This window comes from Glaciihabitans tibetensis, from assembly GCF_003003265.1.
GTDB lineage: Bacteria > Actinomycetota > Actinomycetes > Actinomycetales > Microbacteriaceae > Glaciihabitans > Glaciihabitans tibetensis.
On sequence record NZ_PVTL01000004.1, the window covers coordinates 1 to 54,930 of the forward strand.

The 54,930-nt window shown below is 64.8% G+C and carries 58 protein-coding genes (1 of these 58 only partly in view); 22 read left to right on the top strand and 36 right to left on the bottom strand.

Translation table 11 applies throughout. The features are described from left to right. From B0I08_RS08055 to B0I08_RS08070, 4 genes are all read right to left on the bottom strand, one after another. A partial coding sequence (locus B0I08_RS08055; RefSeq protein WP_146134359.1) for a hypothetical protein occupies positions 1 to 191 on the bottom strand: 191 nt, incomplete at its 3' end. A gap of 298 nt (positions 192 to 489) precedes the next feature. Then, positions 490 to 1,152: a response regulator gene (locus tag B0I08_RS08060; protein WP_106212258.1), complete on the bottom strand. Its 663-nt coding sequence runs from the start codon at positions 1,150 to 1,152 to the stop codon at positions 490 to 492. Positions 1,153 to 1,160: 8 nt separating this feature from the next. Next, positions 1,161 to 2,672, bottom strand: a complete 1,512-nt coding sequence (locus B0I08_RS08065; protein WP_106211663.1) for a sensor histidine kinase — start codon at positions 2,670 to 2,672, stop codon at positions 1,161 to 1,163. A 191-nt stretch (positions 2,673 to 2,863) separates the two neighbouring features. Beyond that, positions 2,864 to 4,369, bottom strand: a complete 1,506-nt coding sequence (locus B0I08_RS08070) for an NAD(P)-binding domain-containing protein (RefSeq protein ID WP_106211665.1) — start codon at positions 4,367 to 4,369, stop codon at positions 2,864 to 2,866. 222 nt (positions 4,370 to 4,591) lie between these two features. Between B0I08_RS08070 and B0I08_RS08075 the strand changes: the two genes are divergently transcribed. Continuing rightward, positions 4,592 to 5,260 (top strand): GNAT family N-acetyltransferase, encoded by a 669-nt coding sequence (locus B0I08_RS08075; RefSeq protein WP_106211667.1) that lies wholly within the window; start codon positions 4,592 to 4,594, stop codon positions 5,258 to 5,260. Here B0I08_RS08075 and B0I08_RS08080 read toward each other — a convergent pair. After that, complete coding sequence (locus B0I08_RS08080) at positions 5,257 to 5,601, bottom strand: helix-turn-helix domain-containing protein (protein WP_106211669.1); 345 nt, start codon at positions 5,599 to 5,601, stop codon at positions 5,257 to 5,259. The two genes, B0I08_RS08075 and B0I08_RS08080, sit on opposite strands and share 4 nt — an antisense overlap. A 61-nt stretch (positions 5,602 to 5,662) precedes the next feature. On the opposite strand from B0I08_RS08080, the gene map reads away from it, so the two are divergent. The 4 genes from map (at position 5,663) to B0I08_RS08100 (ending at position 9,265) form a co-directional block, all read left to right on the top strand. Continuing rightward, the gene (gene map / locus B0I08_RS08085; protein ID WP_106211671.1) at positions 5,663 to 6,454 is read left to right on the top strand and encodes a type I methionyl aminopeptidase; all 792 of its coding nucleotides are present in this window, start codon (positions 5,663 to 5,665) and stop codon (positions 6,452 to 6,454) included. 154 nt (positions 6,455 to 6,608) lie between these two features. Further along, positions 6,609 to 7,976: a hypothetical protein gene (locus B0I08_RS08090; RefSeq protein WP_146134360.1), complete on the top strand. Its 1,368-nt coding sequence runs from the start codon at positions 6,609 to 6,611 to the stop codon at positions 7,974 to 7,976. A gap of 161 nt (positions 7,977 to 8,137) precedes the next feature. Next, entirely contained in the window at positions 8,138 to 8,752 is a 615-nt protein-coding gene (locus B0I08_RS17755) for a hypothetical protein (RefSeq protein WP_181243335.1), read from the top strand. 84 nt (positions 8,753 to 8,836) lie between these two features. Then, a complete protein-coding gene (locus B0I08_RS08100) occupies positions 8,837 to 9,265 on the top strand; it encodes a BLUF domain-containing protein (RefSeq protein WP_106211677.1) in 429 nt (142 codons plus the stop codon). Positions 9,266 to 9,313: 48 nt separating this feature from the next. Here the strand turns inward: B0I08_RS08100 and B0I08_RS08105 are convergent, their stop codons facing one another. Further along, a complete protein-coding gene (locus B0I08_RS08105) occupies positions 9,314 to 9,805 on the bottom strand; it encodes an FBP domain-containing protein (protein ID WP_106211679.1) in 492 nt (163 codons plus the stop codon). Positions 9,806 to 9,813: 8 nt separating this feature from the next. Beyond that, the gene (locus tag B0I08_RS08110; RefSeq protein WP_245884705.1) at positions 9,814 to 10,392 is read right to left on the bottom strand and encodes a TetR/AcrR family transcriptional regulator; all 579 of its coding nucleotides are present in this window, start codon (positions 10,390 to 10,392) and stop codon (positions 9,814 to 9,816) included. 185 nt (positions 10,393 to 10,577) lie between these two features. On the opposite strand from B0I08_RS08110, the gene B0I08_RS08115 reads away from it, so the two are divergent. Both B0I08_RS08115 and B0I08_RS08120 read left to right on the top strand, forming a co-directional pair. Beyond that, complete coding sequence (locus tag B0I08_RS08115; protein WP_106211683.1) at positions 10,578 to 11,441, top strand: siderophore-interacting protein; 864 nt, start codon at positions 10,578 to 10,580, stop codon at positions 11,439 to 11,441. A gap of 61 nt (positions 11,442 to 11,502) precedes the next feature. Next, entirely contained in the window at positions 11,503 to 12,195 is a 693-nt protein-coding gene (locus tag B0I08_RS08120) for an alpha/beta fold hydrolase (RefSeq protein ID WP_106211685.1), read from the top strand. Here B0I08_RS08120 and B0I08_RS08125 read toward each other — a convergent pair. Continuing rightward, entirely contained in the window at positions 12,182 to 12,955 is a 774-nt protein-coding gene (locus tag B0I08_RS08125) for a glycosyltransferase family protein (protein ID WP_106211687.1), read from the bottom strand. The genes B0I08_RS08120 and B0I08_RS08125 overlap by 14 nt on opposite strands. A 76-nt stretch (positions 12,956 to 13,031) precedes the next feature. Between B0I08_RS08125 and B0I08_RS08130 the strand changes: the two genes are divergently transcribed. Beyond that, positions 13,032 to 13,763, top strand: coding sequence for a hypothetical protein (locus B0I08_RS08130; RefSeq protein ID WP_146134361.1), 732 nt, complete (start codon positions 13,032 to 13,034; stop codon positions 13,761 to 13,763). Between the two features lie 195 nt (positions 13,764 to 13,958). Further along, positions 13,959 to 14,789 (top strand): MerR family transcriptional regulator, encoded by an 831-nt coding sequence (locus tag B0I08_RS08135; protein ID WP_219905634.1) that lies wholly within the window; start codon positions 13,959 to 13,961, stop codon positions 14,787 to 14,789. Positions 14,790 to 14,815: 26 nt separating this feature from the next. Here the strand turns inward: B0I08_RS08135 and B0I08_RS08140 are convergent, their stop codons facing one another. The 5 genes from B0I08_RS08140 to B0I08_RS08160 form a co-directional block, all read right to left on the bottom strand. After that, positions 14,816 to 15,685 (bottom strand): transposase, encoded by an 870-nt coding sequence (locus B0I08_RS08140; protein ID WP_106211693.1) that lies wholly within the window; start codon positions 15,683 to 15,685, stop codon positions 14,816 to 14,818. Between the two features lie 51 nt (positions 15,686 to 15,736). Beyond that, positions 15,737 to 16,360, bottom strand: a complete 624-nt coding sequence (locus B0I08_RS08145) for a sugar O-acetyltransferase (protein WP_245884706.1) — start codon at positions 16,358 to 16,360, stop codon at positions 15,737 to 15,739. Positions 16,361 to 16,395: 35 nt separating this feature from the next. Continuing rightward, positions 16,396 to 17,325 carry an SDR family oxidoreductase gene (locus B0I08_RS17885; protein WP_219905635.1) on the bottom strand — a complete coding sequence of 310 codons (930 nt, stop codon included), beginning with the start codon at positions 17,323 to 17,325 and terminating at the stop codon, positions 16,396 to 16,398. A 145-nt stretch (positions 17,326 to 17,470) separates the two neighbouring features. After that, positions 17,471 to 18,547, bottom strand: coding sequence for a ScyD/ScyE family protein (locus B0I08_RS08155; protein WP_106211695.1), 1,077 nt, complete (start codon positions 18,545 to 18,547; stop codon positions 17,471 to 17,473). 6 nt (positions 18,548 to 18,553) lie between these two features. Then, positions 18,554 to 19,699, bottom strand: coding sequence for a ScyD/ScyE family protein (locus B0I08_RS08160; RefSeq protein WP_106211697.1), 1,146 nt, complete (start codon positions 19,697 to 19,699; stop codon positions 18,554 to 18,556). Between the two features lie 96 nt (positions 19,700 to 19,795). Here B0I08_RS08160 and B0I08_RS08165 point away from each other — a divergent pair, with 96 nt between their 5' ends. After that, positions 19,796 to 20,599, top strand: a complete 804-nt coding sequence (locus tag B0I08_RS08165) for an EI24 domain-containing protein (RefSeq protein WP_106211699.1) — start codon at positions 19,796 to 19,798, stop codon at positions 20,597 to 20,599. A gap of 180 nt (positions 20,600 to 20,779) precedes the next feature. Continuing rightward, positions 20,780 to 21,343, top strand: a complete 564-nt coding sequence (locus B0I08_RS08170) for a hypothetical protein (RefSeq protein ID WP_146134362.1) — start codon at positions 20,780 to 20,782, stop codon at positions 21,341 to 21,343. On the opposite strand, the gene B0I08_RS18295 is transcribed toward B0I08_RS08170, so the two are convergent. Next, complete coding sequence (locus B0I08_RS18295) at positions 21,245 to 22,219, bottom strand: competence protein CoiA family protein (protein WP_146134363.1); 975 nt, start codon at positions 22,217 to 22,219, stop codon at positions 21,245 to 21,247. The two genes, B0I08_RS08170 and B0I08_RS18295, sit on opposite strands and share 99 nt — an antisense overlap. A 248-nt stretch (positions 22,220 to 22,467) precedes the next feature. Between B0I08_RS18295 and B0I08_RS08180 the strand changes: the two genes are divergently transcribed. Continuing rightward, positions 22,468 to 23,025 (top strand): dihydrofolate reductase family protein, encoded by a 558-nt coding sequence (locus B0I08_RS08180; protein WP_106211705.1) that lies wholly within the window; start codon positions 22,468 to 22,470, stop codon positions 23,023 to 23,025. A 31-nt stretch (positions 23,026 to 23,056) separates the two neighbouring features. On the opposite strand, the gene B0I08_RS08185 is transcribed toward B0I08_RS08180, so the two are convergent. The 3 genes from B0I08_RS08185 to glsA form a co-directional block, all read right to left on the bottom strand. After that, a complete protein-coding gene (locus B0I08_RS08185) occupies positions 23,057 to 24,100 on the bottom strand; it encodes a YhgE/Pip domain-containing protein (RefSeq protein ID WP_106211707.1) in 1,044 nt (347 codons plus the stop codon). 67 nt (positions 24,101 to 24,167) lie between these two features. Further along, entirely contained in the window at positions 24,168 to 25,811 is a 1,644-nt protein-coding gene (locus tag B0I08_RS08190; protein ID WP_245884707.1) for an MFS transporter, read from the bottom strand. Next, positions 25,808 to 26,836, bottom strand: a complete 1,029-nt coding sequence (gene glsA / locus B0I08_RS08195; RefSeq protein ID WP_106211710.1) for a glutaminase A — start codon at positions 26,834 to 26,836, stop codon at positions 25,808 to 25,810. Before glsA ends, B0I08_RS08190 begins: the two co-directional genes overlap by 4 nt. A 127-nt stretch (positions 26,837 to 26,963) precedes the next feature. On the opposite strand from glsA, the gene B0I08_RS08200 reads away from it, so the two are divergent. The 3 genes from B0I08_RS08200 to B0I08_RS08210 all read left to right on the top strand — a co-directional run bounded on the left by B0I08_RS08200 (position 26,964) and on the right by B0I08_RS08210 (position 28,818). After that, on the top strand, positions 26,964 to 27,290 hold the full coding sequence (locus tag B0I08_RS08200) for a PadR family transcriptional regulator (RefSeq protein WP_106212262.1): 327 nt from the start codon (positions 26,964 to 26,966) through the stop codon (positions 27,288 to 27,290). A 17-nt stretch (positions 27,291 to 27,307) separates the two neighbouring features. Beyond that, positions 27,308 to 28,300 carry a permease prefix domain 1-containing protein gene (locus B0I08_RS08205; RefSeq protein ID WP_146134364.1) on the top strand — a complete coding sequence of 331 codons (993 nt, stop codon included), beginning with the start codon at positions 27,308 to 27,310 and terminating at the stop codon, positions 28,298 to 28,300. A 185-nt stretch (positions 28,301 to 28,485) separates the two neighbouring features. Next, positions 28,486 to 28,818: a hypothetical protein gene (locus B0I08_RS08210; RefSeq protein WP_106211714.1), complete on the top strand. Its 333-nt coding sequence runs from the start codon at positions 28,486 to 28,488 to the stop codon at positions 28,816 to 28,818. Here the strand turns inward: B0I08_RS08210 and B0I08_RS08215 are convergent. Further along, positions 28,784 to 29,266 (bottom strand): DUF1801 domain-containing protein, encoded by a 483-nt coding sequence (locus tag B0I08_RS08215; protein ID WP_106212264.1) that lies wholly within the window; start codon positions 29,264 to 29,266, stop codon positions 28,784 to 28,786. The genes B0I08_RS08210 and B0I08_RS08215 overlap by 35 nt on opposite strands. Before the next feature lie 69 nt (positions 29,267 to 29,335). After that, on the bottom strand, positions 29,336 to 29,968 hold the full coding sequence (locus B0I08_RS08220) for a TetR/AcrR family transcriptional regulator (RefSeq protein WP_106211716.1): 633 nt from the start codon (positions 29,966 to 29,968) through the stop codon (positions 29,336 to 29,338). A 33-nt stretch (positions 29,969 to 30,001) separates the two neighbouring features. Here B0I08_RS08220 and B0I08_RS08225 point away from each other — a divergent pair, with 33 nt between their 5' ends. Further along, on the top strand, positions 30,002 to 30,976 hold the full coding sequence (locus B0I08_RS08225) for a DMT family transporter (RefSeq protein ID WP_106211718.1): 975 nt from the start codon (positions 30,002 to 30,004) through the stop codon (positions 30,974 to 30,976). 114 nt (positions 30,977 to 31,090) lie between these two features. Further along, a complete protein-coding gene (locus B0I08_RS08230; protein ID WP_106211720.1) occupies positions 31,091 to 31,666 on the top strand; it encodes a TetR/AcrR family transcriptional regulator in 576 nt (191 codons plus the stop codon). 76 nt (positions 31,667 to 31,742) lie between these two features. On the opposite strand, the gene B0I08_RS08235 is transcribed toward B0I08_RS08230, so the two are convergent. Further along, entirely contained in the window at positions 31,743 to 33,611 is a 1,869-nt protein-coding gene (locus B0I08_RS08235; protein WP_106211722.1) for an alkyl/aryl-sulfatase, read from the bottom strand. 112 nt (positions 33,612 to 33,723) lie between these two features. Beyond that, positions 33,724 to 34,068: a TfoX/Sxy family protein gene (locus tag B0I08_RS08240; protein WP_245884708.1), complete on the bottom strand. Its 345-nt coding sequence runs from the start codon at positions 34,066 to 34,068 to the stop codon at positions 33,724 to 33,726. 193 nt (positions 34,069 to 34,261) lie between these two features. On the opposite strand from B0I08_RS08240, the gene B0I08_RS08245 reads away from it, so the two are divergent. After that, positions 34,262 to 35,152 carry an NAD-dependent epimerase/dehydratase family protein gene (locus B0I08_RS08245; RefSeq protein ID WP_106211724.1) on the top strand — a complete coding sequence of 297 codons (891 nt, stop codon included), beginning with the start codon at positions 34,262 to 34,264 and terminating at the stop codon, positions 35,150 to 35,152. A gap of 14 nt (positions 35,153 to 35,166) precedes the next feature. On the opposite strand, the gene B0I08_RS08250 is transcribed toward B0I08_RS08245, so the two are convergent. The 3 genes from B0I08_RS08250 to B0I08_RS08260 form a co-directional block, all read right to left on the bottom strand. Next, the gene (locus B0I08_RS08250) at positions 35,167 to 36,936 is read right to left on the bottom strand and encodes an ABC1 kinase family protein (protein WP_106211726.1); all 1,770 of its coding nucleotides are present in this window, start codon (positions 36,934 to 36,936) and stop codon (positions 35,167 to 35,169) included. Next, positions 36,933 to 37,475 (bottom strand): PadR family transcriptional regulator, encoded by a 543-nt coding sequence (locus B0I08_RS08255; protein ID WP_106211728.1) that lies wholly within the window; start codon positions 37,473 to 37,475, stop codon positions 36,933 to 36,935. Before B0I08_RS08255 ends, B0I08_RS08250 begins: the two co-directional genes overlap by 4 nt. Before the next feature lie 101 nt (positions 37,476 to 37,576). Continuing rightward, positions 37,577 to 38,071 carry a WapI family immunity protein gene (locus B0I08_RS08260; protein WP_106211730.1) on the bottom strand — a complete coding sequence of 165 codons (495 nt, stop codon included), beginning with the start codon at positions 38,069 to 38,071 and terminating at the stop codon, positions 37,577 to 37,579. A gap of 69 nt (positions 38,072 to 38,140) precedes the next feature. Between B0I08_RS08260 and B0I08_RS08265 the strand changes: the two genes are divergently transcribed. Further along, positions 38,141 to 38,800, top strand: a complete 660-nt coding sequence (locus tag B0I08_RS08265; RefSeq protein ID WP_106211732.1) for a dihydrofolate reductase family protein — start codon at positions 38,141 to 38,143, stop codon at positions 38,798 to 38,800. On the opposite strand, the gene B0I08_RS08270 is transcribed toward B0I08_RS08265, so the two are convergent. After that, positions 38,750 to 39,235, bottom strand: coding sequence for a hypothetical protein (locus B0I08_RS08270; RefSeq protein ID WP_106211734.1), 486 nt, complete (start codon positions 39,233 to 39,235; stop codon positions 38,750 to 38,752). The genes B0I08_RS08265 and B0I08_RS08270 overlap by 51 nt on opposite strands. Positions 39,236 to 39,367: 132 nt before the next feature. Continuing rightward, positions 39,368 to 40,636, bottom strand: coding sequence for a DUF3500 domain-containing protein (locus B0I08_RS08275; RefSeq protein ID WP_219905636.1), 1,269 nt, complete (start codon positions 40,634 to 40,636; stop codon positions 39,368 to 39,370). 135 nt (positions 40,637 to 40,771) lie between these two features. Between B0I08_RS08275 and B0I08_RS08280 the strand changes: the two genes are divergently transcribed. Beyond that, a complete protein-coding gene (locus tag B0I08_RS08280) occupies positions 40,772 to 41,506 on the top strand; it encodes an SRPBCC family protein (RefSeq protein WP_106211736.1) in 735 nt (244 codons plus the stop codon). A gap of 11 nt (positions 41,507 to 41,517) precedes the next feature. Here B0I08_RS08280 and B0I08_RS08285 read toward each other — a convergent pair whose 3' ends face one another. After that, positions 41,518 to 42,174 (bottom strand): response regulator, encoded by a 657-nt coding sequence (locus B0I08_RS08285; protein WP_106211738.1) that lies wholly within the window; start codon positions 42,172 to 42,174, stop codon positions 41,518 to 41,520. Beyond that, positions 42,174 to 43,865: a sensor histidine kinase gene (locus tag B0I08_RS08290; protein ID WP_245884709.1), complete on the bottom strand. Its 1,692-nt coding sequence runs from the start codon at positions 43,863 to 43,865 to the stop codon at positions 42,174 to 42,176. Before B0I08_RS08290 ends, B0I08_RS08285 begins: the two co-directional genes overlap by 1 nt. Before the next feature lie 203 nt (positions 43,866 to 44,068). On the opposite strand from B0I08_RS08290, the gene B0I08_RS08295 reads away from it, so the two are divergent. After that, a complete protein-coding gene (locus B0I08_RS08295) occupies positions 44,069 to 45,553 on the top strand; it encodes a CitMHS family transporter (protein ID WP_245884737.1) in 1,485 nt (494 codons plus the stop codon). An 8-nt stretch (positions 45,554 to 45,561) separates the two neighbouring features. On the opposite strand, the gene B0I08_RS08300 is transcribed toward B0I08_RS08295, so the two are convergent. The 7 genes from B0I08_RS08300 to B0I08_RS08330 form a co-directional block, all read right to left on the bottom strand. Further along, positions 45,562 to 46,491, bottom strand: a complete 930-nt coding sequence (locus B0I08_RS08300; RefSeq protein ID WP_146134365.1) for a hypothetical protein — start codon at positions 46,489 to 46,491, stop codon at positions 45,562 to 45,564. A gap of 310 nt (positions 46,492 to 46,801) precedes the next feature. After that, the gene (locus tag B0I08_RS08305) at positions 46,802 to 48,304 is read right to left on the bottom strand and encodes an MFS transporter (RefSeq protein WP_106211744.1); all 1,503 of its coding nucleotides are present in this window, start codon (positions 48,302 to 48,304) and stop codon (positions 46,802 to 46,804) included. Next, positions 48,301 to 49,629, bottom strand: coding sequence for an NtaA/DmoA family FMN-dependent monooxygenase (locus B0I08_RS08310; protein WP_106211746.1), 1,329 nt, complete (start codon positions 49,627 to 49,629; stop codon positions 48,301 to 48,303). Before B0I08_RS08310 ends, B0I08_RS08305 begins: the two co-directional genes overlap by 4 nt. Before the next feature lie 63 nt (positions 49,630 to 49,692). Further along, positions 49,693 to 50,550 (bottom strand): ABC transporter permease, encoded by an 858-nt coding sequence (locus B0I08_RS08315; RefSeq protein ID WP_106211748.1) that lies wholly within the window; start codon positions 50,548 to 50,550, stop codon positions 49,693 to 49,695. Positions 50,551 to 50,572: 22 nt separating this feature from the next. After that, positions 50,573 to 51,376 (bottom strand): ABC transporter ATP-binding protein, encoded by an 804-nt coding sequence (locus B0I08_RS08320; RefSeq protein ID WP_181243339.1) that lies wholly within the window; start codon positions 51,374 to 51,376, stop codon positions 50,573 to 50,575. Positions 51,377 to 51,379: 3 nt separating this feature from the next. After that, a complete protein-coding gene (locus B0I08_RS08325; RefSeq protein ID WP_106211750.1) occupies positions 51,380 to 52,507 on the bottom strand; it encodes an ABC transporter substrate-binding protein in 1,128 nt (375 codons plus the stop codon). A gap of 198 nt (positions 52,508 to 52,705) precedes the next feature. Next, positions 52,706 to 53,500 (bottom strand): GntR family transcriptional regulator, encoded by a 795-nt coding sequence (locus B0I08_RS08330; RefSeq protein ID WP_106211752.1) that lies wholly within the window; start codon positions 53,498 to 53,500, stop codon positions 52,706 to 52,708. Positions 53,501 to 53,785: 285 nt separating this feature from the next. On the opposite strand from B0I08_RS08330, the gene B0I08_RS08335 reads away from it, so the two are divergent. Further along, the gene (locus tag B0I08_RS08335; RefSeq protein WP_106211754.1) at positions 53,786 to 54,298 is read left to right on the top strand and encodes a flavin reductase family protein; all 513 of its coding nucleotides are present in this window, start codon (positions 53,786 to 53,788) and stop codon (positions 54,296 to 54,298) included. Between the two features lie 128 nt (positions 54,299 to 54,426). Here B0I08_RS08335 and B0I08_RS08340 read toward each other — a convergent pair whose 3' ends face one another. Continuing rightward, on the bottom strand, positions 54,427 to 54,930 hold the 3' portion of the coding sequence (locus B0I08_RS08340) for an AraC family transcriptional regulator (RefSeq protein ID WP_106211756.1). Its footprint extends 363 nt past the window's final position; 504 of the gene's 867 nt are visible here — the last part of the coding sequence; its start codon lies off the right edge, out of view; it ends in the stop codon at positions 54,427 to 54,429.

Genomic DNA, 54,930 nt, shown 5'->3' on the forward strand with positions numbered 1-54,930 from the left:
TCCGCCGCACGGGCCAGATCCGCCCTGACCCGGCCAAGCAACACCACCAACTCACCCGACGCCTGCAGCACTGACATTGCGGGCACCACCGGGGTCGGGGGAAGAGCCCACGATTCCACCCCCGGCTCCACCGTCACGCCGGGGACAGCCCAATGCTCGACCGGGGCGGTGTGTTCGAATGTCGAGTCCATATATCAATCATCGTGCCGAACGGGATTCGAAGATAGGGCTTGACTCTAGCCACATTGTTCGAAACTATATTCGAATCTAGAGAACTGGCCACGGTGCGCACAATGGATGACAGGAAGGAGATGCGGGCGTGCGGGAGACACGATTCCTAGCCGGGAAACGCATCACAGGACGCAGAACGTCACGACCACAGAACCGCAGGACCTCACGACCTCAGGACCTCAGGACCCCACGACATCACGACCACACGACCATAGGAGCTCAGGAGCTCACGACCACAGGAGCACAGGAGCACAGGTGCTAGGCCAGAAGAGCATTCTCGTACGCAAAAACCACGATCTGCACGCGGCTCTGCAAACCAAGCTTCGCCAAGATATTGCTGACGTGCGTCTTCACCGTCGTCTCACTCACGAACGCGGCCGCCGCGATTTCTGCGTTAGACAAGCCGCGCGCGGCAAGCAGGAAGATCTCCCGCTCCCTTGGACTCAGCATGGCAATGACGCGGTCGTCGGTATCGGTCGACCGGGATCCGGGAGCGAACCGAGTGAGCAGATCCACGGTGGCCTGCGGAGCGAGCACGGATTGTCCTGCGTGAACGAGGCGAATGGCTTCGATCATGAATTCCGGGGTCGCGTCCTTGGTGATGAAGCCGCTCGCGCCTGCGCGAATAGCGCGCAGGACCGCTTCATCTCGGTGAAACGTCGTGAGCACGATCACCCGCGGCACCCTGTCGGGGTCACTTCGCTTGACAATCTCGCGGGTCGCCTCGATGCCGTCCATGACGGGCATCCGCACGTCCATCAGCACTATGTCAGGACGATGATCTTCGACCACGTCAACGGCGGCCCGTCCGTTGCGGGCCGACCCGACAAACTCGAGGTCCGCTGCCGACTCGATCACCATCTTGATGCCGGAGACGAACAAGGCCTGGTCATCCACCACGACGATACGGATCGGCTCCATCGGCGCGGTCACCGGGCCGACCGAGCACTGTCACTGCCGGTGTCGAACCCAGACCCAGCATCTGGGCCGAATCCGGATCCAGTATCTGTGCCGAGGCCCAAGCCGGTGGCCGCGTCGGTAGCCGTAGCGGAACCCCGGCCTGCGTCAGCGGTGATGCTCAGCGTGCCCGCACCCCCTTTCGCGGGGTCGGCGTAGTGGGCACGGTTCCGGTCGGCGTAGCCGCCAGCCTCTGGGTCGCGGTGGTCGAGTTTCGTGTCACTTGCCGCATCGGTAGCTTCCTCTGTCGGAAAGAATGCCGCGACGATGAAAGTCGCGTCCGATTCATCCACCTCACCCGCTGTCAACCAGCCGCCCGCCAAGCGTGCCCTGTCCTTCATTCCTCTGATTCCGTGGCCGGGAGAGAAGCCGGAAGCCACCTGCTGCGAACCATCAGAAACGTCTGGCGTTGTTCTCGCCGCACCTCGGGCGGTGGTGACAGAGAGGGCGAGGCCCGGTCCCCGCCAGTCGAACGTCACGCGCGCCGGAACGTCCGACCCGGCATGCCGCAGCGAATTGGTCAAGCTTTCTTGCAGGATGCGAAACACAGCCAGCTCCTTCGCCGGGGTAAGAGGCTTGGCCTCACCGAAGTCGCGCACTGTGACTTCCATTCCCGCAGAAGCAAGGCGAGCCAGGAGAGCGGGCAACTCGGCGAGGCTCGGCTGAGGGCCACCGGAGGGCTCCTCACGAAGCGCCTCCACAAACGCCTGCATGTCTATCAGCGCGGTGCGGGCTGCCCCCGAGATTGCCAAGAGGGCGGCATCTTTGGTGCGGATGTCGGCGCTGGGGCTGAGCCGTGCTCCATCGGCCTGCGCCGTAACGACAGTCAATGAATGCGCGAGCAGGTCGTGCACTTCGCGAGCCACCCAATCGCGCTCGCGTCCGTTGAGCACCTCGGTCTCAGCGATCGCGAGGTCTCGAGCCGTGTTCTGAAGCAGGAAGCGGCCGCGCAGCTGCATCAGGTTCAGGCGGGCGGCGAAGCCGAGCGCCCATGCACCGACGTAGAGGCCAAAGCCCATTGCCGCGACGGTGAACAAGGCGCCCGCGATATAGGTGCCTGATGACGGCTGCCCGGTCCACGACGTCCAGCGCACAGGCTCGGTCGGAAGGGGCACGACCATGAGAAACGCGACCATTACAGAAAACGGGATGCCGCAGGCGAGAGCGAGCCAGCGCACGCGCTCCCCCGGCAGCTGACCCATGACGAACGCGACGCCGATCAGCGCGAGGTAGACAGGCCAGGTCGTGGACTCCGGCAATGGAGCAAGACGCAGGCTCTGCACCAGCAGAAGAACAGCAACTATACCCAGCGCCCACAGCGGCGCGACCCGCGAGAGCGCGATCGCGAGCCCAAAACCCACCAGCAGCGGAAGCGCGCCAGCACTATGAAAACGCCCGGCTTCGGCAATGCTCCACAGCACTACAAAGATCACGGCAGCGATGGGCTCAAACCAGGGGCGGAAGCGCGAGATATGCAACGACATATCCACACGTTAGGGCCGGGGCGACGGCTCCGCTCACGCTACGCGGCTATTTCATCCCAACAGATGAGAGCGCACAGCAGACCACACAGCACCATGCAGGCCCGGCAGGCCCGGCCGACCCCGCAGACCCCGCAGACCCCGCAGACCCTGCAGACCCTGCAGACCCTGCAGACCCTGCAGACCCTGCGCGCCTACTCGGACGTCACAACCTCCCAGCCCAACAACCTGCTCGACGACGACGACACCTGCGGCTGGGGCAGGTGCTCGGGGCGGCGTCCGATATTGACGAGCTCGGGGGTGTCGTAGGCCTGGAAGTCGGCCCAGATCGCTGCCGCGTTCTCGCGGAACTGCTCCCGGGTGATGCCCCAGACGAGCCGCTGGACGCCGGTCGGAAGTCCGGACAGCTGGTGCCCGCTGATCCCCATTGTGACGCGAGCGCCTTGGGCGAAATGGTAGAGCCGGGACATCCACGGCGCAGCGGCCGCGTCCTTCGCGGTAAACGAGAAGTCGGACCCCAGGTACGGGTACCGGGCGAGTCCGGCGTTTTCCGCGCCGGGCTCTGGCTGGAAGCGGTCGCCCCAGAGCGCGATCTCGTCGACGAACGCGGCGAGTTCGGGGCGGCGATAGAGGTCGACCGTCACTCCTGTGCCCGCGATCAGGTAGTCGAAACGGTGCTCGCGGCCCGCGACATCCACCACGATTTCATCCCCGTCCATGCGGGTGGACAACCACGGAGATCCGAAACTAAGAGAGAAGTTGTCATAGGCGTAGCAGCGCCAGAGGCTCCCCTGGGTGGTCGGCTGGTCAACGTCGAGCACGCGCCGGGTGAACGCCCACTTCATCGAATCGTCCCAGTCGGCGTAGTGCTCGAGGAACGCGACCCACTCCATCCAGCGCAACGGATTTGCGCTCGGCATCGCGGCGCGCCGCATAAACGAGTCCACGCGCAGGGCACCGTTGTCGAGGGCTGTGGCCGCAGCGTCGAACGCACTGGCGCCTCCCCCGACTACCCCCACGCGTTTGCCCTTGAGCGCTGCGAAGTCGAATGCGTCGCTGGTGTGGGACCAGACCGAGCGGGGAAGGTGACCAAAAAGATTCTCCGGCACCGAAACGCCGCCCGCGCCCTCCAGACCGGTCGCGAACACGACGCGACGGGCCAGCAGCACGTCCTCTTCGCCCGCGGTGCTCGTGTGCACGAAGAACGGCCCGTCGGCGCTGGTCGGCGGATCCACCCGCAGCACCCGCGTTTCGTTGCGGACGACGATGCCCGTCACCCGTCGATAGAACGCCAGGTATTGCTGCCAGTCTTCGCGGGGAATGTAGCTGATGGCGTCCCAGCGCTCCTGCCCGAATCGCGCGACAAACCATTCATGGGGAGACAGGCTCGGGATGTCGAGGTCGGGACCCTTGAGCGTCTTCGGAGTGCGGAGCGTGTGCATCTTCGCCGTCGTCGACCACGGGCCCTCGCTGCCTGCCGCTGCCTCATCGAGCACCAGCACTCGACGCACATCCTTTCGGGCGAGCGCGAACGCGGCAGTTTGTCCGGCGTGGCCTCCGCCGATGATCAGCACGTCGAGAACGCCGTCGACCGCTGGGATCCAGTCTTTGCTGCGATAGCTCAGCAGGTCGAGCTCGTAGCGGATGCGCTCGGTAAGAATTTCGAGCCTGTGGGATGAATCGGCGAGAGGTAGCGACAAGGATCAGTCCTTCGTTTGATGGCATGGCAAAGCAGGCCACCTTTTGGGAGAACCCTCAGGGGACGAACCCCGTACCGCCAGATGCAGTGTCGATGCTAGCGAGAAGATGTTTCGTGGCTGTTTCGCGAAGCGGGGACGCGTCGCGCAATCGCGGGAACCTCGCGGATCGCGGTAAACTTCTCGGAGTCCACGCCTCTGCCGAACCCGGTTGAGGCTTTTTTTATGACTAACTTTTATCCGCCCGCCCTCCGGCTTTCCATTGCGTCGGAGTCCGATCGCGGGGTCCTCGAACAACTCTGGACGATGTTCCGCCACGAGATGTCGGCTTATTCCGGCGCGCTTCCAGACGCGCGCGGCCGGTTTCGCCAGGAACGCCTCGATAACGCACTGGGCGATTCATCCACGATCGGGTACATCGTCTGGCTGAACGAAGCGCCCGTCGGCCTCTGCATCGTTCGCGACGGCAGCCCACCGGAACGCATCATCACCAGTTTCTTCCTCGTGAACGCCGCACGCCGACTCGGCCACGGAAGAGCGGTCATTCGCGCGGTGACGGGCCAGCAACCCGGACGGTGGGCCGTTGCATTCCAGGAAGCGAACTCCGGCGCGGGAGCATTCTGGCGGAGCGTCGCAGCGGAGATGGACCCCGACTGGTCGAGCACGCGCGAACGGGTGCCCGGGCGTGACGATTTGCCCGCAGACGTGTGGATTAACTTCCGCGCACTAACGGCGGGCGGAACTCCACGCGGTGAACGTCGAGCTGCGAGCACTGGTCTTGGTAGCACTGGTCTTAGCAGGCCTGATCTTGGCAGGACCGATCGTGGCAGGACCGATCTCGGCGCGCCCGATCTTGGCGGACCTGATCCGTCCAAACCTCTTGGGACTGCCTAGGAGACCAACCGCTGCCGCGAGCCGTGGCCGACGCCGGCGCCAGAGCGGGCGCCAGAGCCGACGCCAGAGCCAGAGCCGGCCGGCTCCGCGTCGCGTTCGGTTCGCGTGATCTCCTCCCAGACCTCGTCCAGCGAAAGACCGAGCACCTCCGCGATCGCGGCGATCGTTGGGAAGGCGGGCGTCGCGACGCGGCCCGTCTCGATCTTGCGGAGAGTCTCCGGCGAGACGCGTGCATCGAGCGCCGTTTCAAGCATCGAACGGTCTCCCCTAGCTCGGCGAAGAAGGGCACCGAGGCGCTGTCCGCGCTCGACTTCTGCGGGAGTGAGGGGCAATCTGACCATGGGTCCGATACTACTCCCCGGGATAATATGACCGGGACAATATGGCCGGTATAGTTATTGCATGATCGAAATTCTGACTCCCCGGGAACTGAACCGAGCGAGAGAGACCGGGGCCCTTGTTGCCAGCATTCTGCAGACGCTGAAGACCCGGAGCGTGGTGGGCACGAACCTCCTCGACATTGATCGCTGGGCGAAAGCGCTGATCCTGGAGGCCGAAGCGCAATCCTGCTACGTCGACTACGCACCATCCTTCGGGCGCGGCCCATTCGGGCACTACATCTGCACCGCGGTCAACGACGCCGTGCTGCACGGACTGCCCCACGACTACGCCCTCGCCGACGGCGATCTGCTCACCCTTGATCTCGCCGTGACCAAAGACGGTATGGCCGCAGACTCCGCGATCAGCTTCCTCGTGGGCGAATCTCGACCCGAGGGGAGTGTCGCGATGATCCTCGCCACCGAACTCGCGTTGGCCGCGGGGATTGCCGCCGCACAGCCCGGCGCCCGCATCGGCGACATCTCGCACGCCATCGGCTCGGTGCTCAGCGAGGCGGGGTACCCCATCAATGTCGAGTTCGGCGGTCACGGCATCGGATCGACCATGCACCAGGACCCGCATGTGTCCAACACCGGGCGCCCCGGGCGCGGGTACACGCTGCGTCCTGGTCTGCTGCTCGCGCTGGAGCCGTGGGTCATGGCGGACACCGACGAGCTCGTCACGGATCCCGATGGCTGGACACTCAGGAGTGCAACCGGTGCCCGAACAGCGCACAGCGAACACACCATCGCCATCACCGTCGACGGCGCCGAGATACTCACTCTGCCTGCCGCACCCGCAGGCGCACCACGGTAAGTCATGATGCTTCAGTGAGGCGGATGTCGCGCTGACCAGGCATCCGCCTCGGTGACCACGGGGAGCTCCACCCAGAGGCGGAGATTCATCAACCGGAGGATGATTCACGCCCGAATCGGCGCTGTGCCGCTTCGGCGCGCTGGAGACTGAGCGGGTGAATAACCGCGTCCGAACTCTCGCCGCCCTGATGGTCGCCGCAACAACACTGGCCTTGGCGGGCTGCTCCCTGTGGGAACCTCCCGCGGCGGTGAAAGAAGTGGCCGAGGAGTTGGTGACGCAGATCCGCGAGATTGACGGGGTAGCCAGTGCCGAGGTGGAAGTGCGCAGCCGCGATCCGAAAGATCACCACAACGACTGGATTCTGTCCTTCGCCGTCACCGCCACTAACTCCGCCGGGCTCGAGCCGCTGCCGCCGGCGGTTGGCAGGGTCGTCGCCAGCGCGAGCTTCAGCGTCTACGCCGCGTATGCGACGCTCACAGTGCCCGCCCGCATCGGAATCGCCGAAGTGGTTCTGCAGGACCTCGGCGCTGAGTCGGTGGTCGCCGCCGAGCGGCTGCGCGCGATTCCGGAGGTCGAGGCTGTAAGGGTGGGCGGCACCGCCAGCGGCACATCCGTCACGGCGCGGCCGGGTGCCAGCCTTCCGCAGATCGCCGCGTCACTTCGCGCGGTCGACGGTTTCGGTGTGCACGAGCCTCTCCTCACCGCCGCGGTGCAGTGGACAAGTGCCGCGCCTCAGGCTTATCGCTGGGCAATGGTGGGCGCCGCCACACCGGGGGTCGAGATGCTCGACGTGCTGCAGCGACTCGGCGACGATTCATCCGTCGACCGCATATATGCCACCCAGAGCGTGGCCTGGGGTGATCTCGGCGACGCGCCGTATCTCCGGCCGAGCATCTCGATCGAGGCGGATGATCCGGAATCCGTGGTCGAGCTGTTGACGGCAACCCGCGATGCCGCCGCAGAGGCGGGATCCGCGCCGCGTACGGGATTTCGCGTCACCTCGGCCGGCGGCGGAGAGCTCAGCGGATTCGTCGGCCTGCCCCTCGGAGCTCCCGAACCCCAAGACCTGCCGGCTCCCCCGGAGCCCGAGGCAGACGCCGCTGCGCCGCTACCCGCCGGCGGCGCCACCGCGCCAGCCGAGTGGGTTCCGAGCGACGATCCTGCGGTCCTCGCGCAACTGGACGTGCTCACCGCCGAGGTGGCAGCGTTCCTCGACAACACGGAGCGGATCGCGGGAGTCACGGCCGAGCACACGGTGCGGGCCGAACAGTGTTCCCAGGCAAGCGGAACAAGCATCCGCGGCGATATCGTGCTGCCCATCTTCGAGGTGACCGACAGCGCGGACGAGGCGTTCGCCGCGATCACAGCGGATTGGGTGAGCAACGGCCTGGTGCAGTCCGACCGCGCGCTCGGACTCGACATTTACGGCACTCAGCTTCTCGACGCCACCGTCACCGGCGCGACGATACGCGGCACGACCGACGGCATCTCGATCAGCGCTAACTCGGCCTGCGTGAGCTAAGGGGCCACTTCAGTCGCGTTTGTTGTGTACGGAGTGGTCGCTCTCAGAGGCATCCGAACCGAGTGGGCTACCGTAGATGCACGCAGTCCGCGAGATATCGGCGGTTCACGAGATATCCGCGGTCCGCGTCGCCAGGACCAACAAACCCGACAGGACCCGTGATGAGCCCAGCACCGTCAGCACCGCACACGCCGACAGGGCGCCCCCACGCCATCCGCCGACGCACAGCGGCGCTTATCCTCGGGACGGTTCTCGGCGCCGCGATGCTCAGCGGCTGTTCCCAGATCGACGACGCCGTTGCATCCGATCTCCAGCAGTCTGTGCAACTGGTCGCGAACCACTCGGCCGGCTCCGACACTGCTGCCGCGCTCGCCGAACTGGACGCCCTGCAGCAGAAGCTCGACTCCGCCCGCGCCGATGGTGGCGTCAGCGCCGAACGTGCCGATGCGATCCAGGAAGGCCTTGATCTCGTCAGGGCAGACCTCGACGCTCTGGTTGCGAAGGCGGCGGAAGAGGAAGCAGAAGCCAGGGCCGCGGTCGAGGCTCAGGAGGCTGCGGACGCCGCTGCCGCGAAGGCTCAGGCAGATGCAGACGCAGCTGCGAAGGCTCAAGCGGATGCGGAGGCGAAAGCTGCAGCGGATGCGGCAGCCGCCGCTGAGGCCGCGGCCGAAGAAGCGAGGCAGGCCGCCGAAAACGCAGCGGATGAACAGAGCGATGACAACTCGGACAACGAAAACAAGCCCGACAAGGAAGAAAAGCCCGACAAGGACGAGTGACCGCGACGCGGGCTCGCGTGCTGAATAAGCGTGCTGCGGACGCGTGCCCGATAATGGAATGCCAGTGATCATGAAGGGGGCGCCGTGATCTCGATCGCCTACGTGAGTGCAGCAACAGACACGATGACGGATGACGATGTGGCCGCGATCCTGGTGCAGGCGCGGGCGAACAACCTGGGGCTCGGGCTGACCGGCGCGCTGCTGTACCACCGCGGGCGCTTCATCCAGATTCTCGAGGGCCCCGCCGAACAGGTGCACGCCCGCTACGACATCATCGCGGCGGACCCCCGACACCGCAGCGTGCAAAAGATCAGCGAGAAGTTCATCGCGGAACGGCAATTCCCCGAGTGGACGATGGGTTTTAGACCGCTGTCGGATGACTCGTTCAAAACGCTCACCGGATTTGACGACTTCTTCGACGCACGAACCGGACGATCCCGGCTCAAATACGCCGAGAACGAAGCAGCGCAGTTTCTCGAGTGGCTCGCCGAGTACTGGCTGTCTCGCGCCTGAGCACGCTCAAGCCGCTGGCCAACCCGGTGCCCGGCTCGCTGCCAAGCGCTACCCAGCCCGCTGCACGTCCGCGGCGAACCCCGCCGACCGTACCCGCAGTGTTTCGATGCGCTGGAGCGTCGCCGCCGCAACGTCGAAGCCGAGATACGCCGGCGGCACGGGCTTGCGCACGTTGCGCGAGCACTGAAACTCGTCGCAGATCAGCGTGCCGAGCGTATTGCCGTTCCGCCCCGCGGCGCCAACCCGCTTCGCACTGTAGAACACGACGTCGTTCGGCAACTTCACGTCCTGGCACCACGTGCACTGCGCCCGGCGACGCGGCGACGCCTCGGACTGCTTGAGCACAATCCCCACGAACTCCCCGTCCACCGGAACGACGATGTAGGCACGGCGTGCCAGCCTCGGGTCGCGCCAGCCGAAGTAGTCGAGCTCGTCCCACTTCACGTCGCCGAATCCTCCCGGCAGGGTGATGTCGGCAATTTCCTTGCGGGATGCGTTGACGAACAACGTCGTGATGGTTGCGTCAGTCAGGGGGAGCATTCAGTTTCTCAATCGATCGATGTGGCGGATGCCGCGGCCGCCGGCCAATGGCGCAGCGAGGTGTCCACGGCGTCAAGAACACGGGCCCAGCTCTCGGCCGCCGGAGGGGCCGAATGGTCAAATCCGCCGCCGGCCTCGAGAGCGACGAACCCGTTGATGGCACTCCCGAGCAGGCGCACGGCGTGCACCTCGTCAGTCGCGGACAGCCCGTACTCCCGCATGATGGCCCGAGCGGCTCGCGCGATCCTCGGCCCGGCGCTTGCGGCGGCGACATCAGGGGCCAGCTGCCGCCCCGCCGCTTGCCAACGCCCGGGATGAGCCCGCGCGTAGTCACGGTGCGCGTTCGCGAAGGCGAACAGGGCGCTCCGACCTGCCTTGCCGGGGAGCGTCTCGGCGAGCAGGTCCGACAGCTCTTTCAGCGCGAACTGCGCGGTGTGGTCGAGAAGGCGGTCGAGACCGGCAACGTGCGAGTAGACGCTCGCCGGTTGCGCCCCGAAGCGGCGGGCCAGGGCAGAGATACTGACCGCGGCAAGCCCCTCTTCGTCGGCCAGCTCGGCCGCAGCGCTCACCAAGCGAGCCTCGGTCATCCCTGGCCTCTTCATCCGCTCCCCTAACATTCGTAGTTAATAAACTACAGCCTATAGGAAATCCGAAAGCCACGCCGAGCGGTGTGGACGCGGCGGAAAAGTTAGCTTAGGCTAACCTCAGACGGCGGGACATCCACTCCCGGTCGGCTTTTCTCGTCCAGCACACGACCACAAGGCAGACCCTCATGGCCCAAGCACTCGCCTCAGACAAGGCCGTCCGCCCCACCGACGTTCGCGTGCAGCGACTCTGGGTCGTGCGCACCGAGCGTCTCAGCAGCAGCTTCGTGCGCGTCACGATCGGTTCTAACGAGGCCGACTTCGAGTTCGCCTCGGTCGGCTATGACCAGTGGTTGCGCCTGTTTTTGCCGGTGGATGCCACGGCGCCACTCGCCCTCCCCCACGGTGATTGCGAGGGGTGGTATTCCCGCCTGCTCGCGATGCCCGATCACACTCGTCCCCTGGTGCGTAACTACACCGTGCGCGACGCTCGCCAGAGCGAGCTCGGCTGGGAGATTGACATCGACTTCGTGGTGCACCGATCCGCAACGACCGGACTGATCGAGGGCGTCGGCGCCAACTGGGCACTGAATGCGCAGCCCGGCTCCCCGCTCGGCATGCTCGACCAGGGCCGTATCTTCGCGCCGGAAGACGCGACGGGCTCCGTCGTGATCGTCGCCGACGAGAGCGGCCTGCCCGGCGTAGAAGGAATTCTCCGTAGCCTCGCCCCGGGAGCGAACGCGACGCTGCTGCTCGAGGTGCCCCACGGAGACGACGTTCGCGCGCTGAGTTCGAACGCGACCATTGACGTCGAATGGATCATCCGCTCAGATTCCCCCACGCACGCCCATGCGCTTGCCGGTACGGCGGCGTTGGAGCGGCTGGACGCACTCACCCTCGACCCCACCGGATACGTGTACGCCGTGGGCGAGGCGTCTTTCGTTCTGGCGGCCCGCAAACGCGCCCAGCACGCGGGGCTACCCAAGGGCGCAATCGACTTCTGCGCCTACTGGCGTCCGGAACGACGCTCGCTGCGCAGGCGCGCCGCCTAGGAAGTCGATCCCCGCACATGCCGCCCCGCACGAACGGCCCGGAACAACCGGCCTTCCGGTCATGACGACTCATGTTGTCTTTCTCCAGGGTGGCGGCGCGGGTGCCCACGCAGCGGATGCGCTGCTCGCGGAGAGCCTTGGCCGGCATCTGGGCGCCGGGTACATAGTGGACATCCCGCTGATGCCCAATGAGGACGAGCCCGATGATGAGATTTGGCTACCAGAGATCGGTGAGGCTATCGCTCGGGCAGGCTCACGGCGGGGCCCTGCAGACAGCGATTCTGGAGGCATTGACTCTGGAGGCATTGAGTCTGCAGGCACTGATTTAGTAGATGCTGAGTCGATCGTGCTGGTCGGGCATTCACTCGGCGGGTACCTTCTCCTCAAGTACCTCAGCGATAACCACCTCATCGCTGACCACGCGAGCGAACGCCGCGCAAACCACCTGCCCGGGCGGAGGATCGCCGCGGTCTGCGTCATCGCGGCTCCGTTCCCCGGCGGCGATCCTGCGTGGACCTTCGACGGCTTCGAGCTCCCGCGCAATCTCGGTGCGCTCCTGCCCGCAGAGGCGGCGGTGTTGCTGTACGCGAGCGAAGACGACGCCATCGTGCCGTTCGCGCATCGTGACCTGTACGCTGCGGCGATTCCTCAGGCGATCACGCGCACCACGTTCGGAGGGCATCAGTTGGCCAACGACCTGCAGGTGGTCGCCGCCGACATCCGCTCAATCATCGACGCACTTAGCGCGAGGTAACGCCCGCGATCCGTTCGAGTGCCGCACGCAGGATCGCCTCGGCGGGATCCTCGAGGACGTGGTGGTTCAGGTAGACGCCCTCGAGCCAAGACAGAACCTCGGCCTTATCGAGGCCCACAGCCGTCCAGTCGACGCGGGGTTCCGCCTTGGAGCGGGGCTCCCCGCTGCGCGGGTCAAGCCACGCTCGGGCGATCGTGATGTCGGGGTCGATGGACTGGTCGGGATTCCACAGCAAAACGATCGGGTGATGATTGCCGTCGACGTGCTCGTTCTCGACGTGGCCGGAGCCGAGCCACGGCAGCAGGAACAGCTCGCCTTCCATCTCCACTTCAACGATTTCAAGCGGCACCGGGCCCGTTTCGCGCGCATAGACGCTGAGGCCCGCGGCATGCCAGTCGGCGGCTTCTTGCGCATCGCTGATCAGATCGGGCAGCAGAGGGTAGATGTGCGCCATCAGGTGAGCGGACCAGAGCACGAGTGCGTCGGTGTCGGCCGCACCCCACGGGCTCCTGGTGCTGCCCTCCTCGTCCTCGCCGCGGTGGAAGTGGTACTCGACGCCCTCTTCCGTCGCCTCGACGTGAAGCTGACCGTCTTCGAACTCGACGTACAGGGCCGCGACCTTGTTCTCTTCGTCCCAGTCGGCATCGAGGTCGGGGTGCATGAAGCGGCGCGGCAACGGAGGGGTCTCCAAAGGCAGCTGGCCGAGGTCGAGCACCGCACGGAATGTCGAGTTCGGCAAACGCAGGGTCGGATCAGTCACAAATTACTCCGTCGATGATGTCGACAACGAGACTATCGGATGCCGCGCAAGTCGCCGCCTGACTAGAATTTGAGGTATGCATAGCTTCGAGCGGATGATGGCACTGGGCACGTCAATGGTCCTCGCTGCGACCCTCGCCGGATGCACTCCCTCAACGCGGGAGGGCGAGCCGACGCGCGACAAGCCTTCGCCCAGCGAACCCCCGCAGGTCGAGCCCACCGAGAGCACCCCGGCCGAGAGCACCCCGGCCGAGGTCACCAGCATCACTATGAAGGCGAACGGCATCACGCTCCTGTCGAGCGATGACTCGTCCGTCACGTACGACTACTTCTCTTCGGTGGAACCGCTGGTTGCAGCGCTGTCTGGCGGGTTTGGGTATGACCCCGAGATCATCCGGCACGAGCCCGACGTAGAACCAGCCAAGAGTACGGAGTACGCCTGGGGCGGATTCAGCGTGCACGACGCGGATGGCGATGGGATCGCGCCCTTCTACGAAAACTTCCGGGTGGCCACCACCACACGGGCTGTCGAGAGCGCCGCAGGGACAACGGTGACGATCGGGGCGGGCGACGGCATCGAGGTCGGCCGTTCAGCTCCCGAACTCGCGGCGGCATACCCCGACACGGCCCAGAACGTCGCCGCGCCGGGAGAGCCCGAACGCCTCGTTACTTCGGTGGATGTCACGCCGCTACCAACCGAGGGGGAGAACGACCGCGGTCTGTACACGTTCTCGGTCGGCCTCACCGCCGATGATCCGAACGATGCCATCACGCGGATGATTGCACCGTCACCCAACTTCGGCTCCTGAGGCGGGCGTACGAAACAACCGCGGCATCCGGTTTGTGCCCACCGCCACGACTGTCAGATCGCCCGTAATTTTGGCTTGACTCGTCCCCTGGGGCAGAACCCACGCTGGTATCAGGACAGGATGAGGGGTGAAGGTCACCCCCGCTACGCAGTCCTGAAGTGGCCAACCGCTCGATCGATATCCCGTGGAGGACGTGTGAACGAGAACGATCCCACACTCACCATCGGAGTGTTCGCCCGGCGGTCACGGCTGTCGGTGAAGGCGCTACGGCTCTACGAGAGCCGCGGCGTGCTCAGGCCGGACGCCGTGGACACCTCTACGGGGTACCGGCGTTACCGCGAAAGCCAGCTGCGCGACGCGCGGCTGGTGCGGCTTCTGCGCCGGCTGGACATGCCGATGGTCGAGGTGGCGGCGATCCTCTCCGCCCCGCGGCACGCCCGAGCCGAGCTCGTGCGCCAGCATGCCCTCGCCGCGGCGGAACGGGCGCGGCACCAGAGCAATCTTGCCGAGCTGCTTCAGAGCGTTATGTCCGGAGGAAAGGACACATATCCCATGTACACAATCTCCACACGCGAGGTTCCCGAGCAGACGGTGCTCACCGAGCAGCGGAATGTCACCGCCGACGCCCTGCCAGGGTTCATCGCCGACGCGGGCGGCCGGCAGCTCGCGGCGCTCACCACCGCGGGCGGACCATTCGGTTCCTCGATGGTGATCTACCACGGCGATGTCACCGAAGACAGCGACGGCCCGGTCGAAGTCTGCAGCCCAATACCCGCGGGTGTCGCCGAGACGGTGTCTCTCCCGTCACGCGTCGACCCGTCTCACCGCGAAGCATTCACCCGCATCACCAAGGCGCAGGTGCGTTTTCCGGACGTGCTCTCGGCGTACGACGCCGTGGAAAGCTGGATCGCGCGTAACGGCGAGCGGGTGGCGGGCCCACCCCGCGAGGTGTATTTTGCGGACCTGATGCAGGCGGATGATGGCGCGGAAGTCGCTGACATCGCCTTCCCCATCGCGTCGAAATAGTCGGGGCCGCGGGCGGCGGGCCGCGCCTACTCGAGCGCCGCCCGTGCCTCCACGGCGAGGCGATCGGCTTCCTCGGCGGCTTCGCGCGCTCGTTTCTGCTCGGCGGCGAGCTCCCGGGACTCCCGTTCGAGCGTCGTCAGCTGGGTCTCCGTCGCCTCGAGCCGCTGCTCGAGGTTCGCGATTTCTTCGTTGAGCGCGTCCCTGCGCTCCTCGAGCCGGATGCCCCGCTTGATCACTTTCTCAAGCTCGGCTGCCGCAGACCCGGCTTCGCGATCCAGGCGCTCGGCTTGCTTCCGCGCCTCGGCCCGGCGCCTGGCCACCGCGATGTCTACCGGCGGGCGCGGAGATGTGCTCGCCGCCGCCCGGGTTCCGACGTCGGGGGCGGCAACGGCGTCTGCCAGATCTACCTCCTCGAAGCCCGTGGCGCTCAACGCGCGAACGAGACGGCCGCTGGTGACAGCGGCCGCGGCATCCGCATCAACGGTTCCCGCCTGAAGGCACTGCTCGACTTCGTTCAGTACGGCGGCACTCGGTTTGGCGCCCGCCGCGGTCGCCAGGCTGGCCCCCTCGGCGATCAGCTCGCGCACCTCATCCCGACGCTGCGTGCTCAGCCGACCGAGTTCGCCCCGGTCGAGGGCCGCCTGGGCCAGACGCATCGACGCGCCCAAAGCCATGAGGCCGCGCATCCGCTCGGCCCGCTCTCGCGCCAACAGGTTGACGATCCACGCGGCCGGCGACGGTTTACGCAGCGCTCCCACCTGCTGGGCAAGGACTGCGTCGATCGATCGGAGGTCTTTCACGCGCGCGGTGCGGGCGGCGGTGAACTCTCTCGGATCAAGCCCGTACAGCTCCGCGGCAACGGCACGAAGGGACAACACAGCGAGCGAGTCGGACATACACTCCATACTGTCCCGCGCACGGGATCGCGGCCAGTGCCTCGGGCAACCTCACGGTAGCGGGATCAGGTCCTTTTCTCGCGGCTCGAGCGCGCGCACGACCCTGGCGGGGTTGCCCACGGCGATCACGCCGGCGGGAACATCTTTGGTCACCACCGAGCCGGCCCCAATGACGCTGCCGGCCCCAATCGTCACCCCCGGGCAGACCACCACGTTGCCGCCGAGCCACACGTCGTCGCCGATGGTGATCGGGGAGACGAACTCGTAGCCAGCGCGACGCTCCTCGACATCGAGCGCATGGGTCGGGGTGTAGAGGCGCACACTTGGCCCGACGAGCACGTTGTTACCGATGGTGATGGTGCCGCCGCCGAGCGTCAGAAAGTCTGCGTTGATGAACGTGTTGTCGCCCACGTGGAGTTGCGAGCCGTAGTCCATGTTGATCGGCGGCCGAAAGTCGAGGCCGACGCCTGCGGAACCGAGAATGCTCAGGAGCAGGTTCTGGGCGGCGTCGCGATCCTCGTCGAACAGGGCGGTGATCTTGCGGCAGGTGCTCTGCGTCTTCATCGTCATCTCGGCGAGTTCGGGGCCGGAGCGGTAGCGATACCAGTCCCCCGCCACCATCTTGTCGAACTCGCTGCGATCGGTGTCTGGGGTGGGTATTTCAGTCCTTGCCATGCCCTGCACTCTAGACCTCGGCACGATTCAGGCCCTCAGTGCGACGTGCCGTCGTAGCGCGTAGCGAGGTAGTTTTCGAACGTCGTGGTGCCGTAGGGCGGGCCGGGCACCAGGTTGTGTCCCGTTGCGTAGCCGGCGAACGTGGCGCCAGGCAGCGTGAGCGGCCAGATCGGGCGCTTGATCGAGGCTGCCTTCGCCCATGCCCGCGCGAGATTGCGGGCGGTGCGCTGCTCAGGTCCGCCGATGTCGGAAACTCGTCCCGCGGCATCCCCCTCGGCAAGCTCGGTGAGGCGCACAGCGACGTCGTCCACGGAAATAGGCTGGAAGGAGAAGGTCGGGGCAAACACGACGGGCGACCATCGCTGAAAGGCAAAGAGCCTCGCCACAAACGAGTGGAACTGGGTCACCCGCACGATCGTGTGCGGCACCGTCGATTGGCCGACGAGACTCTCGATCTGCAGCTTCGCCCGGTAGTAGCCCAGCGGGATCTCGTCTACGCCGACGATCGAGATGACGATCAGGTGGCGCACTGCTGCCTTCTCGCACGCGGCGATCAGATGCTGGGTGGCCGCGACGTCGCGCTTTCCGTTGGTCGTTGCCAGGTGGATGACGGTGTCCACACCGTCGACCGCCGCGGCCACCCCGTGCCCGGAGACAAGATCGCCGTGCACCAGATGCCCGCGAGCCAGATGCGCGCGGTCGGAGAACGTCCGGTCGGGGTGTGTGCGCTCCGGGTGAGTCCGGTCGGGGTGGGCGCGGTCTGGGTGCGTGTCCGCCGCGCGCGAGCCGTCAGCCTCTGCTGACTCCGCAACGCCGGCGGGCTGCCCCTCCCCAGGGTGCCCACCGTCGGCGGGCGTGCCCTCGCCCCGGGTGAGGATACGAACGATGTGCCCGCGCGCCCGCAAGCGTGCAACAGTGGGACGGCCCAGATTGCCCGTGCCCCCGGTTACGAGGATCTCTGCCACGATGGGTCCTCTCGAGTGTGGTGTGTGCCCTCAGTATCCCGATCGGGCCGCACCCGCCCAAGCCCCCTTTGTGCCGCTCGCCCGAGTCGGCGGCGCACCGCAAGATTCGCAAGGGGCGGGGAAAGCCAGCCACGTCACCCCACTGTCACCCCGCGCGGCCCCACATCGGCTGCGCGGCCGCCTGCGGGCGAGACTGATGCCTGCACCGCACGCCAGGGTGTTGTGGGTTGGCGTCGCCGGGCACATTGTCGATGCGCAACACCTCATCGCCCGCGACGACAAACGCCGCCCCGTCTGCGAACTCCACCGATGTCGGCAGGTCGAGTCCCCCGACAACCCGCGACAGGGAGCCGTCGCCGTTGACCCGCAGTAACCTGCCGGTTCTCGGCAGAGCCGTCGCCCCCGGGAGCGCATAGCCGCGCGAAAGCGCGTAGAGCGCATCACAGCCGGCGAACTCCACATCCACTAACGGGCTGTCACCCGACGCGACCTGCACCGCCTCGGACTCTCCTCCCAGAATCCCGACGACTCGGCCACGCTCGGCGCCATACGGCATTGACCCCGTCTGGGCGATGTACACGCTGCGGCCGAGCCTGGCGATTCCGGTCGGCGTCACGTTACCGAAGGTGAGGAGCACACTGACCTCGCCCTCCCGCGTGACCGCGAGCAGCCGCTCCCGCTGTCCGTCGGTGACCAGAAACCCGTGTTGCACGGGTTCTATAGCGGGAGCTAGCTCCTCCATCAGGGTCACCGGATTGTGCGGCGGATTCGCGCGTGTGAACGCACCGAGATCTGCGACCACGGTCCAGCTGTCCCGATCGTCGATGCGGTAGATGCCGTTCACCCGGTCGCCGCCGGGGCCGGCGTCCACATCGGCGACGAGGACATACGCAACCTGGCCGACGAACGCGATGTCGATCGGTCCACCGCTCATGGACAGAGGGGGCGGCAGCCCGGTGGCAAAAGTGGACTTCTCGCCCGTAGTGGTGTTCACCCGGATGACTTCGCCCGCCACCCGGTCCGTGACGTACAGGGCACCATCGGGTCCGATGGCGCTGCCGCCGGTGCCGTTCAGCCCGGAGGCGAGCACGCGAACCTTGAGGTGGTCGTCGCGAATCATCCCGCCCAGGAGGCGGTCATCGACCCCTGACTGCGGCGCACACGAAACGAGCATGGCCGCGGTGAGCGTCACCGCGAGCCATGCCGTCCGTGCGATCTTCATCGTGTCCTAACGGGTACCGCGGCCCCCGCCGTTCTGCGCATCATGGTGCCCGTGGTGGGTGCCGCTATCGTGCCCACCGTGGCCTCCGCCAAGCCAGCCGCCGGAGTCGGCGACGACGTTGTTGATCCGCAACACTTCGCCCTGGGCAACGACGAACGCATCACCGCCCGCAAATGCCACCGCGGTCGGCAGGTTCAGGCCCTCGGCAACCGGGGTGAGCGTGCCGTCGTCGCCCACGCGCAGCAGCTCCCCGCTGTCCGGCAGAGCCGGCGAACCGGGAACCACGTCGCCGGGTGTGTCGCCCTGCGACAGTGCGTAGAGGGCTCCGCGGCTGGCGAACTCAACATCCACCAAGGCGCTATATCCGGAAGCCACCTCGGTCGCAACAGGATCTGACTTGGTGACCGCGACCACCTTGCCGTCCTCGGGCGCGTAGGGAACCGCTCCGAATTCGGTGATGTAGAACTCGCCCCGAGCGTTCGCGATGCCCGCTGGCACCACGTTGCCGAAGGCGATGAGCTCACTGACCTCGCCCTCCCAGTTGACCGCGAGCACGCGGTTGTGGTGACCGTCGGTGACGAGGAACCCGTCGCGCGTGGCTTCCAGCGCGAACGGCACACCCTCGGTCAGTTCCACCGGATAGTCGGGCAGGTTCGCCGCGGAGAAGGCCCCGAGGTCGGCGAACACGGTCCAGCTGTCCGCGTCATCAATCCGGTAGATGCCGCTGACGTCGGTCGCGCCAAAGTCGACCCCGACGTTGGTGACGAGCGCATACGCGGTGTCGCCGACGAACGCGACGTCGATCACGCCGCCGACCGGGAACAGCGCTGGCGGAAGTCCGCTGGCGAAAACGGATGTCTCGCCGGTAGTTGTGTCCACCCGACTGATCTCACCCGTGACCCCCTCGGCAACGTAGAGTGCGCCGTCCGGGCCGATCGTCGCCCCGCTGGTGCCCTCGAACCCACTGGCGATGACCTCGGTCGTGACTTCGCCGCCGCCACCGCCGCCATCGCCTCCCCCACTGCCGCCTCCTCGACCTCCGCCCGGGTCGTCGCTCCAGTCGCCGTGCCCGCCACCGGCGAAAGCCGCCGAGGGAATGAGAAGTGCTGCGACGACGGTGCCGACGAACAACGCTGTTCTTTTGATAGCCATTGGTTTTCTCCTTTTGCCTCAGGCTGCGTCGCCTTCTCGCGCCGGGTCAAGGAGCCCAATGGGCCATATTCGGCCCGTCACAAGTACCCTGAAGCAATGCAGGCGACCTCCCCGACCGTCCCCGCCGGATTCGTCAGCGAGCTTTTCGCGGGGGTCGGGTATCTCGGCCGTGGATTCGGCATGTGGGTCACCTCGCCCCGCCTAATGCTCCTCGGCGCGATTCCGGCGCTCATCGTGGGGACGATCTATCTGGCCGCCATCATTTTCCTCGTGGTCAACCTCGATCCGGTCGCCACCTGGATGACGCCGTTCGCCAACGACTGGGACGAAACCGCTCGCACCGTGATCCGGGTCGCCGCGACGCTCGCCATCGTGGTGGTCGCTGTGCTCCTCGCCGCCTACACCTTTGCCGCCGTGACCCTCGTGGTGGGCGACCCGTTCTACGAGCGCATCTGGCGCGCGGTCGAAACCCGGCTCGGCGACGCTCCCGCTGACCTCAACCTCGGCGTCTGGCGCTCCATGCTCAAAGCCATCGGCGACGGCATCCGCCTGCTCATCCCCGCCATCGGCGTCGGAATCCTGGTCTTCTTCTGCGGGCTCATCCCGCTCGTCGGCACGCCGATCGCCCTCACCCTCGGGGCTGTCTTCGGTGGCTGGCTGCTGGTGGTCGAGCTCACCGGCTTCGCGTTCGACGCGCGCGGCTTCAGTGTGAAGAACCGCCGCCGTGCCCTCAAGGTGCGCCGCGCGCGGAGCCTCGGTTTTGGCATGGCCACGTACCTGCTGTTTCTCGTGCCGGTAGCCGCGGTCGTCGTGATGCCGTCCGCCGTGGCGGGTGCCGCGATGCTGAGTCGGGACACGCTCGCGGCCTCGGGCGATACGGCGGCGCGGCCCGCGAAGTAGCGAAAGCAGGACGCTACCCGGTCAAGCCAAGTCGCGCCCTGGACCACTTCGACTGAGAGCCGTATGTCGAAGTAGCCACGGTCTACAGGCAAATTTTGTAGGCCGCAGCGATGCGCCATTGATTTGTTGCGAAATCTCGCAAACTAACTTGTCCTAGCAGTCGATCATTCAGCAGTTCTAATGCCAGGCACCCTTCACGGTCGGTTTGAATACCGGGTGCGTCTGATTCCCGGGAAGCCTTTGGAGGACATGGTCCCGTTCCAGCTTGGAAAGATAGCGGGCAATCATTTTCAACGCATTCGGATCACCCATGTTTACTTCACGTGCGATGACTGCGTTGAAAGCTTCTCTGGTGTTGAAAGGCCGGTTTTGACCAGCGATCAGGTCAAAATAGATCACGCACTGCCACCGAATCAGAACGCCCTCCGTGTCGACTTCACGATTCGGCTGGATGCGATCGACGGTTCTGGCGTCGAGGTACTCCCATATGAACTGGAACGCGCCGTTATCGACCCAATGTTGCGACCCAGCGAGAAGCGCTCGGATGGCAAGTATCTGTTGCTGGCAGCGTTCGACCCGCTCGCGGTGACGAGCTTCCCGTTCCCGATGTGTCGCTTCTCGAATCGGCTTCTCGTCCGCTTCGCGTCAGAGACGCTTTTGCTCTGCGAGGATCTGCCAGTGGCTTCGAAGCTCGGCTGCCCTGAAGTGCTGATTCCAATTGAATCGCCTAAGTTCAGTGGTTGAGTTGTGAAGTATCCGAAGCAAATCGCTACTGAATCCTTCCAATCGAGAAACATGGAAGCTTCCCAATGGGCGGACCTGTAAAGCGGCGTCCCGGGGCCGGTCGAGGACGTGAACAGGGTCGCGGGTCAGCCGGTCTGTGAAGGCGTCGTACTCGTAGTCCTCACTGACCGCGAATCCGACGATTTCATATTCCGGGTTCAAAAAAAATAGAGGTGATTTGGTCGCGACAACCGCCTGATGTGTCGGGTTGGGCTTCAGTCTGCCTGTGTGAGTGTCGAGATCTAAGTGGTTCTTCGTGTGGCCAAACAACCAGACGTCCAATATTTCTTGAGCTCGATATGACTCGTGTCTTGCCCGCCAATCGTCCGGCGTGATTGAGCTGTACTGGACCTCAAACGCGACTTTCAACCCGTCACGGTTTGTAATGAGCACGTCCGCCCGCCGCTCTCCCGCTTCATTGGTGTACTCCTCGCGGCGGACGCGATAGTCCGGGTACGCCTTCTTAAGCCAGCTCTCGATAAGCGCGCACCCTTGCGAATGAAATATGGACTCGAGCGAGTGTCCACCCCCACCCGAAAAATGTTGCAAACCGTCCCGTTTCGTTGAGCGGTGAGCGCTCGTCAATCTCTCGGCGCATCCGGGGACCGGGCAAACGAGGTGTTCCCGAACAAACGGGCGATTGGCCTTTCCAGTGTCCTCATCGAGGTACCAGAGGTCTCCTGTATCGCGACGTCTGGCCCACACAAACGCACCCTCGCCGCCCTGCAACAGCGCGAGATCGTCCACGTGTCGGCCTTTGTATCTTCGCGGGGCCGCATGACCTAGTTCAGGTATCGACTCTGCAAGATTCGATGCGTCCACCATGGACTCGATCATGGCAGGTGCGAGTCGTCCATTCCTGCCCAATGTCCAGTTGCCCGCTCCACAGATCGCGGAAACTGCAAAGTAATGTCGCAACGAACGTTACACGCGTCTCTCGGGGGCAGAGCGGGCTACGATCTTCTCGCTATTCCCGACCCTCACCGCCGTCACGACTGAGCGATCGCCCGAAGGGCATCCGAGTGGCAGGTCACCGCTACGCGGGACGGGTCGACGGTGTCGGTCGCCGTGGATACGATCCCGCTATGGGACGCATACTTTTTGACAGCGCGACCACGATAAATGGGTGGATCGCAGACACCAACAACTCACTCGCCTGGCTGTTTGCCGTCGATGGCGGCGACCATCCCGACGACGGCCTCTTTCCCGAGGGCGCGACCGTCCTCGTCGAGGGATCAACCACCTACGAGTGGATGTTGAACGAGTTCGACATCCTGAACCATCCCGAGAAGTGGCACGAGTTTCACGCCGACCGGCCTACTTTCGTCTTCACTACCCGTGATCTTCCGGTGCCCGCGGGCGTGGACATCCGTTTTATGCAGGGGGATGTCGCCAGCGCGCTGCCCGCAATCCGCGCGGCCGCAGGTGACGGTGACATCTGGGTCGTGGGCGGCGGTGACCTGGCCGGCCAGTTCTACGATGCCGGGGCGCTCGACACCATCGCACTTTCTGTCGCACCGGTGGCACTCGACGGCGGGGCTCCGGTGTTTCCGCGCCGCGTCGAGTCCGACCGGCTGCGGCTCGTCTCCGCCGAGGCCCACGGCCAGTTCGCACGGCTAATCTATGACGTCGTGCGCGGGTAACGAACGAGAGACATGGCACGAAGCTGTCGCATCAGGGTCGTGGTCTGGAGCCTCGGTGTCTCGGTTCGTCAGTCACGGAGCGGCGTGCGCGGGGAGCATCAGCGTTTGCTGGTGCATCAGCGCTTGCTGATGTATCAGCGTTTGCTGGTGCATCGCCGCGCGCGAGTGCTACCAGCCCCATCGCGACTCCGGGCGTTGCCCACAGAGCGAGGGTGAGCCACAAAGCGGTCGCATTCGCGGCAGGGAAGTACGAGAGATCGCGGAGGAGGGTGGCCGTTGCTCCGGGAGGGAAGAGCTGGCCGATCACACCCCAGGGCTCGATAAGTGATTCGACCGGCGCGTTCGCCGAAGAGATCGGATTCGCGATGAGCAGGAAGAGCACGGGTCCGATGGCGATTCCCGGGCGTCCGACGATGGAGCTGAACCCGACGATCACCGCGCCGATTGCAAGGAGTGCGAGGGTGATGGCCGCGGCGTTGACCAGGTAGCTACCCTGGAGTGCTCCGAACAGGATTTGCAGGATTCCGGCCAGAACAAGACCGGCCGAGACCGAGTAGACGGCCAGCGCGATCAGGCGCCGCCCGGCGCCAGTGACGAGGATGGAGATACCTATGCCTCCCAGCATCCCGCCGAGAATAAGCGGGAAGGCTGCGGTCGTGAGTCCGACACCGCGCGGGTCGCTCGCTGCGAAGGGCACGATATCGGTGACGGTCGCGGCCTGTCTCTGCGCTATGGACACGAGGATCTGGGTTGGGAGGGCCCCCGCGGCGGACGCTATGAGTACCTCTGGGTCCTGATCGACAACGATGGCGCCGTACACGTCTCGGTCTCTGATTGCCGTGATTGCGGCCTGCCGACCGTCTACGGGCACGAAGTTGAACACGCCCGGAGAAGCCCTTTCGATCTCTGAGGCGAGACCGTCGACCACATCCTCTGGGCCGCTGACAGCCACCGGAAGGTTCTTCGCCTGGCTCGTGAAGCTGGGCCAGGAGAAAGCGAGAACCGCCAGCCCGACGACGGCCGCGAGGGTCAATCCGATCGCAATGATGCGGGACCAGGACGTGGGAGCATTCATGGCTTCGAATCCTTCAGTCTTCACGAAAGGTCACAAGAGACCAGATTGGTGAAACAGCACTTCTGGCTTAGCGTGCGCTCGTGGCCGGAGACGGGTCGGGGATCTCGTGCGGCCTGTACTTAGGCAGATTGCTTGCGGGCAGGATAGCCAGCGCGCTGACCGCCGCCATGACCAGAAGCCCGAGCTTGAGCGCCGACAGCCGGGCTGCGACGTTCACCGCAACGGCGGCCGCGACTTGGGCATCCGACGCATCCGTTTCTGACAGCACCTCGCGCAGCTGGTCGTTGCTCACAAAGTTCACGCTCTCCAGATCTACCTGATCGACGAGAGCGGGCGGCAGTTCGACGTTGTTCACCACCGCCTGTCCGACATTGAAGCTGAGGATGGTCACCAGAAGGGCGCCGCTAACCGCCGTGCCCACGGCCGAGGCAAGATTTTGGGTTGTGCCTCGCACCGAGCCGACGTCGCCCGCCAGCTCCTTCGGCGCGGCCGTGACGAGCACGTTGAAGACGAGCGTAACGAGAGCGCCCTGACCGACTCCGAACAGAAACAGCCCGAGGATCGTGGGCAGCGTCTCCCAGTTGTTGGTAACCACGAAGGCCAACCAAGCGAGTGCCACCGTGGTGAGCCCGAAGCCGAATACGCCGATCGTACGCGGAGGAAACCGCTTGTACAGCCGCACCACCAGGGTTGCCGTGACAAACACCGTCAGATTGAACGGCATCATGGCCAGCGAGGTATCGAAGGGGGTACGCCCCTGCACGATCTGAATGTACAGCGGAACGGTGAAGTTCAGCGCTGCCTCGAGCGACACCACAATCAACATGGCGTACACCGCGGCTCGTTCGCGTGAGGATCCCAACACCGCGAGGCTGACCAGGGGTACTTTCCCCGCCCGGGTACGGCGGCGAGTCCATACGATAAAAGCCTGCCCGAGCACCACTCCCAGCACGATCAGCACCGGTGCTGGCGAGAGTCCGAGCACGTCGAACGGCGCGGAAGGGGTAGCTTCCAGCACTCCCCAGTTGTTGAGGTTGTTGAAGCCGAGCGTCAGCGATACGATTCCGGCCCCGATGAAAACGGCGGCGACCAGGTCGATTTTCACGGAGGAGTCGCCCCTGTCGGAGCGCAGCCGGAAGCTGAAGACGAACACCGCGACAGCCAGTGCCAGCACGATGCCGAACACCGGTCGCCAGCCGACGAGGGTACCCAGCGTGCCGCCGATGAGGAAGGCACTCACGCCGGAGAGCGCCCGCGCAGATCCGAGCGAACCGATGGCCGTGGCCTGCTGGGTGCCGCGGTAGTTCTCGGCAATCAGGGCGACGAGCGACGGCACGATGATGGCAGCGGATGCCCCGGCGAAAGCCTGCGCGGTAATCACCCAGCCCACCGTGGGAGAGAGGATCATCATCAGCGCAGACACAGCGAAGAGGGCGACAACAAAGCGGAACATCACGATCCAGCCGACTCGCTGCCCGAGCTTGGCACCGACCATGACGAGTGCGGCGACGACGAGACCATAGGTAACGATGGCGGTGCTGACGCTCGTGGGCGGCACCCCGAAGTCCTCGACCATGCCGCCAAGCGATACCGGCAGCGAGGCCACATTGAACGACATCAGAATCTGCGCGAGAAATAGTCCCACCATGGGTACCCACGAAGTAGTCGCTTCGGCGGAACCGGGTCGCGTTTCATCCCGCTGAACGGTCATCGTCTCTCCTCGTGCTCGGCTGGTGCGCTTGTGACGCGATGTGCTTCTGACGCGAAAATGTTGAGACCGAGGGCCCGCGAGAGGTAAGCGGTCGCTCGCTGGCCCCGGACGCTGTTTCCGGCCGAATCGAGTCGGGGCGAAAAAACGCCAATTCCTGCTTTGCCGGGCGCGATGGTGACGATGCCGCCGGAAACGCCGCTCTTGCCGGGCAGTCCGATCTCGAACAGCCACTCGCCAGACCGCTCATAGAGTCCGTTGGCCGCCATCACCGCGAGGGTGTCGCGGCACACCTCGGGCGACACGACCTGCTCGCCGGTGACGGGGTTCATCCCGCCGTCGGCGAGCGTGGCGCCCATCACGGCAAGGTCGTGTGCGCTGACATTGAGAGCGCACTGCTTCGTGTAGACGTCAACCACTTCGAGCGGGTCGAGTTCAACGCGACCGTAGCTCTCGAGGAGACCCGCGATCGCGCGATTGCGTTGGTTGGTGGCAGCTTCCGACTGGTACACCAGCTGATTGAGCTCGAGCGGCCGACCGGCAAATCGCGACAGCCCATCCTGAACCGCAACCCACTGCGCATCCGCGGTTGACCCGGGCATGAGGGCCGTTGTGGCAATCGCGCCCGCGTTGACCATCGGGTTCATGGGGTGGCCCTCGTTGAGCTCGATCGCGACCACCGAATTGAAGGCGAGGCCGGTGTTGTTGACCCCGACGCGTTCACGCACGACCTCGTGTCCGAAGCGGTCGCACACCAACGCATAAACGAAGGCTTTCGAAATCGACTGGATGGAGAACTCGTGTTCGGTGTCACCGGCGGTGTGCACCCCTCCGCCGACATCCACCGCACACACCCCAAAGAGCTCGGGATCGGCGGCGGCAAGAATCGGGATGTAGTCAGCAACCGAGCCCTCCGCGTGATCGCGATTGCGGCGGAAAGCGGATGCCACGTGCGCGTCGACTGCCTCCCAGCTTGCCAACGCACCCGTCGAGACCGTCTGGTCGACCCCGTCTACGTCAACATCCATGCGTCACCTCCGAGGCACACTATTGACGACTAGTCAGAGACCCGCAACGCCTGTTCTTCGGCCCGCCGGGCATATATGGCCGCGTGACCCGTTGCAATACTGTGTGACGCACACTATGGTGTTGCACATGGTCGCTGAAACAGAGTCGTCGAGTCACCTGCAGGAACTGCGCCGCGGCACCGTCGTGCTGGCGTGCCTGCTCGTGCTGCGTCGCGCAAGCTACGGCTACGCGCTGCTCGAGACGCTTACCCAGGCCGACATTCTGGTGGAGGCCAACACCCTGTACCCACTGCTGCGGCGCCTCGAATCGCAGGGCCTCCTCCTCAGTGAGTGGGACACGTCGGAGTCGCGACCGCGCAAGTTTTACCGCACCACACCCGCGGGCGAAGAGCTCGCCGAGACACTGCGCGTCGACTGGGCGCGCCTCGACCGAGCGATCACACAGATCGCCTGAGCTGCAAGGAACCAATGATGCCTTCCCTGACCGACCGCTACGTATTCACCGTGCTTCGCCATATCCCCGAGCCGCAGCGTGCAGATCTAGACAAAGAACTACGCTCGTCCATCGCCGACCTCGTCGACGCTCACGTCGGCAGCGGAGCAACCCAGGGTGAGGCCGAAGACCTCGCGCTGCGCGAGCTGGGCGACCCCGACCGGTTCGCCGCCGGCGTGACTAACCGGCCGCAGCACCTGATTGGCCCAGAGTCCTTTCCCTCCTGGTGGCGGCTGCTGAGGTTTCTGCTCGCTCTTATTACTCCCATCGCCGCCGTCGCTCACGCTCTTGTGCTCGTGGCCACCGGTGAGGTCATCGGCACCGTGATCGCCGGCCTCATCACCACCGCGTTCGGCGTCAGCATCCAGATTGCGTTCTGGGTCACCCTCGTCTTCGTGATTCTCGAACGCACCGAGAACCCGCGCCACCCGAACTGGCAAGCCCAGTGGACTCCCGACCAGCTACCCGAGTACGCGCACGACCGGCGCACCGCCGGCGACCTCGCCGCGGAGCTGGTATGGATCGGCATCCTCGCGGCGCTGCTGCTCGGCCAGCAATTCTGGTCATTCTCGGTACTGCAGGGCGAGCGAGTGCCGGTGCTCGCGCCCGCCGAATGGTCGTTCTGGTGGCCGTACCTCCTGGTCATACTCGCACTCGACGCGGCATTCGCGATCTGGGTGTGGCGACGCGGCTGGTCCTGGCTCGCCGCCGGAATCAACGTTCTGCTCGGCCTCGCCGGAGCGATCCCCCTCATCTGGCTGGCACTCGAGCAACGCATCTGGAACCCCGAGTTCTTCAGCAGCCTCAACTGGACCCCGACCGAGTTCGGCACGACCGACGTGATCACCGCCGCGACCGTGACGGTCGTGCTGGGTATCTTCATCTGGGACTCAGTCGACGGCATCCTCAAGGCCAGGCGCGCCCAGACCGGGGCACCGAGCAAGGTGTCCGGCACGGGCGTTCGAGTGTAAGGAAGGCCCGGGGCGGCAACCGAGCGGCGCGCGCTGTCAGGACGGACGGATGTCGCGGGGCCGGTTTGTCTTCGAACGTATGTTCGATACGATGGGGCGCGTGACAGATCGACGAACCACTCCAGTTGTGTCCGACTGGGCAGCATGCCGAGCGGCCGCGGGCCATGTCGAATAGGCGGTACGACATGGCCCGACGTGCTGAAGTGTCGCGCAACGACTCCCCCGGCGCTCCCCCGGTGCCGCTGGCTGATTCGCTCAGTTCGGACGAGCTCAACTTCAGAGCCGATCCGCCCAAGCGTCCGCGCGAACCGATCCCCGTGCTGGTCTGGCTTCGCTTCACCGGAACACCCGTGCAAGCACCAGCCGAATGTCTCGAGTTCACGTCCAAGGCGGCGCTCGTGCGCTACACCCGCCCGGGCAAAACTCCGGAGCAGGTCTGGGTGTGGGCCAACGCGGTCACGCGCCAGTCGCAGCAGCAGCCGGTCAGCTCGCGGCGCGCTTCACCAGGTCCGCGATGACAGCAGCACTTTTGTCGGTGAGGTGATCGAGCGCGTACGAGGTGGGCCAGAGTCCGCCGTCGTCGTCCAACGTGGCCGCAGCGCTGAAGCCCAGCGTCGAGTAGCGCTCCTTGTCGTCCAGCCCGCTCCGGAAAAACACCACAACCTTTCCCGCTTTTGCCCAGCCGGGCTGCCCGTAGTAGAGCTTCGGGGAAAGTTCTGGCGCAGCATCCGCAACGATGCCGTTCAGGCGCTCGGCCATGACGCGATCGGGCTCCTTCATTTCGGCGATCTTCGCCAGCACGGCCGCCTTCTCGGCAGCGAGCTTCTCGGCAGCGCTGCCGCGGCGCGCTTGGGCCTTCAATTCGGCCGCGCGCTCCTTCATTGCCTTGCGTTCGGCCACGGAGAATTCCGGTGCGGACGACGTGCTGCCCTGCTCGCCGTTATCGAGCGTGGATGCGGTGGTCATTGGCTGATCCCTCCTGATCGGTGATGTGATCATCTCGTCGGTGATCATCTCGTCGGTGATCTTCCGACCCTAACGCGAGGGAATCGGCTGCCGCTTCTCGATTCCTGACCGTTCGGCACCCGCAAGAATGAGCGCTGCGGCCTGGCGCCCGACGGCGAACGGATCGGCGAAGGTGCCCATGCCCGTCGTGACGAGTCCGCCTTCGTAGAGCAGCATCAGGCTGTTCGCGACCGGCTCGGCGTCCGCAATCGCTGCATCGCGGCACAGCTGCTCGAACACGCCGCGCAACCAGACCTTCTGCCGGGTTGCCTCGACGGCGACGGGATCCGCCGCGTCACTCGTCTCCGCGCGGGCATTGATTGCCGAGCACCCTTTTTCGCCGTTCTCACGTGACCACTGAGCCGAGATGTCGAAGACCGCCAGGATGCGGTCGATGCTTCCCTCGGGCTGCTGCGCGAGCTCCCGATCGAAGTACACACGCCAGCGTGCGTCACGCCCGCGGAGATACGCGACCGCAAGCGCCTCCTTGGATCCGAACCGGTCGTACAGGGTCTTTTTGGTCACGCCGGCTGCCGCCGCGATGGTGTCGACGCCGACGGCATGGATGCCCTCGCGATAAAACAGCTCGGACGCGGCGGCGAGCAGCCGTTCGGCACCGGGCGTGTAGTGCGGAATTGCCTCCGGAAGCAGGTCTGCGGTCATGGCATCACTATACAGGTCTGTATAGTAATGTGAATGAGTACACAGATCGGTATACCGAACCGCCTCCTCCTCGTCGGAGCTTCCGCCGCGTTCGTACTCAGTTGGAGCTCCGGCTTCATCATCGCGAAGATCGGCACCGATACGGCGCCGGCGCTGACCGTGCTGGCGTGGCGTTACTTCCTCGTCGCGGGGATTCTGCTGCTCGCGATGCTTCTGCTCAGGCTGCGGAGCCGCACGCTGGCGATGCCTCGCTGGCGAGACATCCGCCCCCATCTCACCATCGGTCTCTTCGCCCAGTTCGGCTACATCCTTCCCATTTATCTGGCGGTCGGGGCTGGGGTCTCGTCGGGAACCACTGCCCTCATCGACGCGATCCAGCCGCTGGTGGTGGCGACGCTTGTGGGTCCGCTGCTCGGTCTGCGGGTGCGCGCGCTGCAGTGGGTGGGACTCGCGCTCGGTGCGGTGGGCGTTGCCCTGATTGTGGTGACGGATGCCTCGGCGGCAGTGTCGCCGAGTGCCACCTACCTGCTTCCGCTCGTGTCCCTCGCCAGCTTGGTCACCGCGACGTTCCTCGAGCGACGCACCTCCGCCCGCCTCAGCGTGTTCGCGACCCTCGCGACCCACGCCGCGGTCACATTGGTCGCGGTGACGATCCTTGCCACCGCGACCGGGTCGCTCGTGCCGCCGGCGACCGCGTCGTTCTGGTTCTCGACCGTGCTGATCGCGGTGGTGCCGACGCTCATCGCGTACGCGCTCTACTGGTACCTGCTGCGCCGACTCGGCATTACCGCCCTCAACGCGCTGCTGTATCTGGTCGCACCAACGACCGCCGTAATCGGCGCGATCATGTTTGGGGAGCCGTTCACTCCGGCGACCTTCGCGGGGCTCGCGCTCGGGGCGGCCGCGATCGCTCTCGTCATCGCACCGGGACGCACGGCGCCGCCCGAGCGCACGTCCGCGCCCGCGAGCATGGCGGTGGCCAGTGTGGATGATGGCAGAGGTAACTGACCAGTTCCATTTCTGTTTGTCCGCCCGCTCTGCGAGAATATGAAGCGGAACATTGTTCCGCGAACGTACGGAACGCGTTTCCGTTGATCAAGGTCCCCGAGAGAAGAGGCACCCGTGAGCGAGCCGACGTCGCCCGAGACCCCCAGGACCAAACGCGTTGATGCCCGCCGCAACGAGCAGTCGCTGCTCGATGCAGCCGCTGCCGTGTTTGTCACGTCCGGGGTCGACGCGCCCGTGCGGGAGATCGCGGCCAGGGCCGGTGTGGGAACGGGGACGATTTACCGGCACTTCCCTACGAGGTCGGATCTCGTTGTAGCGGTGTACCGGCACCAGGTCGAGGCGTGTGCCGAGGCTGGCCCGGCGCTGCTCGCCGACTCGTCGTCGCCGCGGATCGCCCTGCTGGCATGGGTCGACCTGTTTGTGGACTTTCTCGTGACCAAGCACGGCCTGGCGGGGGCGCTACAAAATGACGCCGCCGGCTTTGACGCGCTTCACACCTACTTCGTCGCCCGGCTTCTTCCGGTCTGCGAGACGCTTCTCGACGCGGCCATCGAAGACACCGACGAGCGCATCAGTGCCTACAGCCTCCTGAAGGGCGTCGGAAACCTCTGCATCGGAGCCGGTAACGACCCGAACTACACCCCGCGCCACCTGGCCCAGCTGCTCGTCTCGGGCGCGCTCGCTGCGTAGAGCTGATCCCATCACCTCGAGACGGCGCGTGCGATCGAGAGCGACGCGGGCATTTTTTTCTACCACCACGCGCGCGTCACGGAGTCACGATCGCGAACGCTGCATCGCCCTGATCCAGCACCGATACAAGCTTCTCGAGCACCCCGAGGTCACCGTCGGACTCGATACCCGCCGAGGTAGTGTCGCCCCCGAGAAGACCGAGGAGTCGCGGTTTCGTCAGCGTGAGTGAGAGGTCAACGTCGCCGGAGCCGTTCTCCAGGTAGACGAGCACTGCGTTGCGGAGCGTCAACCTAAAGGTGCGGTTCAGATCGGTCAGCGTGATCGCCAGCCTGAGATCAAGATCCCAGGCCTTCGAGCCGTCGACTTTGATGGCGATCGCGTCGAAGAGCATCTCCGGGGAGAGCTGCAGGAGAATCGAGGGCGCGTTCACCGTAGTCGGGGTACCGAAATTTCCTGAGCGCAGTTCGGTCGCACCCGAAAGGAAGAAGTTTCGCCAGGTGCCGTTCTCTGCGCCGTAGGCAAGCTGCTCGAACGTGTCGGCGAGCAGCGCCCGAGCGGCGGAATGCGTCTCGTCGGCGAACACCGCGTGATCGAGTAGGGTCGCCGCCCAGCGAAAGTCGCCGTCGTCGTAGGCTGCCTGCGCTATCTCGACGACGCGGTCGATCCCTCCGATCGCGGCCACGTAGCGCCCTGCTAGTTCCACAGGCGGGTGCGGCCACAGACGCGCGGGATTGCCGTCAAACCACCCCAGATAGCGCTGCACGATCGCTTTGACATTGTGGTTGACAGACCCGTAGTAGCCGCGAGTGTGCCACGCGTTCTCGAGCGCCGGAGGCAGCCGAAAGTACTCCGCGGCCTCGACTCCCGTGTAGCCGAGGTTGATGAGGCGCAGTGTCTGGTCGTGAAGGTAGGCGTACAGGTCTCGCTGGAGCGAGAGGAATTCGACAAGATTTTCCCTGCCCCAGGTCGGCCAATGGTGGGAGGCGAAGACGACGTCGGCACGGCCCCCGAAGCGGGCAATTGCCTCGGTGAGGTATTGGGCCCAGACGTGGGGATCGCGCACCACGGCACCGCGGAGGGTGAGCAGGTTGTGCAGATTGTGGGTGGCGTTTTCGGCCATGCACAATGCACGTCGCTGCGGAAAGTAGAAGTGCATCTCGGACGGCGCCTCGGTTCCGGGCGCCATCTGAAACTCGATCTCCACCCCGTCGATGGTGTGTGTCTCCCCCGTTGTTGCAACGAAGAGCGTGGGCGCGATCATGCCCACGGTTCCGGTCGAGGTGGTCTGGCCCAATCCTGCGCCGACGGCACCCTCGGGCCCACGCTCGAGCGCCGCGCCGTACATGTAGCCAGCGCGCCGACTCATCGCGGTTCCGACGTACACATTTTCAGAGATTGCGTGCTCGACAAACCCCTCAGGCGCCACGATCTGCACAACACCGGCGTCGACATCTGCCTGCGTCGTGACGCCGAAGACGCCGCCAAAGTGATCAGCATGCGAGTGACTGTAGATCACGGCCACGACGGTGCGGTCTCCCCGGTTGGCCCGGTACAGCGCCAGCGCCGCCGCAGCCGTCTCCGACGATATGAGCGGATCGATCACGATGATCCCGGTGTCGCCTTCGATGAACGTCACGTTCGACAGGTCGAGCCCGCGCACCTGGTAGATGCCCTCGACCACCTCAAACAACCCGGCGCGGGCGACGAGGCCGGATTGCCGCCACAGACTCGGGTGCACGGTCGCGGGTGCGTCCTCCTTGAGGAAGCCGTAGCTGTCGTTGTCCCAGACGACGTTGCCCTCGGGGTTTCTGACGATATTGGGCGTCAACTCGGCGATGTATCCGCGTTCCACATCGTCGAAGTCTCGGGTGTCCGCGAAGGGAAGCCGCTGCTTAGCCTCGTCGTGCTGGGCGGTGATGGACGGGGTTGCGGGATTGTGCTGCATTGGCGGTGCGCTCCAGTCGTAGGTCGGCCCCGCCTTCCACACTGGTGCAACCTCACACGCGACGCTAGGGCGTGAGCCCGCGGTATCCGCCGATCTGCCGCCGGCTTGTGGCTCAACCCGAGGTCAGGCGGGAGCCGATGCCTACCTCGACCCAGTAGGCGAGTCTCGCATCATCCCGAATCGCCTCGACTGGCACGCTCAACCAGCCGTGCCCCATAGGCCGGTCCTCGCCCATAAACGCGGGCGCTCCGCCCTCCCGAAGTAGGGCGTCGTACGGGGTCGGGTCGATGTGCACGAGCAGGTCACCCTCGCGACCGGCCGCCACAGCCAGGCGATCATCCACCATGAATGACAGACCTCCGAACATGGGCACTTCGCGCACGCTGTCACGCGACGCGAGTGCCGCTCGGATCCGTTGCGCGAGGGCATCGCGAGAGACGTGGGAATGCTCGGTCACGGATCTTCTCCTCAGCGAAATAACACGGTGAGTGCTTGTCCGATCGATTCTGCCGACCGCGCCTGCGATTCGGTATGGGGATGTCCGCAGTCGACGGTCAGGTTGGCCCGTGGCATCCGCTCATCATCAGGCGAAGCCCATCCGCCCGCCCCTAGGCTGGACGGTACTGCCGCCTGATGAATGGAGCTCTATCGTGAAAGTTGTTGTTACCGGATCTCGCGGCAAGGTGGGCCGAGCCGCGACGCAGGCGCTGGTCGATGCTGGGCATGACGTTTTGGGTGTCGACCTCGTGCGTCCGGTGTTCGATGCCGGGGTTGTTGTTCCCGGGCGGTACCAGATGGCGGATCTCACCGACGCGGGTTCCGCCTACGCTGTTGTGGCCGGCGCCGATGCCGTGGTGCACATCGCCGCGATCCCCCAGCCAACCGGCAACCCGCCGCACGTGGTGTTCCAGACGAACCTGATGTCGACGTTCAACCTGATCGAAGCCGCGGTGCGGTTCGGGGTGAAGCGATTCGTCTACATCTCGAGCGAGAGCGTCGTCGGCAACTTCTTCCCCGAGCGCCCGTTCCTCCCGGACTATGCGCCCGTCGACGAGCAGCATCCGGTGCTCCCCCAGGACCCGTACGCCCTCTCCAAGCTGTTCGGCGAGCAGCTGATGGATGCGGCAGTGCGGCGTTCCGACATTCGCGCCATCACGCTCCGGCCGAGCAACGTGCACAACGAGGACAACTACGAAGAGAACCTCGGCAAGCAGGTGCGCGACCCCGCAAACCTGAGCGGAAACCTGTGGAGCTACATCGACGTCTACGACCTCGCCGACGCCATTGTTCTTGCCACCGAATCCGACCTGCCCGGGCACGAGATGTTCTACATCGCCTCCCCCGACAACGCCGGTGGTCACGATTTCGCCGAGATCCTCCACCGCTTTTATGGCGAGCAGATCGAACTGCGCGATCTTGATCGAGTGGATGCCTCGGGCATTTCCATCGCGAAGGCACGACGTCTTCTCGGGTTCAACCCCACCCGGTCGTGGTCCGACTACCTCGGCACCGACGGGCGCAGGCTTACCACAGCGGAGTAGCTCAGCGGAGTAGCTCAGCGGCCTCGACCACCCACAAAAAGCGCGTGCAGCAGCGGAGCGGCAGACGCGACCATCAGCACCGTGCCGAATAACTCATCATCCGGCCGCAGAATGGCCCCGGCGATCAGCAGCGCACCGAACAGAAGTGCCGAGACGATCCGCCGGGCCACGCGGTCGAGCCGTGCGACCTGCTTTTCGAGGCGGGGGCTGGTCACCGCAAGGGTGCCGTCCTCAAAACGGGTGATGAGTTCATCGACTCTGTTCGGCAGGCGCACCGCGACGCGGGCGGCGTCGGCGGCTTGGCGGGCGACGTCTTGTACTACGTTGCCGCGCTCATCGCGAATGATCTGGGCGGCGTAGGGCTCGACCGAGTTCCACAGGTTGAACGAGGGATCGAGCGCGCTGGCCACGCCCGAGGTGAGCGTCATCGCTCGGAGGACGAGCAGGAAGTTCTCCGGGAGCTGGAATGGCAGGGAGCGCACCAGTTCGCCGAATTGCAGCCCGAACTCGCGGAACTCACGCGGATCGATTTCGCGCAGCTCCGCGAAGCCCATGCCGCCGAAGCGGGCAAAGGTTTCTGTCGTCGCCCGTTCGAGTTCGGCCGTGTCGACCGTCGGCACCAAAACCCCAAGGTCACGCATCGCGTTGACCAGGGCCTTGCCGTCCCGTGACGCTGCCGCGATCAGAAGCTTCCGCAGACCGCTGCGGGTCGTCGCCGGGACCTCGCCCATCATTCCGAAGTCGATGAAAGTGAGCGTCCATGAGCGCTGCCCCGCTTTGTCTGCGCCCGTGCCGGTGCCTTCGCCTACCCCTTGGCCTTCGCCTGCGCCGACGCTCGGTGTCACGAAGATGTTGCCCGGGTGCGGGTCGGCGTGGAAGAAGCCGTTGGTGAACAGCTGGTCGAACATGACTTCCGCAAAGACCGGAGCGACATCCGCGGGGTCGATGCCGGCTGCGATCAGGCCATCCACGTCGGTGATCTTGATCGCCGTCACGTCTTCAAGCGTGAGCACTCGACGCGTGGTGCGCTCCCAGACCACGCCGGGCACGCTCACCCGGTCGTCGTCGGCGAACTCTTCGGCGAAACGAACCGAGTTGGCTGCCTCGTTGAGGTAGTCGATCTCCTCGAGGCTCGTCAATGCGAACTCCTCGATGAGTGCGGGCGCGTCGGCCCGGTCGGACACCAGGCGCACGTGGCTGAGCCACCCGGCGACTTTTCGTAGCGCCGCAAGGTCGACGTCGACGATCAGGTCGATGTCCGGGCGCTGCACCTTCATCACCACTTTGCTCATGCCGGTGTCTGCAGCGTCACTCGCCCCGAGCGTCGCCCGGTGGGCCTGCCCGAGGGATGCAGCCGCGATCGGTTGCTCCGCGACATCCGCAAAGATCCTATCGAGCGACATACCCAGTTCTGCCTCGGCGAGAGCACGGATTGCCGCGAACGGAACCGGCGGCACCTCGTCCTGCAGGCCCTCAAGCTCCTTCGTGATCTCGGGAGGCAACACGTCGAGGCGTGATGACAGGTACTGACCGACCTTGATCATCAGGCCGCCGAGGTCCAGCGCGAGCGAGTGAAAGGCGCGCGCGAACCGCCGCATCCGTGCGGACCGGGTGCGCTCGGCCACCCTGCTCAAACCGATGCGCGGGAGGAAGAGCTCAAACCACCAGGTCACCGCGAGATACCACGCGGCGAATCGCAGGATGCGGCGGTAGCGGGCGCGCCCGGCTCCAGCAAAGGGCACTGAACCCCGTCGATCTCGAGGAGTCGACGTTACTTCCGTCATTCCTGCGCGAGGATCGAGTAAATCCGGCGACGTGCGTCGTCGAGAACCGCTACGGCCTGCTGCACTTGCTCCGGGGTTCCGGTGCGGTTCAGCTGCGCCGTCGCCTGGGCGAGTTCAACGCCCGCCTTTGGCAGAGCTGTGTGGCGGCTGCCGGCATCCGACTGGGTCGAGTCCCAGGGCGAGCCCTTTTCGGCACCGGCGACAGCACGCCCGGCGTCGGTCAGGGAATAGCTCTTGCGCCCGTTGGACTCTTCGGCGGTGATGAGGCCCTCGTCGGAGAGCAACTGCAGCGTCGGGTAGACGGAACCCGCGCTGGGCTTCCAGCTTCCGCCGCTGCGCTCTTCAATCTCGCGGATGATCTGGTAGCCGTGCATCGGCTGCTCCGCAAGCAACGCGAGCACGGCCGCCCGCACTTCACCCTTGCCCGCACGCGTGCCGACACGCTTGTCGAACGTCGAGCGAAGCTGCTCCATTGCCTGCCACACGCTGTCGAAATTGGGGCCCGAACCGAACCCGCCTGTTGAGGAAGAACTAGCCATGATGATCTCCTATTCACAAATCGAACGATACATAACGATACCCAACGATATAGAGCGATGCTGAGCTTCGGGTGTGAAATTTCCTGGCTCCTCCTGGTGCCTCAGCGTCGTGGAAACAAAGCGAGTTCCGTCCGCCACTGGGCAGCTGCGCTGGCGGCATCCGTCAATTTGATTCGCATCTCGATCCAGAAGGCGTCGCCTGCGATGTGGGCGGATGTCGGCGCTGGCAGCTCCGCGGGCCGCGCCTCCTGTGAGAGATGCACGCGAACGACGACGGTGTCTTCGCCGTAGCTCCGCACGCTGAACGCAAGATTTGGCTCGGTGAAAGCCAGAGTCGGGTCGACGCCCTCGCTCCGTTCCTCGTCGGTTGGCCGCTCCAGCCGACGCGCCACCCGCTCGAGCCACTCGGCGATCTCAATCGCCTCATCGACAACCAACGAGGGGTGCGAGAACGACCACTGTGTTTCTCCCGAGATGACCTCACCGGCGATGACAAGCCAGTTGTCATCCCAGGCGTCGCCCGTCGCGGATTCGAACTCGTAGCCCACCGGGCGAAGAGTGATGCGCGGTGCCCCGGCGACGTCGTTAAGTTCCATTCCAAGATCTTCCCATCGCTCGCGTCACTCCATAAAGTGAGTGCGAAAGACAAGCACTAAGGAGAAGACATGTCCCTCGTCCGCGTGCATAACTTCTCAATCTCCCTCGACGGCTTCGGAACCGGTGAGGGCCAGCAACTCGACGCTCCGTTCGGCCACGCGGGCATGCGGCTCATGGAGTGGGCGATCGAGACGCGCACCTTCCGCGGGATGGGCCTCGGCGATGACTCACCGGGATCATTCGGCGTCGACGAGGCGTTTGCGAGCGCCTGGGGGCCGGGGATCGGTGCGGAGATCATGGGCCGCAACAAGTTCGGCCCTCAACGTGGTCCGTGGGAGGATGAGGAGTGGGAAGGGTGGTGGGGCGACAACCCCGTCTTCCACTCCCCTGTCGTAGTACTGACCCACCATGCTCGGCCGGTGCTCGAGATGGACGGCGGTACAACCTTCCACTTCGTTGATGCCGACCCCGCCTCCGCGCTTGAGCAGGCCCGCGCGTTGGCTGGCGGCCTCGACATCCGGATCGGCGGCGGGGCTCAGACCATTCGCGAATTCCTCGAAGCCGACCTCATCGATCACCTGCACATCGTCCTCGTGCCAATCCTCCTCGGCCGGGGCGAACGGCTCTGGGACGGACTCGAAGGACTCGAACAACGCTTTGCCATCGAGGCGACCCCGTCACCATCCGGAGTTGTCCACCTGGTTTTCACGCGCCGGACTGACTCCTAGTTTGGCTGCTCTGGTTCTTGCCGACTGCAGCGCAGCCCACTCCTCGCGTTCGCGTGCCGCTCGCGTCCTGAACGCCGCCCGGGCGGCGGGGTTGGATGCCGGGGTTTCGCTGCGAAGCTGTGCAACAGCGCCGGAGTCCTCACTCGACCGATACTCCACAAGAAACTCCGGACCAATTTCGCCGGATACCTCACGCGCGAGCTCCAAACCCTCCGCACTGAACGTGTGCAGAGTGTCTAGTGATCTCCATCGCAAGTCGTCGTCGAGGGAAGCGTAGTACTGGCCTTCCCAGGAGACCAGGCGCGCAGCCAATCCGGCGGAGAACTGACTCTCGGCGTAGGGCACCGGGTCGATGAACCAGATAACTGATCCCGCATAGTCCGGGAACACCCGCACAATCTCAGTTGCGTACTTGCTGGGACCGGCTTGCGTCATGGTGTCGAGGATAGCGTTGAGCGGGTCCTGACCCGGGGTTCGGCTTGCCTCCCCCGAGGTTCGGCTTTATTGAGGCGACCACCCCCGCATTAAGGGGTGATCGCCTCGGAGCCGCTCTAGTTCCAGATCCGGCTAGCCGTCGGATGGCGGGGTGCCGCCCGGGGCCGCGCCGCCGCCTCCGGCACCGCCGCCCATTCCGGTTGACTCTGCCTGCTCGACGCTGTTCGCATAATCGTTGCTCGGGTCGCGGTAGATCGTGTGCACGTGACCCCAGCCGGAGGTGACCACGCCGTCGACATCTGCGCCCGCGGAGCCCTGCTGGCTGGCGAACTCGATGTAGGCGTTCGGGCCGGAGATCTGAAAGTAGATGCCGTCCCCCTGGGTCATGTCGTAGACGGTGGCGCCCGACCAGTTGATGTAGGTCTCATCGAGTGTGGCTTCGATCTCGGCGAGGGCGGCAGCGGTCGTCTCCTCGTCGGCAAGCCCGACCCAGTTGGCGATCACGTCGAGCAGCAGTTGCTTCTGCTCGTCCGTGAGGTCGGCGCCAGACAGGCCGGTTCCAGTCGGGTAGTCACAGCTGCCGCCGGGTGCACAGACCATCGCGGCGACTTCCTCGCCCTGATACAGCGCTGCCTTTTGCTCGTCGGTCAGGCTGTCGTAGAACGCGAACGCGGTCTCGTAGATCGTGCCGAACGTCTCCACCTCAGCGCCGTCCGCGGTCGTGTAGACCTCCGGCTGGGTGCCGAGGTGCGTGGGTGCGAAGGTGATCGCATCGGCAGTTGCGTCGAGCGTCGCGTTGATGCCGAGGTGGTGACCACCGAACTGCACCTCATAGGCGCTGGTGTCAGACGCGTCCCCGAAGATCGCAAGGTAGTACTGGCCCAGGGAGGCTTCGGTGCTGGAGCTGTTCTCAAGCAGGTACTGGTCTCCGCCGATGATGTTGGAGACGGTCTCGTAACCTTCGTCGCTGAGCAGCGCCTCAAGCACCTGCATGGCCGCGACCTGCTGCTCTTCGGTGAGGTCGGCGATGTTCAGGCCGGCACGCTCGACGAAGGTGACCGGAAAGTTCGACCACGAGGTCGACTTCGTTTCGTCGTCGTAGTCGTAGGTGACCGCTTCGACCTGCTCGTCCGATAGCGTCGCAAGGAATGCTTCGATCGCGGCCGTCGTGTTCGCGATGGTCTCCGCAGTCGTACCGGCTGTCGAGCTCGTGACTTCCTGCGACGCCGACGCGACTGTGGAGCCGTCGGTCGACGAAGACGTTCCTGATGTCGATGAGGATGCCTCGGTGGAGCCTGTCGCGCATCCAGCCAGTACAAGGCTGCCAATGAGGAACATGCTCGTTCCCCACAGAATCTTCGTTCGCCGCGGGCGCTTGTTTGTGTCCGTGTTTTTCATCATGCGCTGACCGTAGGCGCGCTTCCTATGCGCTTCCTATGAAGCACCTATGGCGAGCTAAAGACCCGGACGACATTCCCCTCGATCTGCCCTAATCTGATTCTGAAGGCCGCACGAAAGTACTCGAAGGAGACCACGATGGATGCACAGACCAACACCGAGAACACCTTCAAGGTCGTCGTCGAGCGCGAGATGGATGCCCCGGCGCAGGTTGTGTTCGACGCGATCACGCTGCACACCTCCGGCTGGCTCTGGCCCACCGACTTTCAGGCCCTGCAAAACAGCACGGCGCCCGAGGAGGGCGTGATCACCGCGTGGGATCCCCCGCACCACTACGCCAACCGCATGGACGGCCCCGACGGGTTCTTCAACCTCCTCGACCACACCCTCGAGGACCGCGACGGCGACATGTCGCTCTTGCGCTACATCCACCACGGCGTCAACCTCGACCCCGACCGCAACCAGGAAGACGCCGTGCAGCAGCACACCGACTTCTACCTGCACACCCTCAACGAGTACGTGCGCCACTTCCCCGGCCTCGACGCCGCCTTCGTCGACATCCAGGGACCAGCAGCCTCGTCCTCCCCCGACGCCTTCGACCGGGTGCGCGACGCCCTCGGGCTGACGAATTCATCGAAAACGGATGCCACGGTGCACGTCACCGTCCCCGGCGTCGACCCATTCGCCGCCACCGTCGACTACGCGACCGACAACTTCATCGGACTCCGCACCGACACCGCGCTCTACCGCTTCTTCGGCCGCAACGCGTTCGGCGCCGTCGTCGGCATGACCATCCACGTCTTCGACCCCGCCGATGACGCGGTCGCGGTGTCATCGGTCTGGCAGAAGTGGCTCGACGGGCTGTACGCCTAAGACGACGGCACTCAGTGCCGCACGCTGTATTGGTGCTCGGGGCGACCGGTCGATCCGTAGCGGAGAGTCACTTCCACATCACCGCGTGTTGCCAGGACGGCGAGGTGCCTTTGCACAGTCGCTCGAGACAGTCCGGCACGGCCGGCGATCACGCTCGAGGACGATTCGCCGTCCTGGAGCAGTTCGATGATCAACTTCTCGGTCGTGGAACGGGAGACAGACGGCACTCCGCCATCGCGACCGTGCAGCACCCGCTGGGCCCTGTCGATCGAATCCTGGTCGAGTTGCCGGTCTTCTGCGGCCAGGTTGCGGAATCGGCGATAGGCCTCCAGTCGCTCGATCAGCTGCGCCGATTCGAACGGTTTGATGAGGTAGTCCAACGCGCCCGCGCGGAGTGCGCGGCGGACGGTGGCGCCATCCGACGCCGCACTGATCATGAAAGCGTCGACATCGATCTCGGCGACGAAGGCGATGCCGTCCCCGTCGGGGAGGTAGACGTCGCAGATGACGAGGTCGGGCTGCAAGTCGCGCACCGCCGCGCGCGCGGCGCGCACTCCTCGAACGGGCTCAAGGGCGGTGTAGCCCGGGCGCGCATCGACGATGTCGCGATGAAGGCCGCCCACGCGGAAATCGTCGTCGACGACGAGGACACGAATAGCATCGGTCATCACTTTTCTCCTTGTACTTCACGGGCTGGCGCCTGCATGACTCCGGGCAGACGAGCGCAGAATACGGCTCCGCTCCCTTCGCGGCCGCCCGCGTCAGCTAGCCACACGTCTCCGCCTCGCTGCGCGGCGATGTCACGGACAAGCGGCAGACCGATGCCACGCCCATGCACTGCGCCCGGGTCGAGACCCGTCCGCTGCACATCGCTGAAAACGCGCACCCCGGTGGGCACGCCCTGCCCGGAGTCGGACACGGACACGACGAGTGTGTCGCCGTCGTCGAGAAATTCCACGTCCACCCAACGCGGCCGTTGGCCGTGCACCGCGGCGTTCACTGCGTTGTCGATGAGGTTCGCGACAACGGTGGCCACATCCTCAGGCGCTGACACGACTCCGCGCACCAGCGAGTCCGACCCCACCGTTAATTGCACGCCGCGCTCACTGGCCTGCGCAGCCTTTGCTTCAACGAGCGACACAAGGAAGGGCTCGGTCAAATACTCACCCGCAGACGAACCGCCAGGGGTGCGTGACGCCTGCAGCACGTCGTCTAGGTAGTCCCGCGCGTCGGGCACGCGGCCCGCGTCGATCAGACCGGCCGTCACGTGCAGGCGGTTGGCGAACTCGTGACGCTGTACCCGAAGTGCGTCGCTCATCGTCGCGACGCTTTCCAGGCGATCCGTGAGGTTCACGACGTCGGTGCGATCGCGGATCACCGCGATCATGCCCAGATTGCGATTCGCACGCGACACCGGGTGGGTGTCGATGTACACGACGTGGTTGGCGACCACAACTGGATCGGCCGCATCCGATCCACGTCCGCCCGGTGACAGCTGCTTCGACTCACCGGCCAGGGCCGCGATCACCGGCGCTGGCAGCGCGAGGTCGAGGACTCGGCGCCCGACCAGGTCAGGGATGCCGAGCAGCCGCGCGGCCATCGTGTTGGCGACGGTCACGACGTGGTTCGGTCCGTACGCGAGCACCCCATCCCCCACACCGTCGAGCACCGCCGCCTGGTTCTGCACGAGCGCCGACATTTCCTCGGGCTGAAGCCCGAGAGTGAGGCGCTCGAGGCGACGTCGGATAACGAATGACACGACAGCGCCCAGTGCGAGGGCAACGGTTGCAGCCAGCGCGACGCCCCCAAGAAGGAGGGGAAGCTCTTTGAAAACGCTGCTTGGGGCGAAACCGACGCTGACCTCACCCACCGGTTCATCAGTGCCGGGATCGCGGACGGGAACCTTGGCGCGAGCTGACTCGCCGAGGGTTCCCGATGCCCACGACACCGTCTCGCGTCCAGCCAGGGCCTCGGCGAACTCTGTGCTCACCACGGCTCCGAGGAGCTGCGGGTCGGGGTGTGCCAGTCGGATCCCGTGATCGTCGGTGATCACGATAAACAGCGCGCCGGTGTTGGCCTCCGCCGCAGCAGCGAGAGCGGAGAGGGGTCCGCCGCGCAGGCTCGCGTTCGTCGGCGTACCGCTGTCGGCGGACGCCCGGGCGACACCGGCGCGCACATCCGAGTTGGCGGCGACGGTGCGTGCGATAGACAGCGCGGAGGTCGCGGCCTCGGCCCGTAGCTGTTGCACGCCGATCCCAACGAACACCCCGGTGCAGATCGCGACGACGACGGTCACGCAAGCGAGTTGCAGCAGCAGCATCCGCGTCGAGAACCGCATCTTCGCCTCCAAACGGTGCATTGAACAAAATGCACAAAACTAACGATATGCACAATACGTGCACTAAAGCGCGATACGGGATGTTGCGCCTCCGGCCCGGCTAGGCTCCTGGCTCATTGCCAGGCACTTCGGCAGTGACAGCCGAGCGGGATCGTCCGACTCAGCCGCACCACCATTCAGACATAGACAAAGGAGTCGATGTGCTCGTCATTCTCGGATTCACCATGATCCTCACTTTTATGGTGCTCATCATGACCAGGCGACTCACGCCCATGGTTGCCCTCATCCTCGTCCCCACGATCTTCGGCCTCTTTGCCGGCGCCGGTCTGGGTCTCGGCGACATGATCATCGAGTCGATCGGGGATCTGGCCCCGACGGCGGCGCTGCTCATGTTTGCGATTATGTTTTTTGGCATCATGATCGATGTCGGGCTATTCGATCCCCTCATCCGGTTCATCACCCGCTTCCTCGGCAATGATCCAGCGAAGGTCGTTCTGGGCACGGCGATCCTGGCCGGCGCGGTGTCGCTCGATGGCGACGGGTCGACGACTTTTATCATCACGACCTCAGCGATGCTGCCCATCTACCTGCGTCTGGGCATGAGCCCGGTCGTGCTCACGTGCGTTGCGGGTCTGATGAACGGCACTCTCAACATCGTGCCGTGGGGTGGCCCCACGGTGCGGGCTGCCTCGGCGCTTGGCGTTTCACCGACCGACATCTTCGTGCCGATGCTCCCCTCTCTTGCGGCTGGCCTCGTCATTGCGCTGGCGTTCGCCTGGTTCTTGGGGCTGGGCGAGCGCAAGCGCATCGGGTCACTCGAGTACTCCCCCGCTGCTGCGCAGCTGAATCCCTCGCCGATGACATCGCCGAATTTCTGGCACCGGCTCTTCGGCGGCAACCGCATCGTGCGTGGCGCGGAAGTCAAGCCGGGTGCGGCCGCAACGCTGTCGACGACGGGCATCCTGACGGTGCGCCCGGGCCAGCGGATGCCGGCAGGGCAGGCCGCCTTAGCTGAGCAGAAGGTGCTCGATGCCGAAGATCACGACACGATGATGGCCGACACGATGCTCCGTGCGGATCGCCCAACGCTGCGGCCGAAGCTGATCTGGGTGAATCTTGTGCTGACCCTCGCGGTGATGGTGCTGCTCGTGCTCGATGTCATGCCCCTGGCCTACATCTTCATGGTCGGCACAGCGGTCGCCCTCATGATCAACTTTCCGAAGCTCCGCAGCCAGGCCGACGAGATCGTCGCGCACGCCCCCAGCATCGTCGGTGTCGTCTCGATGGTGCTCGCCGCAGGCGTTCTGGTCGGCGTGCTGAATGGCACCGGGATGGTTACGGCCATGGCCGATTGGGTGGTCCAGGTGGTGCCTCCATCGATGGGTCAGTACCTTGCGGTCATCACCGGCGTGCTCTCGATTCCGATGACCTTCTTTATGTCCAACGATGCGTTCTACTTCGGCATCCTCCCCGTGCTCGCCGAGAGCGCCGCGACCTACGGCATCGCCCCGGTGGAGATGGCCCGCGCCTCGATCACAGGACAGCCTGTTCACCTGCAGAGTCCGCTGGTACCGGCGATCCTTTTGCTCGTCTCTCTCGCAGGCGTCAATCTCGGCGACCACCACAAGAAGGTGCTCTGGCGGGCGTGCGTCGTCTCGCTTGTCATGCTTGTCGTCGGTGTGATTGTAGGCGCCGTCCCGTTTAGCTAAGCGCGCTGTCACCAGACGTCTCGATGTTCTCGCACCTCGATTTCGGTCATCGGCCTCACGGAATTCCACGCGCTGAACACCTCGTCGGGGGTCGCCGGGCGTTGACCGTTATCCGCTCGGATATGGGCACTGGATGCAGATGTCACCGTGATCACGCTGCCGTTATCCATCCGCGCATACCCTGTCCCGTTGACGAGTCGCCAGATTCCTTGATCGAACACGCACCAGCTGCTGTAGTCCTGCAGAGTGTCGGTTTCTTCAATCACAACACCGGCCGTGACGTCCACGATGTACCGGCACGGAACGGTTTCCGGATTCGTTGCGACGAGGGGTTGCCTGTCGATCACAACTTCAACGAGTCCGCCGTCAGCGGTCTCCGTAAACGTGTGGGGAGGGCCGCTATTGAGCGAGACTTCGACAAGCGATCCGCCTGGCAGGTCAGCGATCAGGGGGAACTGGCCGTTTGCGATATACGCCTCGAAGTTCGCGTTGCTCTGCAACTCGGCCTGCGACGGACCCGTCGGTTCAGGCTCGGGTACGGTCACCCACACAGCACCAGCGACGAGGGCAGCACAGCCAATCACCCCGGCAATTCGTGATTGCCACGATCTAAAGAACACGCCCAAAAACAGGGCGCACAGAACCGCGATCATCAGGGTCGCAAGATCGAACCCGGGCTGCACCCAGATCATCGGCACTGTTCCGAACCCGAACACCGCCGTCACCAAGGCGACGAAAGCGAGGGCCGTCACGCAAACGGCCGCACCGATTCTTCGGCGACCCGCGCCGAATCCCGCCACCGTGGATATCAGTACAACGGTGCCGACGAACACGAGTCCGACCATCAGCAGTCCGATGGGTCCGCCAAACATAAAGGCCGTGAAGCCGCCCAGCCCGAGGGTCAACGCGCCATAGAGAATGACTGCGGTGAGGGCCACCGCGATACCTACACTCAGCACGGACTCGGGCCGAGCAGCCGTACTCTCGGGCTGAGCAGCCGCATTCGTCTCCGCGGGTGGTCGCGCGAATGCCATCATCGCCTGAGTCAATCTCATCGATGAGGACGGGTCAAGGTCGCACGCACCTGCACGGTGACCGCGTGTGCTGGAACACCGTCTTTCACATTCATTGAAGGCACTCGTGGGCACGTCCTGCTTGTACTCGAATGAGGGTAGCGCTGAGCTCGATGACGGCCATGTCACCGACCGTCACGGGTGCTTTCCCGCGAGGCTGAGAATCTGAGGCTCGTCATGGTGCAGCGGTGTCCTTGACGCTGCCGGAATCGAGCGGCCCCCCTGGTACGGCCGATGCCGGTGCAACTCTGTCGGACGCGCGAGGGATTACCAGTACCGCTCCAACCCCGACAACGGCGAGCGCTGCACAGATCTGGAAAACGGCGCGCGTGCCTTCGCGAACCCCGTCCGGGCCGGCCTGATTGCCCAGTGCGGTTGATACCACGATCCCGAAAACGGAGAGTGCCAGCACAGTCGCGAGACTGCGCACAAAGAGGATGAGCGAGGATCCCACCCCCAGGTCGGCGGGCCGGAGGAACCTTTGTCCCGTGGCGACGAGCTGCTGCGACAGCATTCCGACTCCCGCGCCGACCAGTAACCCGGCCGCGGAGGCGACCAGAGGGTCAGACAGGTCGTTGAGCAGTGCGAGCGGTGCCAACCCCACCGCAACCGTAACCGCACCAGCGAGAAGAACGGGTTTGTCGCGACCCGTGCGCGAGATCGTGCGCCCGGCAAGAAGTGACCCCACCAGGGTGGCGACCGACATGGGCACAAGGAGAAACCCCGAGGCGCCGGCACTGAGGTTGAGGCCGTCCTGAAAGTACATCGCTAGATAGACGGATGCGGCGAAAGTCGCGACCCCGACGGTGACCGAGGCAATCAACACCCACAGCAGCGGCCCGGGCGCGAGGAGCGTCGGCGGCACCAGGGGGCGCACGGCCCGGCGCTCTACCCGCAATCCGATAATGAGTAGCGCGATGATGAGCAGCATCACCAGCACAGATGGGATTGCGAACCATCCCGTTCCTGGTCCGATCACCGTGATCCAGAACATCGCCAGAAGAACGGTGCCGAGGGTCAGCAGTGCCCCGACGAGATCAAACGGCGCGGGCTCTGGTGGGGCGGGCGGGGGCAGACGTACAAGCAGCGAGATCAAAATAAACGCGATTGCCGCCAGGGGTGTGGTGGAGAAAAAGATCCACCGCCACCCACCCACGTCGACGATCATCCCACCGAGTGCGGGTGCCGCCACCGCAGCGGCGGCCATTACTGCGCCGAGGTAACCAAAGTAGCGGGGCCGCTCCTCCGGGGTGGTGATGTCAGTCACCATCAGCTGCACCACGGTCACGATTCCTCCGGCGCCGATCCCGATGATCGCCCGGCAGGCAATGATCATCCATGGAGCCTGCGACAGCCCCGCGCTGATAGTGCCGATGCAGTAGATAACGATCGCTATCTGCACGAGCCGTTTACGCGAGATCCGATCGGCCAGCCGTCCCCACACAGGGGTGGTGACGGTGAGCAGCAGCAACGACGTGGTGACGATCCAGGTGTATTCCGTCTGGCTGCCGCCCAGGTCGCCGATGAGCTGGGGCATCCCCGTGAGGACCATTGTGTTCGACGCCATCGCGAAAAATAGCGACAAAACGAGCGCGCCGAAGGCGAGATTGCGCGCGCTGGAGCGACCTGCCAGGGCGTTCCCGGGATCGGGGCCCAGCAGGCGGTTAGCCGTGGTCATTTCTTGTAGAAGTTGTCGCGCATCGTGGTGTGGGCGTAGTCCTTGCGGAACAGGCCGCGGTGCTGCAGCACGGGAATCACTTCGTCAACAAAACGGGCGATGCCGGCCGGTGCCCCGGAGCGCGGGGCGAGCATAAATCCGCCGACGCCACCGCCAGCGTGGAAAGCCTCTTCCATGTAGTCCGCGAGCTGCTCGGGGGTGCCTACATACTCGGAGCCCTCAACGAGCCACTGCAGCGCATATTCCTTGATGGTGGTGGTCGGCGTGGTGTTCTCCATCGCCATGTCGAGGTAGCCCCAGTTTGGTGCGACACCCGCCGCGCGAACTGCTGTGATGGTGTCGTGAACGTAGGCGTCGGGTTCGAGTGGGTAACCGTCCAGACCCCACCACTGGCTGAGGAACACATGGGGCATACGGTCCGGAAATGACTCGCGGTATCGGCGGGCGTTCTCGTTTGCCTCAGCAGCGCCGGAGACGACGTCGAACTGTCCCGCCCAGAGAATGCCAACTTCCTTCGGATCGCGGCCGATCGCGGCGCACGCCTCGACGAGCTTCGCGCGGTGAGCAGCCTTCGACTTCATGCTCGAGCCGCCCGCGAACTGAAGATCTGCGTAGGTGGCGGCCAGCTTGATTCCACTGGGCGACTGACCGGCCATCACCTGCATCGGCCGGCCCTGCGGTGAGGGCGCCGTGGGAAGCGGGCCCATAACCTTGAAGTGTTCGCCCTCGTGGTCGATGCGGTGCACCTTCGACGGGTCGGCGACACGGCCAGTCTCGCGGTCCCACAGCATCGCGTCCGGTTCGACCGAGTTGAAGAGCTTGGTGAGCACTTCCTGGAACTCGGTGGCACGCCGATAGCGCCATTCGTGGTCGGGGGTTGTGTCGTAGCCGTAATTCTGTGCCTCCTGAGGGAAGCCGCTGACCACTGCGTTGAAGGCGACTCTGCCGCGGGTGACGTGGTCGAGACTGGCCATCATGCGAGCGGTGTGGAACGGGTGGTTGTAGGTCATCGACATGGTCGTGATGAAACCGAGGCGCTCGGTGACTGTCGACATGGCGGCGACCAGCGGGATCGGGTCGTGGCGAGGCCAGGCGACGCCCAGTTCGACGGTCTCATCCATTGAGCCGTTGACCATGGGAGTGCCCGCGACGTCAGCGAAGAACGCGCCATCAAACTTGCCGCGCTCGAGGATGCGGGCGATGTCGAAGTAGATCGCGGGGTCGCCGTAGGGGGCGTAACCCGACCACGAGCCGGGGTATCGCCACTTGGCGTTGGTGTGAATGAGAGACAGGTCGCAAACGAGGTTGAACTGGGATTCGGGCATGCTGAAGATCCGTTCGTAGAAGAGATGACAAATAGTGAATAGGTGGATGACGCGGTAGCCCCATCAGCTGCGGGCGGGGCGGTCCCAGCGGAGGAAGTAGCGGGCGGCTATTTTCACCAGAGCGTCGAGCAGCACACCGAACAGCGAGAGCAGGGTGATGATGCCGAACAGTCCGGCGACATCGAGCCGCGACGTATACATCTGCAGCATCGTGCCGAGGCCTACGCTGGTGCCCGATCCAAGTAGTTCCGCGAAGACCGCGCCCGTGAGGCACAGCACAAAACTCGCTTCAAAGGCGGCGAACAGAAACGGAAGGGACTTGTAGAGGCGCAGGTGCCGAAGGCGCTGCCAGCGCGTCGCGTGCGAGACCCGCATCAGTTCTTCTTCCTCATCCGTGGTGCTGCGCAGGCCGGAATACATGTTCACCATCACAGGAAAAAAGACAAAGACGGCGATCAGTACAACCTTTGACCAGATGCCGAAGCCGAACCAGATCATAAACAGCGGAACGAGCGCCACCTTGGGCACCGCCTGAAACGCCACGATGTAGGGGTTCAGCAGTCGGTACAGCAGGTCCGATTCTGCGAGCATGATCGCCAGCAGGATGCCGGCTGTCGCACCAACGGCGAACCCCAGCATCGCTTCCTGGAACGTGACCCAGGTCGCCGCCCAGATCACCGGCGCCTGGACCTGGCTCCACAGGGCGGTAAGCACCGCAGCCGGCCCAGGAAGCACGATGGGGTCGATGGCAAACACCACGACGAGGGCCTGCCACGCGAGGAGCGCGACCACCACATAAGCGAGAATCACCGCCACCCGCCGGAGTGCAAACACGACGGTGCGGCCCGTGCGGGCACCGCGCTCGGCGAAAGAGGTGCGGACGGGAACGGACATGGATGGGGAATTCTTGAGCACGGTCATGATCTCTCCTCGACTGATCAGATCAGTGGCTGATGTGTTGGCGGAGGTCCGCGGCAAGCCGCGCGAACTCGGGCGACTGGCGGGTTGCCTCGCCGCGGGGACGCGGGAGCCCGATGGTCATGTCGGCAACGATGCGCCCCGGACGGGGCGACATCACGATGACGCGGTCCGAGAGGTAAACGGCCTCGCTAATGTCGTGGGTGATAAAAAACACGGTCGCACCCGACGCCTGCCAGATCGAGAGCAGCTCGTCGTGCATGTACTCACGAGTGATGGCGTCGAGGGCACCGAACGGTTCGTCCATCAAAATAACCGCCGGGTCGTTCACCAGGCAGCGGGCGATAGCGACCCGCTGCCTCATGCCGCCGGAGAGCTCGCGCGGGTACTTCTGCCCGAGCCCGGAAAGCTTGACCATGTCAAGAAGCCCGTCGACCCTGGCATCCACCGCGCCTTTATGGCTGTTTTTGCCCATCTTCGCTGGAAGCCCAATGTTCTCCGCGACCGTGTACCACTGCAGTAGTGCGGGCGTCTGGAAAGCGATGCCCACCTGGCGACTCGGACCGTTGACCGTCTCGGTGCCTATGAGCACGGATCCAGACGTCGGGGCTGCGAGCCCGGCAATGATGCGCAACAGTGTTGACTTCCCACAACCGCTGGGACCCAGCACCGAGATGAACTGACCCGACGGGATCTGCAGAGACGATTCGGTGAGCGCGTGGATCGTTCCGCCGTCGCGAGTTCTGAAGTCCATCGACACGTCGTCGATGGTGATGGAGCCGTCGTGGCGCGCCGCATCGGTGGGGTTGCGGTCAGTGAGAAGACTCATAAGTTACTGCTCCGTTATCTCGTCAAGGTCGAAGTCATTGGCGGCCTCAGTGAACTCGGCCGTAAAGAAGTCGTTCGCGTCGATCACCGCTGCCGCATCAACGGTGGCGGCCTTCTGCATGTAGGCGATCTGGCTAGTCCAGCGCTCTTCGGTCTGGATTCCCCAGGTGTAGTCCTCGTCCTGCTCCATCGCACCCATGCTCTCGAGTGTTGAGTCGAGCACGGCCAGGTCTCGTTCCATGGCGGCATCCTCGTCTGCTCCGGGCAGCGGTGCGCGTTCCGGGTACGCCTTCCAGAAGATCCGCACGGCACTCTCGGGGTACCGCTGCAGGTACACCGTCGAGCGGGCGATCGCCCGGGACACTGACTCGACCAGTTCGGGATCGTCCGTGATGGTGTCGTCCCGCGCCGCAAGGCCGATGCCGTCGAAGCCGGCACTCCATTCCGTGCCGTCGAGGATTCGGATGTCGTATCCGGCGGCCTCCCACGAGGTGAACAGACCCGGCCAGTACAGCACCGCATCGACCTCGCCGGACTTGAGCGCCTCGGCGGGGGTCGAACCATAGCCGGTGACGATCGTGGTGATGTCGGAAAGGCCAAGACCATGCGGCTTGAGAGACTCGGTGAGGAACGCGTCATACATCGAGCTGGTGCCCTCGAGCCCGATGGTTTTGCCTGCAAGGTCGGCGGTCGACTCGATGTCCGAGTCGGCCAGGACGCCGAGGTAGATGTTGAGGTTCGGTATGTAGTTGTAGACCATCTTCGCGCCGATAGAAGCACCGCCGTTTGCCGAAACGAGCTGTTCCGGCCCCGACATCGCGAAGTCGGTCTGGTCGCCGAGCAGCGCCTGCGTTGCGCCGGTGGATGTCACGTCGAGCGTCATGTTGAGGCACTCTTCGTCGAAGTACCCGAGTTCGTCGGCCAAGATGCCGTAGGGAATGTACGAGACGTCGAGGTCAAACGTCGAGAGCAGGAGATGTGTGTCTGTTGTGGTTTCGCATTCGGCCGCCGTCACGGCGGCGGGGGTGGCCTCGGCAGCGCAACCGCTCAGCAGCAGGGCTCCGGTCGCCAGCAGTGCGGTACCGGCCCATCGGGCCTTCGAGGAATGGAGCCTTCGGAGTTCGCTGCGCATGGTGGGCCTCTCGCCGTAATTAGGTCGGGTGCTGTGGTGGTCCAGCTCGGTGTGTGGGACAACCGTACGAACCCAATGTGCGCGTTGTGATTACGCAGCGGAGTCCGTGGAGTTACGCCGTGTGTGCCCCAGCCCGCAGCCGCAGATTCCGGGGATTGCGCATCTAATCAGCCGTTTCCGACCGCTCTCTTCGGGGTGTTACGCCGTCTTCCAGGCGTGCTTCAGAGTGGCAACGTTCGCGGTCACCGCGGCCTTCCGGCTGTCGAAGTGGGCAATGTGCAGCTCGGCCGGGTTCATATTGAGGTCGCAGTACAGGGTCTCCCGCACGAGCAACGCGTAACCCGTGGGCACACCCAGAAGTTCCGCGGTGCGCTCGTCAGCGCTCGTCGCTTCGACCGTGACGCTGATATCGCCGGGCGGTTCGTTATGGATTCGCCGGTACCAACTGATGTGGGACGGCGAAAGCACGGGCTCAGCCGCCTCAAGAAGCGGAGCGGGTTTTAAACCGTATCGGGAGAAGATGCCCACAACGATTCCGTCGGTTCGAATCAGAAACTCCGACATCCGCAGCGTGGTGCCACTCTCGCCAAACCGGCTACGCAGAAATGCGTTGGTCGACACATCGCGAGTCTCAAGCAGAGTGAGAGCGGCGGTCGCGCCGATGACCGCCTCGATGCATTCGAAGATCGGAAACTCGTTGATACCAGAAACAACAACGGTTCCCACTCCGGGCTGGCGCATAACGAGGCCGTCCAGTGCGAGGTTCTGCAGGGCCAGCCGAACAGCGTTGCGGCTTGAGAGAAGCTCGCGCGCGAGCACGCCCTCGTCGAGCTTGGAGCGGGCCGGCAACTCGCCGGAACGGATCGCGGCACGAAGCAGCGCATACACGCGGCGCGGTGATTTCTGCATGGTGTGGCCGCGCCGCAGGCGCTCACCGAGACGGGCCGCGGCGAGGGTGCTTGGGGAAATTTCAGGCCGCGGGTCGAGGCTCATGCGGTGCGCTGCGCAACAGGTGTCTGGGAGATCATGGCTTTACGGTAGCCAGTCACAAACACGATCTCGTTTCGGTCATGTGACGATCTCCGGCGGTTTTATCAGGAATTCCGGGCAAGTTTGTGGCGCAACGCCGATCGGCAGATCAGGACGGTGTCAAAGAAATGTCCTCCGACCTGCATTTATGGCGTTTCAGCGGAATCGACTTGAAAGGCACGGACGGCGCAATAGAGCCTTAATCCATTTGCCATCGGCAGGTAACAGCGTTGCTGTTTGCTGTTGACCATGCAAAACCTCACCATGACCGACCAAAAGGCCATCGAAACAGCGTTCGCCGGCTTTCCGTCGGGTGTCGCCGCGTTGACGGCGCTTGTCGACGGAGTGCCCACCGGGTTAGTCGCGACGTCATTCACCGTGGGAATCTCCTTCGATCCACCACTGGTGCTGTTTTCTGTGCGCAACAGTTCCACCACCTGGCCGGTGCTGCGCCGGGCGGTCCGCATCGGTGTGTCTGTTCTTGGGTCCGAGCACGAAGCGGCGTGTATGCAGCTGGCCTCCCGCGACCGGGATCGTTTTGCCGGACTGGCCACCGAGACCACGGCGGACGGCGCAATCTTCTTGCATGACTCGGTGATGTGGCTCGACTGCCACATCAGCGTCGAAATTCCCGCGGGCGACCATAGTGTGATTGTGCTCGCCGTGCAGAGCGTCAAACACGCGGCTGGTGTGGAACCTCTGATCTACCACAGTCGGACGTTCCGCAAACTCGTCACCGAAGCCGCCGACCTGGCGGCATAGCCAGCTTGGACCGCAACGCGGTCGGCGCCGTGGTCGGCATGACTATCCACGTCTTCGACCCCGCAGATGACGCGGTCGCCCTGTCTTCGGTATGGCAGGACTGGCTCGACGGGCTCTACGCCTGAAGCTCAGGCGCGCTCCACAGGAAGCCACAACTCTGAGGTAGCCGTGCTGAAGTCGGGGGTGCGTTCCAGAATGCACACGATCGACGGGCCCGGCCTCAACCTCCAAGGATTAGAAGGAAACCAGTCAGTCGCCGTCGTGGCCCAGGTCGACTGCAGAGTAGCTGGATAGGACCCGGCTGCACGGAACACAGCCCAGGCGCCGGCGGGCACGTCTATCGCGTCGAGATCCGCCGGCACCGCTGTTGCCGCGTCTACGGCGACACCATGAAGGTAGGTCAGCTGACTACCTTCGGTGTAGTCGGGGTCCACGTCGGCGCTCACCTGGAGAAGTCCAGCGGGCTCGGTGTTACTCAGCGATTTGAGGCGGACATGCTCCGAATCGGGAAGCGAGGCGATGTGCGTCTGGATGTGCGGGTTGGCTCCCTGGTGGATAAGCGGTACGCGAGCCGCGTGTCCTAAGAGCCGAAAGGCGGGTCGATCTGCAATGCGAGTGTCCATCGTGAAATT

Coding starts and splice junctions, on each gene's coding strand:
- B0I08_RS08110 (WP_245884705.1), bottom strand. CDS start 10,392: ATGACCGAGGCTCGCTTGGTGAGCGCTGCGGCCGAGCTGGCCGACGAA.
- B0I08_RS18295 (WP_146134363.1), bottom strand. CDS start 22,219: ATGATCGAGTCCATGGTGGACGCATCGAATCTTGCAGAGTCGATACCT.
- B0I08_RS08315 (WP_106211748.1), bottom strand. CDS start 50,550: ATGACCGTGCTCAAGAATTCCCCATCCATGTCCGTTCCCGTCCGCACC.
- B0I08_RS08210 (WP_106211714.1), top strand. CDS start 28,486: ATGGCCCGACGTGCTGAAGTGTCGCGCAACGACTCCCCCGGCGCTCCC.
- B0I08_RS08120 (WP_106211685.1), top strand. CDS start 11,503: ATGACGACTCATGTTGTCTTTCTCCAGGGTGGCGGCGCGGGTGCCCAC.
- B0I08_RS08250 (WP_106211726.1), bottom strand. CDS start 36,936: ATGACGGAAGTAACGTCGACTCCTCGAGATCGACGGGGTTCAGTGCCC.
- B0I08_RS08275 (WP_219905636.1), bottom strand. CDS start 40,636: ATGATGAAAAACACGGACACAAACAAGCGCCCGCGGCGAACGAAGATT.
- B0I08_RS08330 (WP_106211752.1), bottom strand. CDS start 53,500: ATGAGCCTCGACCCGCGGCCTGAAATTTCCCCAAGCACCCTCGCCGCG.
- B0I08_RS08235 (WP_106211722.1), bottom strand. CDS start 33,611: ATGCAGCACAATCCCGCAACCCCGTCCATCACCGCCCAGCACGACGAG.
- B0I08_RS08270 (WP_106211734.1), bottom strand. CDS start 39,235: ATGACGCAAGCCGGTCCCAGCAAGTACGCAACTGAGATTGTGCGGGTG.
- B0I08_RS08105 (WP_106211679.1), bottom strand. CDS start 9,805: ATGCTCCCCCTGACTGACGCAACCATCACGACGTTGTTCGTCAACGCA.
- B0I08_RS08260 (WP_106211730.1), bottom strand. CDS start 38,071: ATGGAACTTAACGACGTCGCCGGGGCACCGCGCATCACTCTTCGCCCG.
- B0I08_RS08215 (WP_106212264.1), bottom strand. CDS start 29,266: ATGACCACCGCATCCACGCTCGATAACGGCGAGCAGGGCAGCACGTCG.
- B0I08_RS08155 (WP_106211695.1), bottom strand. CDS start 18,547: ATGAAGATCGCACGGACGGCATGGCTCGCGGTGACGCTCACCGCGGCC.
- B0I08_RS08190 (WP_245884707.1), bottom strand. CDS start 25,811: ATGACCGTTCAGCGGGATGAAACGCGACCCGGTTCCGCCGAAGCGACT.
- B0I08_RS08290 (WP_245884709.1), bottom strand. CDS start 43,865: ATGCACCGTTTGGAGGCGAAGATGCGGTTCTCGACGCGGATGCTGCTG.
- B0I08_RS08115 (WP_106211683.1), top strand. CDS start 10,578: ATGGCCCAAGCACTCGCCTCAGACAAGGCCGTCCGCCCCACCGACGTT.
- B0I08_RS08185 (WP_106211707.1), bottom strand. CDS start 24,100: ATGAATGCTCCCACGTCCTGGTCCCGCATCATTGCGATCGGATTGACC.
- B0I08_RS08145 (WP_245884706.1), bottom strand. CDS start 16,360: ATGGCAAGGACTGAAATACCCACCCCAGACACCGATCGCAGCGAGTTC.
- B0I08_RS08170 (WP_146134362.1), top strand. CDS start 20,780: ATGCCAGGCACCCTTCACGGTCGGTTTGAATACCGGGTGCGTCTGATT.
- B0I08_RS08320 (WP_181243339.1), bottom strand. CDS start 51,376: ATGAGTCTTCTCACTGACCGCAACCCCACCGATGCGGCGCGCCACGAC.
- B0I08_RS08065 (WP_106211663.1), bottom strand. CDS start 2,672: ATGTCGTTGCATATCTCGCGCTTCCGCCCCTGGTTTGAGCCCATCGCT.
- B0I08_RS08220 (WP_106211716.1), bottom strand. CDS start 29,968: ATGACCGCAGACCTGCTTCCGGAGGCAATTCCGCACTACACGCCCGGT.
- B0I08_RS08180 (WP_106211705.1), top strand. CDS start 22,468: ATGGGACGCATACTTTTTGACAGCGCGACCACGATAAATGGGTGGATC.
- B0I08_RS17755 (WP_181243335.1), top strand. CDS start 8,138: ATGAGCCCAGCACCGTCAGCACCGCACACGCCGACAGGGCGCCCCCAC.
- B0I08_RS08130 (WP_146134361.1), top strand. CDS start 13,032: ATGCATAGCTTCGAGCGGATGATGGCACTGGGCACGTCAATGGTCCTC.
- B0I08_RS08075 (WP_106211667.1), top strand. CDS start 4,592: ATGACTAACTTTTATCCGCCCGCCCTCCGGCTTTCCATTGCGTCGGAG.
- B0I08_RS08255 (WP_106211728.1), bottom strand. CDS start 37,475: ATGGCTAGTTCTTCCTCAACAGGCGGGTTCGGTTCGGGCCCCAATTTC.
- B0I08_RS08280 (WP_106211736.1), top strand. CDS start 40,772: ATGGATGCACAGACCAACACCGAGAACACCTTCAAGGTCGTCGTCGAG.
- B0I08_RS08335 (WP_106211754.1), top strand. CDS start 53,786: ATGCAAAACCTCACCATGACCGACCAAAAGGCCATCGAAACAGCGTTC.
- B0I08_RS08060 (WP_106212258.1), bottom strand. CDS start 1,152: ATGGAGCCGATCCGTATCGTCGTGGTGGATGACCAGGCCTTGTTCGTC.
- B0I08_RS08080 (WP_106211669.1), bottom strand. CDS start 5,601: ATGGTCAGATTGCCCCTCACTCCCGCAGAAGTCGAGCGCGGACAGCGC.
- B0I08_RS08305 (WP_106211744.1), bottom strand. CDS start 48,304: ATGACCACGGCTAACCGCCTGCTGGGCCCCGATCCCGGGAACGCCCTG.
- B0I08_RS08285 (WP_106211738.1), bottom strand. CDS start 42,174: ATGACCGATGCTATTCGTGTCCTCGTCGTCGACGACGATTTCCGCGTG.
- B0I08_RS08165 (WP_106211699.1), top strand. CDS start 19,796: ATGCAGGCGACCTCCCCGACCGTCCCCGCCGGATTCGTCAGCGAGCTT.
- B0I08_RS08310 (WP_106211746.1), bottom strand. CDS start 49,629: ATGCCCGAATCCCAGTTCAACCTCGTTTGCGACCTGTCTCTCATTCAC.
- B0I08_RS08295 (WP_245884737.1), top strand. CDS start 44,069: ATGATCCTCACTTTTATGGTGCTCATCATGACCAGGCGACTCACGCCC.
- B0I08_RS08205 (WP_146134364.1), top strand. CDS start 27,308: ATGCCTTCCCTGACCGACCGCTACGTATTCACCGTGCTTCGCCATATC.
- B0I08_RS08265 (WP_106211732.1), top strand. CDS start 38,141: ATGTCCCTCGTCCGCGTGCATAACTTCTCAATCTCCCTCGACGGCTTC.
- B0I08_RS08325 (WP_106211750.1), bottom strand. CDS start 52,507: ATGCGCAGCGAACTCCGAAGGCTCCATTCCTCGAAGGCCCGATGGGCC.
- B0I08_RS08225 (WP_106211718.1), top strand. CDS start 30,002: ATGAGTACACAGATCGGTATACCGAACCGCCTCCTCCTCGTCGGAGCT.
- B0I08_RS08140 (WP_106211693.1), bottom strand. CDS start 15,685: ATGTCCGACTCGCTCGCTGTGTTGTCCCTTCGTGCCGTTGCCGCGGAG.
- glsA (WP_106211710.1), bottom strand. CDS start 26,836: ATGGATGTTGACGTAGACGGGGTCGACCAGACGGTCTCGACGGGTGCG.
- B0I08_RS08200 (WP_106212262.1), top strand. CDS start 26,964: ATGGTCGCTGAAACAGAGTCGTCGAGTCACCTGCAGGAACTGCGCCGC.
- map (WP_106211671.1), top strand. CDS start 5,663: ATGATCGAAATTCTGACTCCCCGGGAACTGAACCGAGCGAGAGAGACC.
- B0I08_RS08160 (WP_106211697.1), bottom strand. CDS start 19,699: ATGGCTATCAAAAGAACAGCGTTGTTCGTCGGCACCGTCGTCGCAGCA.